At 73.1% G+C, this 46,220-nt stretch carries 38 protein-coding genes and 4 pseudogenes (1 of these 42 running past the window's edge); 21 read left to right on the forward strand and 21 right to left on the reverse strand.

Annotated elements, in window-relative coordinates; translation table 11 throughout:
- The 7 genes and pseudogenes from ACFSL4_RS02625 to ACFSL4_RS02655 all read left to right on the forward strand — a co-directional run.
- Positions 1 to 1,301 (forward strand): annotated as a pseudogene (locus ACFSL4_RS02625) (aldehyde dehydrogenase); it begins 173 nt to the left of the window's first position.
- On the forward strand, positions 1,294 to 2,220 hold the full coding sequence (locus ACFSL4_RS02630) for a 3,4-dihydroxyphenylacetate 2,3-dioxygenase (protein WP_381077852.1): 927 nt from the start codon (positions 1,294 to 1,296) through the stop codon (positions 2,218 to 2,220). Before ACFSL4_RS02625 ends, ACFSL4_RS02630 begins: the two are co-directional and overlap by 8 nt.
- Before the next feature lies 1 nt (position 2,221).
- Entirely contained in the window at positions 2,222 to 3,067 is an 846-nt protein-coding gene (locus tag ACFSL4_RS02635; RefSeq protein WP_381077855.1) for a fumarylacetoacetate hydrolase family protein, read from the forward strand.
- An 86-nt stretch (positions 3,068 to 3,153) separates the two neighbouring features.
- Positions 3,154 to 3,777 (forward strand): TetR/AcrR family transcriptional regulator, encoded by a 624-nt coding sequence (locus ACFSL4_RS02640; protein ID WP_381077858.1) that lies wholly within the window; start codon positions 3,154 to 3,156, stop codon positions 3,775 to 3,777.
- 247 nt (positions 3,778 to 4,024) lie between these two features.
- Positions 4,025 to 5,482, forward strand: a complete 1,458-nt coding sequence (locus ACFSL4_RS02645) for an APC family permease (protein WP_381077860.1) — start codon at positions 4,025 to 4,027, stop codon at positions 5,480 to 5,482.
- A gap of 71 nt (positions 5,483 to 5,553) precedes the next feature.
- Positions 5,554 to 7,044 (forward strand): aldehyde dehydrogenase, encoded by a 1,491-nt coding sequence (locus ACFSL4_RS02650; RefSeq protein ID WP_381077862.1) that lies wholly within the window; start codon positions 5,554 to 5,556, stop codon positions 7,042 to 7,044.
- Positions 7,041 to 7,763, forward strand: a complete 723-nt coding sequence (locus tag ACFSL4_RS02655; protein ID WP_381077865.1) for a gamma-glutamyl-gamma-aminobutyrate hydrolase family protein — start codon at positions 7,041 to 7,043, stop codon at positions 7,761 to 7,763. The genes ACFSL4_RS02650 and ACFSL4_RS02655 overlap by 4 nt, the downstream gene beginning before the upstream one ends.
- 85 nt (positions 7,764 to 7,848) lie before the next feature.
- Here the strand turns inward: ACFSL4_RS02655 and ACFSL4_RS02660 are convergent, their stop codons facing one another.
- The gene (locus tag ACFSL4_RS02660) at positions 7,849 to 8,421 is read right to left on the reverse strand and encodes a MarR family winged helix-turn-helix transcriptional regulator (protein ID WP_381077868.1); all 573 of its coding nucleotides are present in this window, start codon (positions 8,419 to 8,421) and stop codon (positions 7,849 to 7,851) included.
- Between the two features lie 254 nt (positions 8,422 to 8,675).
- Between ACFSL4_RS02660 and ACFSL4_RS02665 the strand changes: the two genes are divergently transcribed.
- Positions 8,676 to 9,362 carry a peptidoglycan-binding domain-containing protein gene (locus ACFSL4_RS02665; protein WP_381077870.1) on the forward strand — a complete coding sequence of 229 codons (687 nt, stop codon included), beginning with the start codon at positions 8,676 to 8,678 and terminating at the stop codon, positions 9,360 to 9,362.
- Positions 9,363 to 9,552: 190 nt separating this feature from the next.
- Here the strand turns inward: ACFSL4_RS02665 and ACFSL4_RS02670 are convergent, their stop codons facing one another.
- Positions 9,553 to 10,209 (reverse strand): nucleoside/nucleotide kinase family protein, encoded by a 657-nt coding sequence (locus tag ACFSL4_RS02670; RefSeq protein ID WP_381077873.1) that lies wholly within the window; start codon positions 10,207 to 10,209, stop codon positions 9,553 to 9,555.
- Between the two features lie 208 nt (positions 10,210 to 10,417).
- On the opposite strand from ACFSL4_RS02670, the gene ACFSL4_RS02675 reads away from it, so the two are divergent.
- From ACFSL4_RS02675 to ACFSL4_RS02685, 3 genes are read left to right on the forward strand one after another with little or no spacing between them, the layout of a single operon-like run.
- The gene (locus ACFSL4_RS02675) at positions 10,418 to 11,275 is read left to right on the forward strand and encodes an ANTAR domain-containing protein (protein ID WP_381077875.1); all 858 of its coding nucleotides are present in this window, start codon (positions 10,418 to 10,420) and stop codon (positions 11,273 to 11,275) included.
- A gap of 24 nt (positions 11,276 to 11,299) precedes the next feature.
- Positions 11,300 to 12,040, forward strand: coding sequence for a beta-phosphoglucomutase family hydrolase (locus ACFSL4_RS02680; RefSeq protein WP_381077878.1), 741 nt, complete (start codon positions 11,300 to 11,302; stop codon positions 12,038 to 12,040).
- Positions 12,037 to 14,394 carry a glycoside hydrolase family 65 protein gene (locus tag ACFSL4_RS02685; protein WP_381077881.1) on the forward strand — a complete coding sequence of 786 codons (2,358 nt, stop codon included), beginning with the start codon at positions 12,037 to 12,039 and terminating at the stop codon, positions 14,392 to 14,394. The genes ACFSL4_RS02680 and ACFSL4_RS02685 overlap by 4 nt, the downstream gene beginning before the upstream one ends.
- Before the next feature lie 93 nt (positions 14,395 to 14,487).
- On the opposite strand, the gene ACFSL4_RS02690 is transcribed toward ACFSL4_RS02685, so the two are convergent.
- From ACFSL4_RS02690 to ACFSL4_RS02715, 6 genes are all read right to left on the reverse strand, one after another.
- The gene (locus ACFSL4_RS02690; protein ID WP_381077884.1) at positions 14,488 to 17,001 is read right to left on the reverse strand and encodes a SpoIIE family protein phosphatase; all 2,514 of its coding nucleotides are present in this window, start codon (positions 16,999 to 17,001) and stop codon (positions 14,488 to 14,490) included.
- 55 nt (positions 17,002 to 17,056) lie between these two features.
- Positions 17,057 to 17,827: an SDR family NAD(P)-dependent oxidoreductase gene (locus tag ACFSL4_RS02695; protein WP_381077886.1), complete on the reverse strand. Its 771-nt coding sequence runs from the start codon at positions 17,825 to 17,827 to the stop codon at positions 17,057 to 17,059.
- A gap of 94 nt (positions 17,828 to 17,921) precedes the next feature.
- Positions 17,922 to 19,223 carry a CAP domain-containing protein gene (locus tag ACFSL4_RS02700; protein WP_381077889.1) on the reverse strand — a complete coding sequence of 434 codons (1,302 nt, stop codon included), beginning with the start codon at positions 19,221 to 19,223 and terminating at the stop codon, positions 17,922 to 17,924.
- Between the two features lie 61 nt (positions 19,224 to 19,284).
- Positions 19,285 to 19,590: a DUF1232 domain-containing protein gene (locus tag ACFSL4_RS02705; protein ID WP_381077892.1), complete on the reverse strand. Its 306-nt coding sequence runs from the start codon at positions 19,588 to 19,590 to the stop codon at positions 19,285 to 19,287.
- 123 nt (positions 19,591 to 19,713) lie between these two features.
- Positions 19,714 to 20,100 (reverse strand): hypothetical protein, encoded by a 387-nt coding sequence (locus tag ACFSL4_RS02710; RefSeq protein ID WP_381077894.1) that lies wholly within the window; start codon positions 20,098 to 20,100, stop codon positions 19,714 to 19,716.
- A 273-nt stretch (positions 20,101 to 20,373) separates the two neighbouring features.
- On the reverse strand, positions 20,374 to 21,294 hold the full coding sequence (locus ACFSL4_RS02715; protein ID WP_381077897.1) for a MurR/RpiR family transcriptional regulator: 921 nt from the start codon (positions 21,292 to 21,294) through the stop codon (positions 20,374 to 20,376).
- A gap of 164 nt (positions 21,295 to 21,458) precedes the next feature.
- Between ACFSL4_RS02715 and ACFSL4_RS02720 the strand changes: the two genes are divergently transcribed.
- Entirely contained in the window at positions 21,459 to 21,848 is a 390-nt protein-coding gene (locus ACFSL4_RS02720; RefSeq protein ID WP_381077899.1) for a hypothetical protein, read from the forward strand.
- A 9-nt stretch (positions 21,849 to 21,857) separates the two neighbouring features.
- On the opposite strand, the gene ACFSL4_RS02725 is transcribed toward ACFSL4_RS02720, so the two are convergent.
- On the reverse strand, positions 21,858 to 22,694 hold the full coding sequence (locus ACFSL4_RS02725) for an ATP-grasp domain-containing protein (RefSeq protein ID WP_381077902.1): 837 nt from the start codon (positions 22,692 to 22,694) through the stop codon (positions 21,858 to 21,860).
- A 93-nt stretch (positions 22,695 to 22,787) separates the two neighbouring features.
- On the opposite strand from ACFSL4_RS02725, the gene ACFSL4_RS02730 reads away from it, so the two are divergent.
- A complete protein-coding gene (locus ACFSL4_RS02730; RefSeq protein WP_381077904.1) occupies positions 22,788 to 23,771 on the forward strand; it encodes an aldo/keto reductase in 984 nt (327 codons plus the stop codon).
- 185 nt (positions 23,772 to 23,956) lie between these two features.
- Here ACFSL4_RS02730 and ACFSL4_RS02735 read toward each other — a convergent pair whose 3' ends face one another.
- Positions 23,957 to 24,253 carry a hypothetical protein gene (locus tag ACFSL4_RS02735; RefSeq protein ID WP_381077906.1) on the reverse strand — a complete coding sequence of 99 codons (297 nt, stop codon included), beginning with the start codon at positions 24,251 to 24,253 and terminating at the stop codon, positions 23,957 to 23,959.
- 251 nt (positions 24,254 to 24,504) lie between these two features.
- Here ACFSL4_RS02735 and tgmA point away from each other — a divergent pair, with 251 nt between their 5' ends.
- Both tgmA and tgmB read left to right on the forward strand, forming a co-directional pair.
- Positions 24,505 to 24,696, forward strand: a complete 192-nt coding sequence (gene tgmA, locus ACFSL4_RS02740) for a putative ATP-grasp-modified RiPP (RefSeq protein ID WP_381077909.1) — start codon at positions 24,505 to 24,507, stop codon at positions 24,694 to 24,696.
- A gap of 14 nt (positions 24,697 to 24,710) precedes the next feature.
- Entirely contained in the window at positions 24,711 to 25,667 is a 957-nt protein-coding gene (gene tgmB / locus ACFSL4_RS02745) for an ATP-grasp ribosomal peptide maturase (RefSeq protein WP_381077911.1), read from the forward strand.
- A gap of 157 nt (positions 25,668 to 25,824) precedes the next feature.
- Here the strand turns inward: tgmB and ACFSL4_RS02750 are convergent, their stop codons facing one another.
- Both ACFSL4_RS02750 and ACFSL4_RS02755 read right to left on the reverse strand, forming a co-directional pair.
- Positions 25,825 to 27,441, reverse strand: coding sequence for a protein kinase domain-containing protein (locus tag ACFSL4_RS02750; protein WP_381077914.1), 1,617 nt, complete (start codon positions 27,439 to 27,441; stop codon positions 25,825 to 25,827).
- A gap of 300 nt (positions 27,442 to 27,741) precedes the next feature.
- Positions 27,742 to 28,309: pseudogene (locus ACFSL4_RS02755) on the reverse strand (TIGR03557 family F420-dependent LLM class oxidoreductase); the annotation flags it as partial.
- A 174-nt stretch (positions 28,310 to 28,483) separates the two neighbouring features.
- Between ACFSL4_RS02755 and ACFSL4_RS02760 the strand changes: the two are divergent.
- The gene (locus ACFSL4_RS02760) at positions 28,484 to 29,950 is read left to right on the forward strand and encodes a serine hydrolase domain-containing protein (RefSeq protein WP_381077966.1); all 1,467 of its coding nucleotides are present in this window, start codon (positions 28,484 to 28,486) and stop codon (positions 29,948 to 29,950) included.
- Positions 29,951 to 30,484: 534 nt separating this feature from the next.
- A complete protein-coding gene (locus tag ACFSL4_RS02765; RefSeq protein ID WP_381077917.1) occupies positions 30,485 to 31,060 on the forward strand; it encodes a DUF6817 domain-containing protein in 576 nt (191 codons plus the stop codon).
- 16 nt (positions 31,061 to 31,076) lie between these two features.
- Here ACFSL4_RS02765 and ACFSL4_RS02770 read toward each other — a convergent pair whose 3' ends face one another.
- Together ACFSL4_RS02770 and ACFSL4_RS02775 are read right to left on the reverse strand one after the other, a co-directional pair.
- The gene (locus tag ACFSL4_RS02770) at positions 31,077 to 31,508 is read right to left on the reverse strand and encodes an ASCH domain-containing protein (RefSeq protein WP_381077919.1); all 432 of its coding nucleotides are present in this window, start codon (positions 31,506 to 31,508) and stop codon (positions 31,077 to 31,079) included.
- Between the two features lie 445 nt (positions 31,509 to 31,953).
- Positions 31,954 to 32,484: an SRPBCC family protein gene (locus ACFSL4_RS02775; RefSeq protein WP_381077922.1), complete on the reverse strand. Its 531-nt coding sequence runs from the start codon at positions 32,482 to 32,484 to the stop codon at positions 31,954 to 31,956.
- Between the two features lie 43 nt (positions 32,485 to 32,527).
- On the opposite strand from ACFSL4_RS02775, the gene ACFSL4_RS02780 reads away from it, so the two are divergent.
- A complete protein-coding gene (locus ACFSL4_RS02780; RefSeq protein ID WP_381077972.1) occupies positions 32,528 to 32,764 on the forward strand; it encodes a hypothetical protein in 237 nt (78 codons plus the stop codon).
- A gap of 191 nt (positions 32,765 to 32,955) precedes the next feature.
- On the opposite strand, the pseudogene ACFSL4_RS37665 reads toward ACFSL4_RS02780, so the two are convergent.
- Positions 32,956 to 33,060 (reverse strand): annotated as a pseudogene (locus tag ACFSL4_RS37665) (UBP-type zinc finger domain-containing protein); the annotation flags it as partial.
- Between the two features lie 211 nt (positions 33,061 to 33,271).
- Between ACFSL4_RS37665 and ACFSL4_RS02785 the strand changes: the two are divergent.
- Entirely contained in the window at positions 33,272 to 34,144 is an 873-nt protein-coding gene (locus ACFSL4_RS02785; RefSeq protein WP_381077925.1) for a universal stress protein, read from the forward strand.
- Between the two features lie 224 nt (positions 34,145 to 34,368).
- Here the strand turns inward: ACFSL4_RS02785 and ACFSL4_RS02790 are convergent, their stop codons facing one another.
- The 4 genes from ACFSL4_RS02790 to ACFSL4_RS02805 all read right to left on the reverse strand — a co-directional run bounded on the left by ACFSL4_RS02790 (position 34,369) and on the right by ACFSL4_RS02805 (position 39,731).
- Positions 34,369 to 35,124 carry a dienelactone hydrolase family protein gene (locus ACFSL4_RS02790; RefSeq protein WP_381077969.1) on the reverse strand — a complete coding sequence of 252 codons (756 nt, stop codon included), beginning with the start codon at positions 35,122 to 35,124 and terminating at the stop codon, positions 34,369 to 34,371.
- A 92-nt stretch (positions 35,125 to 35,216) separates the two neighbouring features.
- Complete coding sequence (locus ACFSL4_RS02795) at positions 35,217 to 36,476, reverse strand: DUF4032 domain-containing protein (protein WP_381077927.1); 1,260 nt, start codon at positions 36,474 to 36,476, stop codon at positions 35,217 to 35,219.
- 126 nt (positions 36,477 to 36,602) lie between these two features.
- Positions 36,603 to 38,534, reverse strand: coding sequence for an AMP-dependent synthetase/ligase (locus tag ACFSL4_RS02800; protein ID WP_381077929.1), 1,932 nt, complete (start codon positions 38,532 to 38,534; stop codon positions 36,603 to 36,605).
- A 246-nt stretch (positions 38,535 to 38,780) separates the two neighbouring features.
- Positions 38,781 to 39,731 (reverse strand): TauD/TfdA dioxygenase family protein, encoded by a 951-nt coding sequence (locus tag ACFSL4_RS02805; RefSeq protein ID WP_381077931.1) that lies wholly within the window; start codon positions 39,729 to 39,731, stop codon positions 38,781 to 38,783.
- 369 nt (positions 39,732 to 40,100) lie between these two features.
- Here ACFSL4_RS02805 and ACFSL4_RS02810 point away from each other — a divergent pair.
- A pseudogene (locus ACFSL4_RS02810) lies at positions 40,101 to 40,262 on the forward strand (NPP1 family protein); the annotation flags it as partial.
- Positions 40,263 to 40,435: 173 nt separating this feature from the next.
- On the opposite strand, the gene ACFSL4_RS02815 reads toward ACFSL4_RS02810, so the two are convergent.
- On the reverse strand, positions 40,436 to 41,923 hold the full coding sequence (locus ACFSL4_RS02815; RefSeq protein ID WP_381077934.1) for a C40 family peptidase: 1,488 nt from the start codon (positions 41,921 to 41,923) through the stop codon (positions 40,436 to 40,438).
- A 265-nt stretch (positions 41,924 to 42,188) separates the two neighbouring features.
- Positions 42,189 to 42,446 carry a hypothetical protein gene (locus ACFSL4_RS02820; protein ID WP_381077936.1) on the reverse strand — a complete coding sequence of 86 codons (258 nt, stop codon included), beginning with the start codon at positions 42,444 to 42,446 and terminating at the stop codon, positions 42,189 to 42,191.
- Between the two features lie 456 nt (positions 42,447 to 42,902).
- On the opposite strand from ACFSL4_RS02820, the gene ACFSL4_RS02825 reads away from it, so the two are divergent.
- Positions 42,903 to 46,220 (forward strand): HAD-IC family P-type ATPase (locus ACFSL4_RS02825; RefSeq protein ID WP_381077939.1); only part of this gene is annotated, 3,318 nt, incomplete at its 3' end.

Below are 46,220 nucleotides of genomic sequence, written 5' to 3' on the forward strand. Positions count from 1 at the left end.
CCGTGGCCGCCTCGAAGGCGGCCTTCCCCGGCTGGGCCGCCACGCCCCGCGCCGAACGCGCCCGCCTCCTGCACGCCGTCGCCGACGGCGTCGACAAGCGCCTGGAAGAGCTGGCGATCGTCGAGACGACCGACAACGGCGCACTGCTGCGCTCACACCGCCGGGGCGTGATGCCCCGCGTCGCCCACAACTTCCGGTTCTTCGCCGACCGGCTGCTGACGCTGGACCACGACGACTTCGAGACGCGCGGCCACACCAATCATGTGAGCTGGGACCCGGCAGGCCCCTGTGTGCTGATCACGCCGTGGAACGCCCCGCTGATGCTGGCCACCTGGAAGGTCGCCCCGGCCCTGGCCGCCGGGAACACGGTGATCCTCAAGCCCGCCGAGTGGTCCCCGCTGACCGCCTCGCTGCTGGCCGACATCGCCGCCGAGGCCGGCCTGCCCGCCGGCGTGCTCAACGTCGTGCAGGGCTACGGCGCCGAAGCGGGCAGCGCCCTCGTCGCGCACCCGGACGTGCGCCGGATCAGCTTCACCGGATCGGTGCCGACCGCCCGGCGCATCGCCGCGTCGGCGGCCGCCAACCTCACCCCCCTCAGCCTCGAACTCGGCGGCAAGTCGCCCCTGTTGGTGTTCGCCGACGCCGACCTGGACCTCGCCGCCGACCTCGCCGTGGAGCAGTACGACAACGCGGGGCAGGTGTGCCTGGCCGCCACCCGCATCCTGGTCGAGGAGCCGGTCGCCGAGGAGTTCACGCGCCGTTTCACGCAGCGGGCGGCGCGGCTGACGCAGGGCGATCCGCGCGACGAGGCCACCGACATCGGGCCCGTCATCCACCCCCGCCAGCTGGAGAAGATCGACGGCTTCGTGCGGCGGGCGGTCGCGGCGGGGGCGCGGGCGGTCGTCGGAGGCCGCCGCAGGGACGGGCTGTACTACGAGCCGACCCTGCTCACCGGCGTGGCGCAGGACTCCGAGATCGTCCAGGAGGAGGTCTTCGGTCCCGTCCTGACATTGCAGACCTTCGCCACCGAGGACGAAGCCGTCCGCCTCGCCGACGACACCCGCTTCGGCCTCGCCGCCACCGTCGTCACCGGCGACCGCGAGCGGGCCGAACGCGTCGGCGCACAGCTGGTCGCGGGCACCGTCTGGGTCAACTGCTTCTTCGTCCGCGACCTCCGGGCGCCCTTCGGCGGCTCCCGGCACTCCGGCGTCGGCCGCGAGGGCGGCACCTGGAGCTTCGACTTCTACTGCGACCTGAAGAACACCGTCACCGCCCCGAAGGGATGGAAGGACCATGGGTGAGATCGTCGGGGCGGGCCTGCTGGCGCACGTCCCCACCATCGTGCTGCCCGAGCAGACCCGCCTGGAACTGAACGAAGGCAAGGAGATCACCCTCGTCACCGGCCTGAGGCAGCTGCGCAGGGACGTCTTCGAACGCGACGACTACGACACCGTCGTCGTCCTGGACTCGCACTGGGCGACCACCGTCGAGTTCGTCGTCACGGCGCAGCACCGGCGTGCGGGCCTGTTCACCTCCGAGGAGCTGCCGCGCGGCATGTGCCGCATGCCGTACGAGTACCCCGGCGATCCCGAACTGGCCCACAGCATCGCCTCGTTCGCCGACCGGCACGGCACGTACATCACTGCCATCGACGACGAGTACCTGCCGGTGTACTACGCCACCATCAACCTGTGGAAGTTCCTCGGCGAGGGCCTGCCCGGCAAGCGGTGGGTGACCATCGGCGTGTGCCAGACCGGCGACACGGAGGACCATCTCCGCCTCGGCCGCGCCCTCGCGGACGGGATCGCCGCCGTCCCGGGACGGCGGGTGATCCTCATCGCCTCCGGCGCGCTGTCGCACACCTTCTGGCCGCTGCGAGAACTGCGCGACCACGAGGCCAGCGACCCGGTCCACATCTTCACGCCCGAGGCCCGTGAGGCCGACTACGAGCGCATCGCCTGGTTCAAGGAGGGCCGCCACGACAAAGTCCTCGACACCATGGACGAGTTCTCGAAGTTCAAGCCGGAGGCCCGCTTCTTCCACTACCTGATGATGGCGGGCGCCCTCGGCGGCCACTCCTGCGTCGCGACGGCCCGCCAGTACGGCGAGTACGAGAACTCCATCGGCACCGGCCAGGTCCACCTCTGGTTCGACCGCCCGGCCGGCGGCTGGACCGGCACCGGTCTGCCCGTATCCGCCCACCGCCCCCAGGGAGCCTGACATGCCCGAGTACCGCCGCATCCTCCTCGACGGGGCGGTCGTCCAGGTCACCGCCGAGGGCGACGAACTCGTCGCCGGTGACGGCCGCCGTGTCAGGGCCGAGGAGGCCCGGCACCTGCCTCCGGTCGTCCCCTCCAAGGTGATCGCCGTCCACCTCAACCACCGCAGCCGGGTGGAGGAGTTCGGGATCGACCTGCCCGACACCCCCACGTACTTCCACAAGCCGGTCTCGTCACTGAACTCCCACCGGGGCGCGGTAGTCCGCCCCGAGGGCTGCAAGTGGCTCAACTACGAGGGCGAGGTAGCCATCGTCATCGGCAGGACCGCGCGCACCATCTCCCCCGACGAGGCGGGGGATCACATCGCGGGCTACACCGTCGCCAACGACTACGGCCTGCACGACTTCCGCGACACCGACGCCGGCTCCATGCTCCGGGTGAAGGGCTCCGACACCCTCTGCCCGCTCGGCCCCGGTCTGGTCACCGGCTGGGACTTCCACGGCAAGCGGCTGCGGACGTACGTCAACGGCGAGGTCGTCCAGGACGGTTCCACCGACGAGATGCAGTGGGACATGCACTACCTCGTCGCCGACATCGCCCGCACCATCACCCTGTACCCCGGCGACGTCCTCCTCTCCGGCACCCCGGCCAACTCCCGCCCCGTCCGTCCGGGTGACGTGGTCGAGGTCGAGGTCGAGGGCCTGGGCCGGCTCAGCAACCGCATCGTCACCGGTCCGGTACCCGTCCGCGCCGATGTCGGGGCCCAGCCCACCGAGTCGGAGGAGGTTGTGTCCACGGCGCTCGGCGGCGACTGGGAGTTCCGCGGAATCCGCCCGCCGCGGCGCTGAGGCGCCCCGCGGCGCTGAGGCGCCCCGTGGGGCGGTGTGCACCGGCGCCCTGCGCCGCCGGACGGGCGCCGGGTAGGGTCGCCGGCATGACGGAATCCACCGAGACCCCGCGTCCCGGCCCCCGGGGCCGCAGGCGGCTGGGGTACGGGGAGGGGCGTGAGGCGCTGCTCAAGGCGGCCGTGCGGGTCGTGGGGCGGCGCGGGCTGCGCCATCTGACCTACCGGGCCGTCGCCGAGGAGGCGGGCGTCACACACGGGCTGGTCGTGCACCACTTCGGCTCGCGCGACGCGCTGATCGAGGAGGCGCTGGCGTACTCCGTGCGCACCAGCCTGAGCAGCAGTCTGATCGAACCCGGCACCGGCCGCCCGGAGGACTTCGCCACCGGGCTGTCCCACATGGTCGACAGCGACCCGGACAGCCAGGCGTTCCAGTACGAGCTGCTGCTCGAGGCGCGGCGCAGGCCGCAGCTGCTGGCGCAGGTGCGCGCCCTGTACGACGAGTACTTCGGCGCCACCGAACGCGAGCTGTCCCGGATCCTCCCGCAGGGCGCCGGTCCCGCCCTGTGCCGGCTGGTCTTCGCCGCGCTGGACGGACTCGTCCTGTACCACCTGACCGGGATCGACGCCCGGGAGGACACCGAGGCGGCGCTCACCGAGCTGCGGTCGCTGCTGCGGGGGCTGGGCGAACGGGCTACCGAGCCCGGCGACTGATCCGCCGGGCCGCCGCCCCGCCGCCCGCGCGGCGGGGGTTTTCGCATGGCAGGAGCGGAAGCGGGCCCGCGTCGCGCAGGGCGTGCGGGCGGACCGGATGTCATTCAGGTCTCAGCTCCGTAATAAATACGGAATCCCGCGGATTCCGCCGCCCGACCCCCTTGCCAGATGGATAGTTCCAGCTCACGATGGGGCAACTCGTTTGGCTCCTAACGAAATCCTCCCTCCTCCTCAGCAGGTGATCCGAGTGGACAGTCAGACGGTCGGCGCAGTACCACGGACCGCACAGGACCCCCGCACCGCGGGATCCCTCAAGCGCAACGCCCTGGGTGTCCTGGGCATACTCTTCTTCGTCCTGTCCGCCCAGGCGCCGCTCACCGGCATCGCGGGCGCCGTGCCCATCGCCGTCGCCCTCGGCAACGGCCCCGGCGCCCCCGCCGCGTACGCCGTCACGGGCGCGGTGATCCTGCTGTTCTCGGTGGGCTTCGTGGCCATGGGCCGGCACGTGGTGGACGCGGGCGCCTTCTACGCCTACATCGGCAAGGGCCTGGGGCGAACCACGGGCAGCGGCAGCGCGGCCGTCGCCCTGCTGGCCTACTGCGCCGTCCAGGCCGCGATGTACGGACTGTACGGCGCGACCGTGAGCGGCCTGGTGGCCCACTACGCGGGCGTGCACCTGGCCTGGTGGATCTGGGCCCTGGTGACCATGGCCGTGGTGCAGGTGCTCGGCGCCGCCGGCATCGAGATCGGCGCCAAGGTGCTCGCGGTGTTCGTGCTCGTGGAGTTCACCATCCTGCTCGCCTTCGCCGTGGTCACCCTCGTCAAGGGCGGTGGACCCGAGGGGCTCGGCGTCGCCCGCACCTTCTCGCCGAGCGCGGTGCTCCAGGGCGCGCCGGGTGTGGCGCTGATGTTCGCCGTGGCCTCGATGTTCGGCTTCGAGGCCACCGCCATCTACGGCGAGGAGGCCCGCGACCCGCGCCGGACCGTCCCCCGGGCCACCTATCTGTCGGTCGTCGTCGTCACCGGGTTCTTCGCCTTCACGTCCTGGATGCTCGTCTCCGCGTACGGGGCCTCCCGCGTCACGGGGGCGGCCGGCCGGGCGCTGGCCGGCGGCGACTCCACCGTCTTCGTCTTCGCGCCCATCGCCGCCCAGTTCGGCGGCTGGGTCAACGACGTGCTGCCCGTCCTGCTGGGCACCTCCCTCTTCGCGGGCGTCCTCGCCTTCCACAACTCCGCCAACCGCTACCTGTTCTCCCTCAGCCGCGAAGGGCTGCTGCCCCGCGGGCTGCGGTCGCTCAACCGGCGGCACTCCCCCTGGGCGGCGGGCCTCGTGCAGACCGCGATCGCGGTCCTCCTCGTCATGCCGTTCGCGGCCACGGGCAAGGACCCGGTCCTCACGCTCTTCTCCTGGTTCAGTGGTGTCGGGGTCCTCGCCTGCATGCTCCTGTACTTCCTGACCTCCGCCTCCGTCATCGTCTTCTTCCGGCGCGAGCGTCTGGACACCCGGCCCTGGAACACCGTGATCGCACCCGCCCTCGGTGCCCTCGGCATCGCGGGCGCGATCTGGCTGATCCTCGCCAACTTCACCACCCTGATCGGCGGCGAGGCGAGCACGGCCACCTGGCTCGCCCTCAGCGTGCCCGCGGTGCTGCTCGCGGGCGCCGGGGCGGCGCGGGTGGTCCACGCCCGGGCCGCCGCCCGCTGACCCACACCTCCACGGGGGCCGGCTCCCACCGGGGCCGGCCCCCTCCCTGCGAACCCCACACGAGGAACACCGTGCAAGACGTCACCCATGACGAACTGCTGGCGCGTGCCAAGGCCCTCGACCCGCCCGTGCACCACCACATCGACGGGACCGGCGAGGCCGGGGGAGGGGCCTCGTTCGCGGTGGTCTCACCGCGCGACGGCCAGGTTCTCGCCGAGGTCGCCGACGCGGGGCGGGCCGAGGTCGGCCTCGCCGTCGCCGCCGCGCGCCGCGCCTTCGACTCCGGGCCGTGGCCGCGCCTGGCGCCCGCCGACCGCGGCCGGGTGCTGCTGCGGATCGCCGATCTGCTCGAAGAACGACGTGAGGAACTGGCGCTGACCGTCAGCCTGGAGATGGGCAAGCCCATCACGGACGCCTACGCCATCGAACTGCGCGCCGCCATCACCACCTTCCGCTGGTACGGGCAGCTGGCAGACAAGCTCACCGACGAGTCCCCGCACACCGCACCGGACTCCCTGGCGCTGGTCGCCCGGGAGCCGGCGGGCGTGGTCGGCGCGGTCGTGCCCTGGAACTTCCCGCTGACCCTGGCGTCCTGGAAGGTGGCCCCGGCCCTCGCCGCCGGTTGCACCGTGGTCCTGAAACCGTCCGAGTGGTCGCCGCTGTCCGCGCTGCTGCTCGGCCGCATCGGCACGGAGGCGGGCCTGCCGCCCGGTGTGCTCAACGTCGTCACCGGCGACGGCCCGACCGCGGGCAGCGCCCTCGGCCTCCACCCGGACGTCGACGTGCTCGCCTTCACCGGCTCCACCGCCGTCGGCCGCCACTTCCTGCGCTACGCCGCCGACTCCAACCTCAAGCGGGTCTGGCTGGAGCTGGGCGGCAAATCGCCCAACATCATCCTTCCCGACGCCCCGGATCTGCAGAAGGCCGCGGCAACCGCCGCCTGGGGCATCTTCTTCAACCAGGGCGAGATGTGCACCGCCCCCTCCCGCCTGCTGGTGCACTCCTCCGTCGCCGACCAGGTCACCGACGCCGTCGTGGACCGGGCCAGGCAGCTGCGCGTGGGCGACCCGCTGGACCCGGCCACCGAGATGGGCGCCCTGGCCCGCGAGGGCCACCTCGCACGCGTCCTCGGCCACGTCGCCACGGGCGTCGACGAGGGAGCCAGGCTGCGCACCGGCGGCGCCCGTGCCCGGGCCGAGTCCGGCGGCAGCTTCCTGCAGCCCACCGTCTTCGACCGGGTGGACCCGGCGATGCGGCTGGCCCGTGAGGAGATCTTCGGCCCCGTCCTGTCCGTGCTGACCTTCGACGACCTCGACGAGGCGGTGCGCCTCGCCAACGCCACCGAGTACGGCCTGGCGGCCGGCCTGTGGACCTCCGACCTGTCCACCGCCCACACCGTCTCCCGCGCCCTGAAGGCCGGCACCGTATGGGTCAACTGCTACGAGGAGGGCGATCTGACCGTGCCGTTCGGCGGCACGAAGCAGTCGGGCAACGGGCGCGACAAGTCCGCGCACGCCCTGGAGAAGTACACCGAACTCAAGACCACCTGGATCCAGCTGTGACCCGTACCCCCACGCGCCCCCTGATAGCGATCCCCGCCCGCTTCTCGGTGACCGCCTCCGCGCTGCGGTACGCCGCCGAGGTCACCGCCCGCGCCCTGGCCGAGGCCGTGTGGCGGGCCGGCGGGGAACCCGTGGCCATCCACCCCGCCGACCCCGCGGCCACCGACGTCGCCACCCGGCTCGCCCGCTTCGACGGCGTCCTGCTCCCCGGCGGCGGTGATGTCGCCCCGCACCGCTACGGCGCCACCGCCACCCACGGCTCCGTCTACGACGTGGACGACCTCCAGGACGCCTTCGACCTCGGCGTCGCCCGCCTGGCGCTGGAGTCGGGTCTGCCGCTGCTGGCGATCTGCAGGGGCCTCCAGGTCGTCAACGTCTGCCTGGGCGGCACCCTTCAGCAGGACATGGGCGGTCCGGAGCACGAGCACCGCGATGTCGTGCACCCGGTGTCGATCACGCGCGGCACGCTGCTGGAGCGGGCCCTGGGCGCGGAGAAGGCGGAGGTGTCCTGCTACCACCACCAGCGGGTGCAGAGCCCGGGAACGGGACTGGCCGTCACCGCCACAGCCGCCGACGGCACGATCGAGGGTCTCGAACTTGCGGGCGCCCCGGGCTGGTTCACGGCCGTGCAGTGGCATCCGGAGGACACCGCGGACCGGGATCCGGCCCAGCGGGGGCTGTTCGACGCCCTGGTACGCGCCGCGCGCACACGCCGTTAGGCCGCCCGGCACCGGCACCGGGCACCGGACACGGCGCCGGGCACCGGAAGGCCGGCCGGCACCGGGCACGGGAAGGCCGGCCGGTTCACACCTTGGGGCGGCGTCCGCTGCGGCGTGGTGCCGGCTCAGCACCGTTCAGCAGGGCGCGACGGCGCTCCTCGCCCCGCTCCTCGACCTGCAGCACCACGCGCCGCAGCACCTCCGCGAGCGACCGGCACTCGGCATCGCTCAACTGCCCCGTCACGAACGCCTCTTCGTCGTTGAAGGCGGGGAACACCCGCTGCATCAGCTCCTCACCCTCGTCGGTGAGGCCGAGCAGGACCAGCCTGCCGTCGGAGGGGTGGGCGGCGCGCCGCACCAGGCCCCGGGACTCCAGGGTCCGCGCGACCCCGGTCAGCGTCCCCTTGGAGATCCCCGCCTCCTCCGCCACGTGCCGGGTCTCCGACTCGCCCCACACCCACACCACCCACAGCACGACGAACGCCGTCCAGGTCAGATCCGACTCCCGCAGGACGGAGTTCTCCAGGTGCTGACGCACGGCCGACGCGGCCCGGTAGATGTTGGCGACGGCCGCCATCCGCTCCCGCCGGACCGGGATGCCGCCGAGCTTCGCCGCGGCGAGGTTCTCGGCTTCGGTGATGGATCGCTGGCCGGACACGGGTTCTCCTTCGGTCGCTTCCCCGGAACCGTCCGGCATCCGCGGCCGGCCGGTCGTTCGGCCTCAAATTGTACGGAGGCCGCCGGGGACGCGCGGGCTCATGCCGCGATCAGCGGCCGCGGCCTCCGTGCGCGCCGTCCGGCCGCGGGCGCCGGACCGTATGACGACCGGGGCTCCCGGTGAACCGCGTGGCACGCCCCCACGTATCACTCCCCGGGGACGGCAGGAGACCGCGGGCACGGAAGGAGAGCAGTGTGTCGACACCGCCCGAGCAGGACCAGCCGGTGCGGCGCCCGGTACTGGAACCCACCTATGTCCTGCGCCGCCGCCGTACCGAGGCACTGGCCGAGCTGGTGAGGGAACTGCGCGAGCGCGAGAGTGCCCCCGATCCGGTCTACGAACCGATCGTGGTGCATGTGGCCCCGGCGACCGCCGAGGACGCGACGGAGGAACTGCCGCCCGTTCCGCCCGCCCGCGGCCCCCGCCGTCACGACGCCCCGGGCCGGCGCGGGCGGCCCGCGGACGACGGACTCACCCTGCGCCGCGCGGCGATCACGGTCGGGGTGACCGCGGCCGCCCTCATCGGCTTCGGCGCCGCGCTACTCCTGCCCGGGGCGGGGGGCGGCGGCAACGCACACCGCGCCGCCGCCCCGCCTCCCGGGCCGTCCGCCGCGAGCGTCCCCGCCCAGCGGCAGCACACCGACCCCGACGGCGCCGGCACCCTCCGGGAGGGCGACAGCGGCCCAGAGGTGACCGAGCTTCAAAAGCGTCTGCTGCACATCCCCAACGTGTACGAGCACGGCCCCACCGACGGCCGCTACGACGCCACGCTGGCGGCCGCCGTCGCCCGCTTCCAGCTCTGGTACGGCATCCGAGGCGACGAGACGGGCGTGTACGGCGACGACACCCGCCGCGACCTCGAGTCCCGCACCACGCTCTAGGGGGTGTTTCGAAAGTCCCGCACAGCACCCACGGCGCCCGGCACGCTCCCCCAGGCTCTTCGAGCAGGGGGCACCCCCACTCGCCGCACCGGCCGAAACCCCAGGTACGTCCAGTACGAGGGCTTTCGTCCGGCACGCCGAGAGCACGCACCGGACACCGCGGGCACCGCACAGGACTTTCGAAACACCCCTAGGACGGGGCGCTCGCCGCCGGTGGGAACGCCGTCGCCGGCACCACCAGGTCCGCCCGGTCCCGCGTCGCCGCGATCAGGTCCGCGTTGCGCTGGTCCGTGCCCCGCACCCAGGCCACGGCGGCGTCATGGTCCTTGCCGAACTCCTCGTGGCGGGCGACGAGCCGGCGGATGCGCTCCTCCTCGCCGAGTTCGCAGAACCACACCTCGTCGAGGTGCGGGCGCACCCGCGCCCAGGCACCCCGGTCGAGCAGCAGGTAGTTGCCCTCCGTCACGACCAGCCGGGCCGCCGGCGGCACCGGGACCGCCCCCGCGAGCGGCTGTTCCAGCACGCGCTCGAAGCCCGGCGCGTACACGGTCTCGGTGTCCTCCTCCCGCAGCCGCCGCAGCAGCGCCGCGTACCCGGCCGCGTCGAACGTGTCGGGCGCGCCCTTGCGGTCCCGGCGGCCCAGGCGCTCCAGTTCGGCGTCGGCCAGGTGGAAGCCGTCCATCGGGACGTGCGCCGCCCAGTCCGGCCCGTCGCCGTTGAGGGCCCGCACCACCTGCTCGGCGAGCGTCGTCTTGCCCGCTCCCGGGCTGCCGGTGATGCCGAGGATCACTCGGTGGCCGGGGCGCACCAGGGCCGCGGCCCGCTTCAGGAGGTCGTCGAAGGTCATGCGTGGTCGCCGCTCGCTGCGAGGGTGGTGGGTGATCGGCCCGCCGGGGTCCGGCCGGGTCCTCGCCATTGGAGCAGAGGCCGCGGCGGATGGCGAGAGGGCCGCCGACGGCGTCCGTGTAGGCGGGGCGGCGTGGGGAAGGCGCGCTGAGGGAACAACGTCGCGCACCGGGCGCGGCACGAGAGCACGGGAGGGATCACAGCGTCCTATGAGTGAGTCGCGGTCGCGGGAGCAGGGTGAGGACTCGGAGTTGGAGCGGCTGCGGGCCGAGGTACGGCATCTGCGGGCCCGGATGCGCACCCACCCGTTGATCTCCGAGACACAGGGCATGCTGCGGGAACGCTACGCACTGCCGGACGCCGAGAGCGCGTTCGCCCTGCTCCGGCGCACCTCCCAGCAGTGCAACGTCAAGATGCACACCCTCGCGAGCGCTCTCACGGCCTCGCCGGCCCCCGACGCCCGGGAGCCCCTGTGGTTCCCGCGGCGGGTGCGCCACACACCACCACCGCTGACCTTCGACCGCGCCGGGCGCGTCGGCCACGGCGACCGGGGCGCCCTGCTCGGCGCGGTGCTCAGCCAGACCCTCGCCGTCGTCGACGCGGACATGGGCAATGTGCAGACGGCCGACCGCACGCGGCGCGGCCTGCGGATGGAGAGGCACACCGGCCTCGGCCCGGAGTTCACCGAGTACTTCGGCCACGTCGGGGAGGAGGGCACCTCCTGCGCGCTGGCCGCGCGCGACGTCACCCAGGTCACCGTCCAGGAGGTGGAGACCGATCCGGTCTTCACCGAACCGGCCCGCGAAGTCATCCTGCGGGCGGGCAGCCGTGCCTGCCACAGCGTTCCGCTGACCGGTGCGTCGGGCGTGTGCGTGGGCGTGGTCTCCGCCCATCTGGACCGCCCCCTGCGCGGGTTGGCCCGGGCGCAGTCGAAGGCGCTCGACGTCATCGGCGGCGAGGCAGGCGCATGGCTGGCCTGGTACGACCGTACAGTGGTCCTCGACGCCCTGGAACACCTGCACGCGCTCGGCCGCGCGCACCCCGGCAGGCGGGGGCGGCGGTCCTGAGAGGACTGGGGGAAAGTGTCACCCATGACGAAGTTCGGTCTGCCGGACGGCATCCAGGTCTGCCTCTTCGACCTCGACGGGGTCATCACCAAGACCGCCGTCGTCCACGCGGCCGCGTGGAAGCGGACGTTCGACGACTTCCTGCGCCGCCGGGAGGGACCCGCCTACCGGCCCTTCGACGAGATCACCGACTACGACGAGTACGTCGACGGGCGGCCCCGCGCCGACGGCGTGCGCACCTTCCTCGCCTCCCGCGACATCCGTCTGCCCGAGGGCGCCCCCGGCGATCCGCCCGGCCGGGAGACCGTCCACGGCGTCGGCAACCGCAAGAACGAGCTGCTCCTGGAGCTGATCCGGACCCGCGGCGTCGAGGCGTACGACGGCACGGTCCGCTACATCGAGGCGGTGCGCGCCGCTGGCCTGGGCACGGCCGTCGTCTCCTCCAGCGCCAACTGCCGCGAGATCCTGCGGTCGATCGGCGCCGAGCACCTCTTCGACGTGCGCGTCGACGGGCTCGTCGCCGCCGAACGGCATCTGCCGGGCAAACCGCGCCCGGACACGTTCCTGGCCGCGGCCCACGAACTCGGCGTCCGGGCGCGGGCCGCAGCCGTCTTCGAGGACGCGCTCGCCGGGATGGACGCGGGACGCTCGGGCCACTTCGGGTACGTCGTCGGCGTCGACCGCGTCGGCCAGGCGGACGCCCTGCGCGCCCACGGTGCCGACATCGTCGTACGCGATCTCGCGGAGCTGGGGGAGTGGGCGTGATCAGGCACACGTCGTACGCGGTCGAGCCCTGGTCGCTGCGCGAGCGGGGACTGCACCTGGACGTCCTGCCGCAGAGCGAGTCCGTGTTCGCGCTGTCCAACGGGCACGTCGGCTGGCGCGGCAACCTCGATGAAGGGGAGCCGCACGGGCTGCCGGGCTCCTACCTGGGCGGCGTCCACGAGATCCATCCGCTGCCCTACGCGGAGGCGGGATACGGGTATCCGGAGTCCGGGCAGACCATCATCAACATCACCAACGGCAAGATCATCCGCCTGCTCGTGGACGACGAACCCTTCGATCTGCGCTACGGCCGGCTCCGCTCCCACGAACGCGTCCTCGATCTGCGTGCCGGATTGCTCACCCGTACCTGCGAGTGGACCTCTCCGGCGGGTTCGACCGTCCGTGTGCGCTCGACGCGCCTGGTCTCCTTCACCCAGCGCGCCATCGCCGCGGTCGACTACGAGGTCGAGGCCGTCGGCGGGCCGGCCCGGGTCGTGGTCCAGTCGGAACTGGTGGCCAACGAGCAACTGCCCTCGCGGGACGGCGATCCCCGCGCCGCCGTCGTCCTCGACTCGCCTCTGGAGGCGGAGGAGCACTTCGCGAAGAACGGGCGGCTGCGGTTGGTGCACCGCACCCGCAGGAGCGGGCTCAGGGTCGGTGCCGCCGCCGACCATGTCGTCGAGGGCCCCGAGCCGACCACGACCGAGAGTGAGGCGACCGGCGACCTCGCCCGTCTCACCGTCGCCTCCGTCCTGGCGCCGGGCGAGCGGCTGCGGGTGCGGAAGTTCGTCTCCCACGGCTGGTCCGGCACCCGCTCACTGCCTGCCGTCAGCGACCAGGTGGACGCGGCGCTCGCGGCCGCGAGCAGTGTGGGCTGGTCGGGTCTGGTCGCCGAGCAGCGGGCCTACCTCGACGCGTTCTGGGCGCGTGCGGACGTCGAGGTGGACGGCGACGAACAGATCCAGCAGGCGGTCCGCTTCGCGCTCTTCCATGTGCTGCAGGCCGGGGCACGCGCCGAACAGCGCGCGATTCCCGCCAAGGGACTGACCGGCTCCGGATACGACGGCCATGCCTTCTGGGACACCGAGATGTTCGTGCTGCCCCTGCTCACCTACACCTCGCCCGGCGCGGTCTCCGAGGCGTTGCGCTGGCGGCACAACACGCTGCCCGCCGCCCGGGAGCGGGCCGTGCAACTCGGTCTGAGCGGGGCGGCGTTCCCGTGGCGGACCATAGAGGGCTCGGAAGGGTCGGCGTACTGGCCGGCCGGCACCGCGGCGTTCCATGTGAACGCCGGCATCGCCGACGCCGTCGTCCGCTACACCGCCGCCACCGGCGACACGCGCTTCGAACGCGACGCCGGCGTCGAACTGCTGGTGGAGACGGCCCGGTTGTGGCGCTCGCTCGGTCACCACGACCATCACGGCGCCTTCCACATCGACGGGGTGACGGGTCCGGACGAGTACAGCGCGGTCGCCGACGACAACACCTACACCAATCTGATGGCCCGCGCGAACCTGCTGGCCGCCGCCGACGCCGTGGAGCGGTATCCGCGCCGGGCGCAGGAACTCGGTGTCGACGACGAGGAGAGCGCGGCCTGGCGCGACGCCGCCGAGGCGATGCACGTCCCGTACAACCACGAACTGGGCGTGCACGAACAGCACGCCGGATTCACCCGCTACCAGCGCTGGGACTTCGCCGCGACACGTCCCGACCAGTACCCGCTCATGCTGCACTTCCCGTACTTCGACCTGTACCGCAAGCAGGTGATCAAACAGGCGGACCTGGTGCTGGCGATGTACACCTGCGCCCCCTTCTTCGACGCCGAGCACAAGGCGCGCAACTTCGCCTACTACGAGCCCCTCACCGTGCGGGACTCGTCCCTGTCGGCCTGCTGCCAGGCGGTTCTGGCGGCCGAGGCGGGCCATCTCGGGCTCGCCTACGACTATCTGCACGATGCCGCGCTGATGGACCTGGAGGACCTGGAGCACAACACCCGTGACGGCCTGCACATCGCGTCCCTCGCCGGTACGTGGATGGCACTCGTCGCGGGCTTCGGCGGTCTGCGCCACCACGGGGCGCAGATCGCGTTCGCGCCGCGCCTGCCGGAGAGGCTGGGCCGCCTCGCCTTCACGCTGGAACTGCTGGGCCGCCGCCTGCGGGTGGACATCGGCCGCACGGCGGCCACGTACACGGTGGTGGCCGGGGAGCCGCTGACGATCCGCCATCACGGTGAACCGCTCACGCTCGACCCCGACAAGCCGGCCGGCCGCGGCATCCCGCCCGTCAGCCCGCGGCCTGCACCGGAGCAGCCTCCGCACCGGCGCCCCAATCACCAGGGCGGCACGGAGGGCTGAGCGTCGCAGGGCACGCGCAGCCGCCGGACCGCGACCGGCGCACGGGCCGGCGGCCACACCGGGGCCGCAGCCGCGGACGGTTGCGCAGGACGTTCACGCCGGGGCCGCGACGTACTCGGCGAGCAGGAGGGCGATGTCGTCCGCCCGGTCGGGGGAGAGGCGGGCGTCCCGCAGCAGTGCGTCCGCGAGGTCCTCCAGGCGCTCCTCGCCCGTGTGGGCCAGCGAGACCCGCAGCCGGTCCATCCCGGTGCCGATGTCGGCGTCGCGCGTCTCGACCAGCCCGTCGGTGTACAGGGCCAGGACCGAGCCGGGCACGAGACGCAGCTCCGACTCCGGGTAGTCGGCCGCCTCCGCGACGCCGAGCAGCGGGCCGCCGGGCACGTCCAGGACCTCGGCGCGGCCGTCGGGCAGGCGCAGCAGGGGCGGGCAGTGGCCCGCGCGGACCGTGCGGGCCACCCCCGAGCGGGGGTGGAGACGGATGTAGCAGCAGCTGGCGAGGAGGGCGGGGTCGAGGTCGAGGAGGAGCCGGTTGGTGCTGGCGACCACGTCGCCCGGTTGGTGGCCGGCGGTGACGAAGGCCCGTACCGCGCTGCGCAGCTGGCCCATGGCGGCCGCGGCGGCGACGTTGTGGCCCTCGACGTCCCCGACGATCAGCGCGACGTCCTCCCCGGTGGGGATGACGTCGTACCAGTCGCCGCCGATGTCCATGCCCCTGGTGCCCGGAAGATAGCGCCCGGTGACGCGCAGGCCCGGCAGCGCGGGCAGCCGGTGGGGCAGCAGCGCGTTCTGCAGGCCGCGGGCGAGGGCGAATTCGGCGTCGTAGAGCCGGGCGCGCTCCAGGGCCTGGGCGATCAGGCCACCCAGGGCGGTGAGGGCTCCCCGCTCCTCGTCGGGGAACCGGCGGGCGCCGTCGAAGCCGAGGACGCAGGTGCCGACCGGGCGGTTGGAGGCGATCAGCGGCAGGAAGACCCAGGACCCGGAGCCGCCCGCGGGGATCCCGGGATACCTGTCGAAGAGCTGCCGCCGCGACTCGACGAACAGCGGTGCCCCGGACGTCAGCACGTCCGTCGCGGGAAGCCGGGCGTGCAGCGGGGTGCCGTCGAACCGGGCGAGGACATCCTGCGGGTAGCCGTCCTGGGCGAGCAGGCGCAGGCGCCGCTCCTCCACCACGAAGATCGCCAGCCGCTGACCGCCGAAGGCGGGGAGCATCTGCTCGGCGACGGCATCGCACACCTCGTGCGCGGTGACCGCCTTGGTGAGGGCGCTGCCCAGCTGCAGCACGCGGTAGAGCGAACCCAGCCGCGGGGCCGCGGGCGGAGGGGACGGGGCGACGGGCCGGTCCTCCTCCGCGACGGGCGTCCCCGGCCCGGTCCCGGCCGGCACCGGTTGCCGCATGGGGGCCACCCACCCCGTCATGCCCTGCTCGCCCGGGTGAAGGGAGAAGAGGAGCCATGCGTCGGGCGGCCGGCGGACCAGGAAGGAGACCGGCCGCTGGGAGACCACGGCGGCCCGGAAACGGTCCTCGTAGACGGGATCGGCCAGCCAGGGCAGGACGTCCCAGGGGCACCGGCCGAGCAGCTCCTCCTGGCGGACCTGCGCCAGGTCCTCCAGGCTGTGGTTGGCGTAGGCGACGCGTCCGTCCGGGGACAGCGCGAAGAAGCCGTCCGTGAGCCGTTCGATGGCCGCGACGGCGGCCAGGCCGCTTCCGGAGTCGAGCACGGCGCCCACCAGATGGGGCGCCGCCCGCGGGCCCCGGGTGCCGGGCAGCCGGCCCCACAGCTCGACGGTGCGCTGATCGCCGCCGTCCCGGACGCGCAGGCAGTGCGCGAGCACATGGTCCTCCTCGACCGCGGCGCGGACGGCGGAGCGGAAACCGGGAAGGTCCGCGGGCTCGATCCGGGCAGCCAGGGTGGCCGCCCGTCCGTCGAACTCGCGGGGCGGGACCCCGAAGATCGCGCACAACTCGTCGTCGGCCGTCAGGGTCCCGGTGTACAGGTTCCAGTCGAACAGGCCCACCCGGATCACCGGAGCGGACGGTACCGGAACCACCAGCGGAGTCTTCCTCTCGCCGAGCGCCCCGCGGGCGCCGAGTGCGGCGAGGGTGACGCCCAGACGGTCGGCGGTGGAGTGCAGCTGCCGGCGCCGTGTTCTCGACAGCCCCGCCCCGCCCGGCCTGGGCGTCCACACCACGCTCATCGATCCGAGGGCCCGGCCGCCCGCTCGCACGGGCACCGTGGCGCTGCCGAACGCGTAGGGCACCGCGACCGAGAGCTGGGGGAAGCGCCGCATGGTCTCCTCGGCGTCGGCCAGGTGGACCATGCGCCCGGAGCGGTACGCCTCCGCCACCGGAATGCCGCTGTTCACCGGGATCCGAAGCCAGCCGCCGAGCAGCGAGGGGGGTGCCCCGCACGCCGCGCTCAGGATGAGCGAGCGGCCGTCGTCGGAGAGCAGGAACGCGCTTCCGGCGTGTGCACCGGTCACCTCCACGGCCCTGATGACGGCACGGACCAGCGCGTCGTCGCGCTCGGGCGCCCCGCCGGGACTCGCGGTGCCGAACGGATACGAGGTCAGGGCCATACTGTCGGCCGACACGGTGCCCTCGATCACACTTGAGAAGTTTGTTCCATATTAGGGCGGATTCTTGTATCGGTGGGGTGCCGCCTCAGACGCTGTACCCCCCGTCCACCCCCAGGGCCTGCCCGGTGATGAATCCGGCCCGGTCCGAGGCCAGGAAGGCGACGGCCTCCGCGATGTCCGTCGCGGTGCCGAAGCGGCGCAGCGGAATGTTGCGCCGGGTGACGGCCAGCGCCGCCTCGTCGAGTTCGCCGGTCGCCGTGAGCCGGGCCGCGATGCCGTCCGTGAGCATGCCGGGCGCGACGCAGTTCACGCGCACGCCGTAGCGACCCTCCTCGGCCGCCAGCGCCCGTGCCACCGCCTCGACCGCGCCCTTCGTGCCCGAGGAGAGTCCGTCGCGCACCGGGAAGCGCCGGGTGGCGACGGTGGTGACGGCGACGACGCTGCCCCGGCTGTCCCGCAGCCGCGGCAGCGCGGCGTGCACCAGGTTGAAGAACGCCACGGCCTCCGCGTCGAGTTGGGCGCGATACCGCGCCGGCGAGACGGTGCTCAGATGCACCATCGGCACATGCGGGCCCGCCGCGTGGACCAGTGTGTGGATTCCGCCGAGCGCCTGGGCGGCCTCGGTCACCGCGCGTGCGGTGGCGGACTCGTCACCCAGGTCCAGCGGGAGCGCGAGGACGCGCCGCCCGTACCGCTCCAGCTCACTCGACAGGGCCCGCGCCGCCTCCCGGTTGGCGCGGTAGGTGAACGCCACGTCACTGCCCCGCTCGGCGAGCAGACGCACGACCGCCGCGCCGATGCCGCCGGTGCCGCCCGTGACGAACGCGGCCCCTGTCCTGGTGGAGAAGTCCGGCACCGTACGCCTCACAATCCGCGGGAAGGGCGATGACGACCCACACATGTAGCCGTGTTCACCGAAGAGTTGAACACCGTCGGGTCTCCCGGTGCCGTCACCCGCCGAACAACTGGGTCCAGTACGTGCCGGCCCGGCCCCCGCCCGCGAAACCGACGCCCAGGTGGGTGAACGCGGGCTTGAGGATGTTGGCGCGGTGTCCGGGGCTGTCCATCCAGCCGCGGACGACCTCGGCGGGGGTGCGCTGGCCGCAGGCGATGTTCTCCCCCACCGTGCGGTGACGGGAGCCCGCGGCGGCCGCACGGTCCCAGGGCTCGCGGCCGTCGGGCGAGGTGTGCGCGTAGAACCCGCGGGCCACCATGTCGTCGCAGTGCGCCTGGGCGGCGGCCGTGAGGACGGGATCCGCGGCCAGCGGCGGCAGACCGGCGGCGGCCCGCTCGGCGTTGGTCAGCGCGATCACCTCGTCGGATGTACGCGCCAGTCCGGCCGGCGTGAACGGCCGGGCCCACAGCGCCGTCCAGTACATGGTGCCGGAGCGGGGCCCGGGGACGTACGCCACCGCGGTGTGCACGAACTCCGGTGCGCACAGGGTGCGGCGCGACCGCCCGTCAAAGAGGCAGTACGCCACGAAGTCGGCCGGTGTGCGCGGACCGGACACCAGGTGCTCGGCGACCGCCAGATACGCGTACCCGCCCGCGGTGATCCGCTGGTGCACGGAGGTGCCGTCGGCGCTCTCGGCGGAGAGGGCCTCGCGCGCGGCCATGCCTGCGGCGTGGGCGTGTGCCGCCGTGGCGAGCCGTGCGTCGAGCGACACGGACGGGGAGCCGGCCCCGGCGCGCGCGGAGTTGACGAGGGCCAGGAAGCCGTCGGGCGGCGGGAGCGACGGCCGGGGCGGGACGGGCGAAGGTACCGCCGGCGCGTCCTGCGCCACCTCCACCCCGAAGTCCCGGGCCACGCCCGCGAGGCCCTCCGCGTACCCCTGGCCCAGCGCCCGCAGCTTCCAGCCCGTGCCCCGCCGGTACAGCTCGGCGAGCAGCAGCGCGGTCTCCCGCTGCGGGCGCGGCGGTGTGAAGCGGGCGACATCACGGCCGCCCACCTGCTGGACGTGCAGTGTCGGCGGGGGCAGGGCGGCAAGGCGCACGGAGGGGTCGGCGGGGCTGACGACCACGGTGACCCGCTCCGCCCCGGCCCGCAGGGCGGGCGGACGCACGGTGAGCTCGCCCCCGCGCAGGCGGACCCCTGGCGCGGAGGGCTGGTTGTAGAACACGAAGTCCGCGTCGCCGCGCACCGTTTTGCCGGCGTCCGTGACGAGTGCGGAGACGTCGAAGGGCCCCGGCACCCTGAGTGCCAGGGGGCCGTCCGGCAGGAGCAGATTGCCCCCGGGAACCAGCTCGATCATGGTGCCGCCCGCCAGTTGGCGCCGCTGTCGTGGGGCCGGCGGCCACGCGCCCCGCCGCCCTTCAGTCGGACAACGCGCGGTCGCCGTGCCCTGGTTCCCGTGCGGGGAGGGCGGCGCGCAGCGACCTGAGGGCGAGCAGCAGAACGCCGATGTCGTCCAGATAGACGGGATCGGGCAGCAGATCTGCCGGCAGCACCAGGTACAGGACCGCGCCCCAGAAGACCCAGCGGGGTCCGGTCGGCAGTCCGGCGCGGCGCAGGTCGCGGCGCGTGCGGACCAGCCTGAGCAGCAGGACCAGCGCGACGCCGAGCACGACGGCCGCGAGGACCGCGACGACGGTGAGCGCTGTCCAGGTGGTGGTGTCCATGCGCAGCTCCGGGCGTCCGTGGGAGTCGTCCTGTCCTACGGATGCCCCGCTCCGCAGGGGACCGTGCCCGCGCTGGGCCGAATGCCCGGCGTGGTCGTGGGAGAGTGGCGGTGCGCCCGGCCGTCAGTGAGCGGCGCGCGCGGTGCTGCTCTCCACCAGGGCCTGGCTGACCGCCCGCACGCTGCGCGCGATGTGCTGGAGCTGCATCACCTCGGCGGCGTACATCTTGATCGTGTGCTCGATGACGGACTCGGGCAGGCCGAGCGCGGGCAGCTCCGTGCGGGCCGTCTGCAGCGCGATCCGGGCGACCCGCACCTCGTTCTGCACCTGGATCAGCGCGTGCCGGGCGAGCAGCACGGGATGGCGGATCAGAGCCGGGTAGCTGGCGTAGCGGGCGGGCACGAGCTCGCGCAGCCACTTGGCCGCCGACCGCTCCCAGTCGTAGCTGCCGGGTGTCTTGACCTGGCACGGCCAGTCCGAACTGATCGGCGAGTACGTCATCAAGGCCATGATCTTCGCTTCCGGGTCACGTCGGCTCAGGGTGTACGGCAACTCTGGGGCGGGTCCGGCCCAGGGGAGGGCCGGAGCCGCCGCCACGGACACGCCGGCGCCCGTGGGTAGGAGCGGACGGCCCCGGTTGTCCGTAGGGTGTGAAACCGGGAGGGGAAGCCCGGTTCACGATCCGCGAGAAGTATTTATATATACCGGCGGATATGCAAGGACATGAAAAAATTCACGGTCGATTCGGCGGGAAGGATCCGGATTTATGACCGTGGGTCAGGGTCAGTCCTTGAGGAAGAACTGGTGCTGGTCGGCGATCTGCTCGTACTCCTCCAGGCGGGCCTGGGTCCGCTCCGGGTCGGCGTCGGTCATGGCCTGCAGCAGGGCCGCGGCCATCAGGCCGGGGGCGGCGTACGAGTCGAACACCAGGCGCGAGCCGGTGCCGGTGGCGAAGACGACGTCGGCCTCGTCGGCGAGCGGGCCCAGCCCCAGATCCGTGACCAGGGCGACCTTCAGCCCCGCGCTGCGCGCCACCCGCACCGCGGTCAGGCTCTCCTGGGCGTGCCGGGGCATCCCGAACGCCAGTACCCAGGTGCCGCCCGCCTCCCGGGACTGGAGCAGCGCGTCGTAGGCCACACTGCCGCCGCGCGTGATCAGCCGCACGTCGGGGTGGATGCGCCGGGCCCCGTACGCGAAGTACTCGGCGAGTGAGGCGGAGATGCGCAGGCCCATCACGGTCAGCGGCGTCGACGCCGACAGCTCCCGTCCGAGGCGGATGACCTGGTCCGGATCGGCGAAGTCCCGGCGCAGGTTCTCCAGGTTCTCGATCTCGGCGTCCACCGCGGCCTGCAGTTCGTTGCTGCGGTGCTCCGCCACCGTGCTCGGGCTGCCGAGTGAGCTCAGGGCGATGGCCTGGAGCTTCTCCCGCAGCGCGGGATAGCCACTGAAGCCGACGGCCGCGGCGAAACGGGTCACCGAGGGCTGGCTGACACCCACCCGCTCGGCCAGGTCCGTGATCGACAGGAACGCGGCCTCGGTGATGTGCTCGATCAGGTACTGGGCGATCCTGCGGTGCCCCGGGGACAGATGCGGTCCGTCGAAGAGCTCTCTGAGCTGGGAGGCGGGAGCGGCACCCGCCTCCGGGACCGTCTTGCCGGCAGTGATGGCAGCTGCCTGCGCGCGTGCCTGCTGCGGCGATGACACCGGACCGCCTCCCTTTGTGTCCCGAGGACTCTCAACATAGCTCACCACGCCGCTGACCAGGGGCAGAGCTCCGAGAGGCGGAAGGACCACCTCCGCCGTACCGTCGAGCATGGGGCCCCGGGGGGCGGGGTACCCGCCTCGGCCATCGACGGAGAGGAGCGGCCGTGAGCTCGCCCGTATCGCATGTGCCCCAGGTCGAGGTGGTGGTCAGCGGCTGCTCGGCGGCCGACGCCGGGAGCCTGTTCGCCGAGCTGTGCCGGCGCTTCGGCTCGGACCGGTCCCTGGACGACGCGCCCCACGAGACCGCGGGTGTCCGGCCCACGATGTGGACCGGGACCTTCGACACGTCGGCCGCCCCCGGCCGTTTTGGGCGGACGGCACCGCCGCCGCCCCTGTCGGGACAGGTGACGGCCGAGCTGCAGGGCGAGCCGCGTGCGGTGGAGCGGCTGCGGCGAGCCCTGGACGAGACCTTCGTCGTCCACCAGGTCGGCGCGGTCTCCGGCGACCAGGAGATCGAGGTCGAGCTGCGGCTGGAGAGCCGCGCACGGACCTGAACCGGGCACTCAGGCGCGCGGCCGCGCCTCCAGGAACCGGTGCAGCGACGCCGTCATGGCGGCGACGAAGGCGTCGCGGGTCCGGCCGGGGACGAGGTCCAGGGACAGGTAGGGGTTGAGGTCCTCCAGCTCCACCAGCAGAAGCCCGCCGTCCCGGGTGCGGCAGGCGTCCACGCGCTGGATGCCGTGGTCGAGGGTGTTCCAGTCGATGAAGTGCCGGGCGAAGGCGAGATCGGCCTCGGCGGGCTCGTAGGGCTCAAGGACCCAGCGCCGGCCGGGGTCGGGGCCGTACAGGGCGTACTGGAAGACGCCGTCCACGTAGTAGAACGAGACCTCGTAGCGGAAGTCGATGCGCGGCTGCACCAGCACATCACCCCAGGCGACGTCCTCCAGCCGGTCCCGCGGCACGAACCGCAGACCTATGGAGTCCGCACCGGACTTCGGCTTGACGGCGTACACGGCGGACTCGGGCAGCCGCCCCAGGTCCTCCGGCCGGCCGGCGGTCGGTATCACCGGGTGGCCGGCCGCGGTCAGATCGAGCAGGTACTGCTTGCCGGCCATGTCGCCCCGGCCCGTCAGCGGGTTGTACACGCGGGTGCCGCGGGCGGTGGCCCGGGCGCGGAAGGCGTCGTACTCCTTCCGGTAGTGCAGCACGGGGCCGCTGTTGCGGACCACGACCGCGTCGAAGCCGTCCATCAGTGCCGCCGCGTCCAGTGGGTGGCACAGCGCGATGCCGAAGTCCGCGCGCAGCCGGGAGGAGAGTGCGATGTCCTCGTCGCAGTAGCGCCGCCCACGCGCCTGGTAGGCGAGGTCGGTCACATACAGGAGGCGGGGACGGGCGGGCATGCGGTGGCTCCTCGGTCGGTGGCCACCAATGTAGCCGGGGCGCGCGGCAGGGCAGTGGCGTGCGCGACCGGACGCGGATGACAGACTGGCGGCATGGAAGAGCGAGAATTCGGCAGGTCGGGGCAGCACGCGTCGGTCATCGGCCTGGGTACGTGGCAACTGGGCGCGGACTGGGGCACCGTGGACGACAAGGACGCCCACGAGGTGCTGGAGGCGGCAGCGGAGTCGGGGGTGAGCTTCTTCGACACCGCGGACGTGTACGGCGACGGGCGCAGCGAGCAGACCATTGCCGCCTTCCTGCACGGCAGGCCGGACCTGCACGTCCTGGTGGCGACCAAGATGGGCCGCCGCGTCGAGCAGATCCCGCAGAACTACGTCCTGGACAACTTCCGCGCCTGGAACGACCGCTCCCGCCGCAACCTCGGCGCCGACCGTATCGACCTGGTGCAACTGCACTGTCCGCCGACGCCCGTCTACTCCTCCGACGAGGTGTACGACGCCCTGGACACGCTGGTCGAGGAGGGGCGTGTGGCCGCGTACGGCGTCAGTGTGGAGACGTGCGACGAGGCGCTGACCGCGATCGCCCGCCCGAACGTGGCGAGCGTGCAGATCATCCTGAACCCGTTCCGCATGAAGCCGCTGCGCCGGGTCCTCCCGGCCGCGCGGGAGGCCGGCGTGGGCATCATCGCCCGCGTGCCGCTGGCCTCCGGCCTGCTGTCGGGCAAGTACACCAAGGACACGGTGTTCGCCGCGAACGACCATCGCACCTTCAACCGCCATGGCGAGGCGTTCGACCAGGGGGAGACCTTCTCGGGCGTCGACTTCGCGACGGGCGTGGAGGCGGCGGCCGAGTTCTCCGCGCTCGCCCCGGAGGGCTTCACCCCGGCCCAGTTGGCGCTCGCCTGGATCATTCAGCAGCCCGGCGTGACCACGGTGATCCCCGGTGCCCGCTCGGCGGACCAGGCCCGTGCCAACGCGGCGGCCGCGAGACTGCCCCGGCTGCCGCAGGACACGCTCGACGCGATCGAGAGCCTGTACGACCGGCGGATCAGGGAGCAGGTCGAGGACCGCTGGTAGGCGCCCCGGCGAGAAGAGCGGTGCGGACGCCCGGCTGGGACGCCCGGCTGAGACGCACAGTAGGGACGCCCGGCTGGGACGCCCGGCTGAGACGCCCGGCTGAGACGCACAGTAGGGACGCCCGGCTGGGACGCCCGGCTGAGACGCCCGGCCGGGGCGCCCGGCCGGTGAGCCGCTCAGGCCGGTCAGGCCGTCAGGGCCGAGCGTGCCGGACGGGCGGTGCCGGGCGTTCCACGGGCGGCGGCCCGCACCCGGTACGTCGTCTTGGCCCGGTCGACCACCGGATCTCCCAGCACGATCCGGCCGGCCGCCTGGAGCGCGTCGCACTCGTCGGTGGGCAGCGCCATCGGGCGGCCGTCCGGCTGCCAGTACCCGTACCTGCGCCGCCCGTTGGCGTGGACCGTGAGGAAGACCGGCACACGCTGGTCCGTGATCAGGCGCAGCACTTCGGCAGCACGGGAACTGAGCCGAGGGCGCGTCATCGTCGGTCAGCCTTTCGGGCGCTGGTGAACGGGCATCCCGCTCCGAGGGCGAGATGATCTTTCCCCCCGCATTGTTGCCGAGGGCACTGACACCGCGCACCCACCTTGCCGAGACCCGTTCGGCCGGACCGGGGACGGGGCCATGGCAATGTGATGACCTTCACCCTGATGTGGCGGAAAGTGATGAATTCCTTACGGGAGGCAGACGTAAAGGGATACGAAGAGGCAACCTGCGATCGTGGAGGTGTCCTGTGCGACCGTTCACTCTCAACTACGCGCTGCCCCGAGCGCTTCCGGCCATGGTGACGCCGTACCGCTTCGACGCGTTGCGGCAGTTGAACGTGCTCCCGGACGGCCGGCCCGCCGTCAGCGATCGTGCGCTGCTGCGCGCGGCCGGTACGACGACGTCCACCGCCGGTTCCCAGACACACTTCGACGACTGACGGCCCGCACGCGGATGACGGTCCTCATCCTCACGTCGGAGCAGGACGTGACCGCCGACATGGTGGTGGCCAGGCTGCACGAGTGGTGCGTTCCCGTGATGCGCCTGGACCCCGCCGACCTTCCCGGCAAGGCGGTGCTGTCCGCCGACTACGCCCACGGCGACTTCGACGGCCACCTCTCGGTGAACGGGCACGTCCTGAGCATGGGCGGCCTGCGCTCGGTGTGGGTGCGCCGGCCCGGCGAGCCGGCCGCACACGCCGCGCACCCCTCGCCGTGGCTGACCGCCGAGACGCGCCAGGCCCTGTACGGCATGCTCTACTCGGCCTCCACCCGGTGGATGAACCACCCCCGCAACGCCGAGCAGGCGCGGTACAAGCCGTGGCAGTTGCGGATCGCCCACCTCAGCGGCTTCGCGGTGCCGCCGACCGTCGTCACCACCGCCCCGCGCCTGGCCCAGCAGTTCGCCGAGGAGCACCGCGAGGTGGTGGTGAAGTCGGCCTCGGGACCGCCGCCCGGCGATCCCGCGCTGGCCTTGCCGACCACCCTCGTGGACCCCGGCGCCGACTTCTCCGCGGTGGCGGCCGGCCCCGCCCTGCTGCAGCGTTACATCCCCAAGCGTGCCGACATCCGGCTGACCTCCGTCGGCACCCGGCTGTTCGCCGCCCGCAAGAGGGCGTCTTTCGGGCAGATCGACGGCCGCTACGGCGACACCGGGCACTCCTGGCGGTCGGCCGGGGTGCCCGACCGTATCGCGAAGTCGGTCCACGAGTACCTGGCGCTGTCCGGCCTCGCGTACGCCGCCTTCGACTTCGCCGAGGACGAGGAGGGCCTGTGGTGGTTCCTGGAGTGCAACCAGGGCGGGCAGTTCGGGTTCGTGGAACTGGAGACCGGACAGCCGATAGCGGAGGCCGTCGCCCGGTGGCTCGCACAACGGACAAGGGACCGCCGCACCCCCGACGGCCTCCGGTGAGCCGCACGCCCGGACACCGCCATCCGTCGTCCGCCGCCCGGGTGGCGGTTCGGCGGCGGCCGGGCGCGACGGGAAGGCCGGTGGCCGCCGGGACGCACGGGGGCCGGCGAGAGGGGCGGTGACGGGCGGTCCGGTGGGTGCGCGAGGCCGCCGCGCGTCAGCCCGTCGGCGGCCGGAAGGTCCGCAGGAACTCGGCCAGGGCCTGCCGGTTGGCGGGACTTTGCGCGTCGGCGGCGGGCGTCGTCCAGCGCAGCGAGTAGCCGTGCCCGTCGCCGACGAGGAAGCCGCGGCCGAAGGTGTGCACCCGGACGCCGTTCACCGTGGACAGCCACTCCATGTCGGCGCCCTGGTGGCCCCGGTAGGTCACGGGGCGGATGTCCCCCACCCGCTCGTAGCCGGCATACGTGCTGTCCAGCGCCTGCTCCAGCGACTTCCAGACCGCGACCGGGTCGGGACCCAGGCCCGCGCTGTAGGTGACCGCCAGGCTCCGCGGATCGCCGCTCGCGCCGAGCGTCACCCGGTAGGTGCCCCCGCCCGCCGTGTCGGTGGTGACCGGCTTCCACCCCCGCGGCAGGTCGATGGAGAAGCCCTGCGGCGCGACATAGCGGCGGAAGAGCGGGGCCGGGTCCTGCGGGGTGCTCGGCGACGCGGACGGGGAGGAGGTCGCGGTGCGACCCGGCCGCGGAGGGGGCGTCGCGCGGTCGGTGCCGCCGGGCGAACCGGCCGGGGAGGGCACCCCGGAGCGGGACGGCTCCGCGCCCGATGCACCCACGCCGTTGCCGGACGGGCGGCCCGCCGTGACGAGGACGGCGACCGACGACGCCGCGACCACGAGCCCTGCGCCCACCAGCACCGACCGTCGCACGGCCGGTCTGCTCCAGGCCCGTCCGGCCCGGTGGGCGACCTGCCACGCGCCCCGGAAGCGCGGCAGAAGCATCTCCTGCGTGGGTTCGTCGAGGTCCTCGTCGACGATGCGGGTCAAGGACGCGCGTACCGCGGGTTCCGGGACGCGCTCCAGGGCGTCCCGGCGGAGCAGTCCGGTGACGGCAGGGGCGAGCGGGCCGGCGTTCGCCGGGGACCGCAACGGCAGCCGGTCCACGGCGCGCAGCGTCGCCTCCGCCGAGCCCCGGTCCCGGAAGGGCGGACGGCCCTCCACCATCGCGTACAGCAGTGCCCCCAGTGCCCACTGGTCGGCAGCCGGACCCGCGCTCGAGCCGCGGGCCTGTTCGGGGGCAGCGTACGAGGGTGCCGTGACCCGCTGGGTGACGGACGTCCCGATCAGCCCGAAGCCGGTCACGACGACCGCGCCGCCCTCCTGTACGAACACCTGCCCGGGACTGAGGTCCCCGTGTGTCACCCCCCGGCGGTGGGCGGCCTCCAGCACGTCGAGGATCCCGAGCCCGATGCGGGCCGCCCGCACATGGTTGAGGGGACCGCGGGCCAGGATCTCCCCGAGGGGGGTGCCCTCGATCCGCTCGGTCACGGTCCACAGGACACCGCTGTCCTCGACGACATCCACCACGGTCGCGACCAGGCCGGGGCACAGCGCATCCATGGCCTCCGACTCGCGCAGGATCCGCGCGATCGTGCGGCGCGGGGTGACCTCGGGCTGCAGTGGGGTGAGCCGCGACTGGAGCAGTGAGACCGGGCGTTGGAACTCCATGTCCTCGCCGAGCCAGACGGTCCGCCCGTCCTCCCGGTGGACGGCCTCGACCGCCCGGTATCGTCCGGCGATCAACTCCTGTGTGGAGACCTGCCCGTCGTCCATCGTCATCCCTCGCAGCGAACCGTTTCCCGGAGGTACGGAGGGCGTGACGGTGGGTGTTCAAAGAAATGAGGTTTCCACGGTGCGGATTTCGGTTTTCCGCCCAGAACTCAGCGCTGACGGGCCTGAAAACGTTACCCGCCGCCCAACCGGCGGGTAAGCAACCGTTGGTTACCTTCCGTGGCCGCCCCGACGTGTGACTCCGCGAACGCTGCCGCCGCGGCGGGGAGTTCTCACAGCGGTTCGCCGAGCTGCTGCCCGGTCCGCCCTCCAGCGACCCGTTCCGCGCGGGCAACGCGGCGGCGCCGGCTCCGATGACGAGGTCGGCGAGCCGGCCCGCCAGCGCGCAGGACCGCTTCCCGGAGACGGCGACCCCGATCGGCGGCGGCTCGTCCGGCAGGTCCCACAGCCGTGCGGAGCCCACGGTGAAGTGCCTGCCCCGATGGCTGACATGACCGCCGCCGAACAGGCCGCGGATGATGCCGATCGCCTCCTCCAGCATCTCGTGCCGCACCTCGATCGACGGCCATCCCCCGCCCACCGCAAGCTCGTTGAGGTTCTCTCCGGAGCCGAGACCCAGCGGGAACCTGCCCTGCGACAGCAGCTGCACCGTGGCGGCCTTCTGTGCCACCACCGCCGGGTGGTACCGGACGGTCGGGCAGGTCACGTAGGTCATCAGCAAGATGCCGGAGGCGGCCTGGGCGGCGCCCAGCACGCACCACGCGTACGGCGAGTGCCCCTGGGCCCGCAGCCAGGGCGTGTAGTGGTCCGAGGCCACGGAGAAGTCGAAGCCCGCCGCCTCCTCCCGCACCACATGGTCGACCAGTTCTCGCGGACCCGCCTGTTCGGCCATCATCGTGTATCCGATATGCACCATAGAGCGCGGGTTCCCGGCCTTGGCGCACGAAGACCGGGCGGCGCGTCTCACTGGCCGGATTGCGCCCGTTGAGATCATGGACATGCCGTGAGCCGGAGCGGAGGATGGCGGATGCACGCAGACGGTGGGGCGGTGCCTCACCACCGCCCCGAACCCGTTCTGGAGGCCCGCCGCATGAGCGCCCGCCCGCTGCCCGTCAGCACGCCCGCCGAGCAAGGCGTCGACGCCCGCGGGATCGAGGCGTTCCTCGACACGGTCGAGGCGGCGCCGGACATCGAACCGCACAGCCTCATGATCGTGCGCCATGGCCGCCTGGTGGCCTCCGGCTGGTGGGCGCCCTACACCGCCGAGCGCCCCCAACTGCTGTACTCCCTCAGCAAGAGCTTCACCTCCACGGCCGCCGGACTGGCCGTCGCCGAGGGCCTTCTCGACCTCGACGCGCCCGTGCTGTCCTACTTCCCGGAGTTCGCGGCGGACATCACCGACCCGCGCAGCCGCGCCATGCGGGTGCGCCACATCGCGTCCATGGCCAGCGGGCACCTCACCGACACCGCGGACGAGGCGTTCCGGCTGGACCGTGCGGAGCCCGTACGGGGGTTCCTGCTGATCCCGCCGGACCGTGACCCCGGCTCGGTCTTCGCCTACAACCAGCCCGCGACCTACACGCTGGCCGCGCTTGTGCAGCGGCTGTCCGGCCAGTCGCTGACCGAGTATCTGCGCCCGAGGCTCCTCGATCCGCTCGGCATCGGCGAGGTCGCCTGGATCCAGCATCCACGCGGCCGCGACCTGGGGTTCAGCGGACTGCACGCCACCACGGACGCGATCGCCCGGCTGGGCCTGCTCTACCTCCAGGACGGGGTGTGGGAGGGAAGGCGTCTGCTGCCGTCCTCCTGGGTGGCGGAGGCGACGCGCCCGCACGTGTCCACCGCCGACAGCACGGCCGTGGGCGCCGCCTCGGACTGGCAGCAGGGCTACGGCTTGCAGTTCTGGGCGTCGAGGCACGGCTTCCGCGGCGACGGCGCGTACGGTCAGTTCTGCGTCGTCCTGCCCGACCACGACGCGGTGATCGCGACCACCGCGGCGACGGTGCAGATGCAGAAACTGCTTGACGCGATGTGGCGGCATCTGCTGCCCGCGTTGGGCCCCAGCCCCCTCCCCGGCCGCACCGACGCGGACCAGGCACTCCGGCACCGCCTCGACCGTCTCGCCCTGCCACCGGTCGCCGCGCGTCCCGGCCCCGCAGCGGATCCCGGTCCCTGGCCGGGGGCGCGCTTCACACCGCGGGGCGGCCGCTGCGGCGACCAGCCGACCCTGACGGCGGCCGAGGTCACCGAGGAGGACGGAGCCTGGACGGTGACCCTAGTCGAGGACGAGGACCGTCTCGCCCTTCGCCTTCCGGAGGCCGGCTGGGCCGTCGGCGAGGGTCCCGTCCCCACTGCGGCGAGCGGCGGCTGGACCGGCCCGGACACCCTGCGCGTCGACGTCCTGTTCCTGGAGACACCGCACCGCCTCACCGTGACCTGCGCCCTCGACGACGGCACCTTCACGGCCCGCTGGCACACGACCCCGCTGCACGCCGGCCCGTTGCGCCGTCGCCGGGCTCCCTTCCCCTCCCGGGACGGCTCGACGGGGCGGGGCTGACGCCCGGCGGTGACGGGGTCTCCCACACCACCGCGGCGCCGCATCCCGCATCCGCCCGTTCGTGCGCCTTTGCCGGTGCCGATCACGGCTGGGCAACGGGGCCGATTCTCCGCGGTTCGATCCGGTACCGGTCCCGGCACCGGATCGATGGCGTCCCGCCAGGTGGTGTAGGGGACCAAGACACCGGAATGCGCAGGCCAGGCACGCTGTCCCCGCTCGATCGGGTGCCCAACTCGCCCCACTGGGGGGCTCCGTGGGCTGCGCCTCCCCGCAGATCGCCATGGGCCCCGAAGCGGAATGCGCAGCGCTTGATCCCCTGCACCACGTCGCGGGACACGACCACCGGATCGGTTCCGGGCGGCCCCGCCGTACGCCGGACCGGGCACGGACCGACAAGGCGTACGACTGACGCCTCGATCGGGCCTGCCTGCGAAGACGCGGTATCGCCGGAGGAAGCGCAGCGCGGCAGTCTTCTGTCCTACGATCACGAATGCCTCAGACCAGACGACGATCGTTCGGACGGGTGATGTCGAGATGACCGCAGAAGCGCTGACGATCTTGCAGGCGGCCGGAGCCGAACGGATCGAGCACCCCGGCGGGACACTGCTGGCGCACCTGCAACGAGTCAGCGCCCTCCTCGCCTCCTGGGGTGCCCGCCCGGCGCTGGTGTCGGCCGGGCTCTGCCACGCGTTCTACGGGACGGACGGGTTCCCGGTCGCGCTGTTGGACCTTGGGCGCAGGGCGGAACTGGTCGAGGCGATCGGCGTCGAGGCCGAAGCACTCGTCTACTTCTATGCCTCCTGCGACCGCAAAGCCTCTTACCAGGGGCTCACCGATGACCGAGGCACGTTCGTCGACCGGTTCACCGGTGCACGGATGCATCCAAGCCTCGAAACACGCCGGGACTTCGCCGAACTCACCGCCGCCAACGAACTGGACATCGCCGCAGTCAGCCCAGAAGTCCGCACCCGCTACGGGGCGGACCTGCGCGACCTGTTGACGCGATGGCGGCCGCTGCTGTCCGAGCCGGCCTGGGCGCACTGCCGCAGCGTGCTGGGCCAGGCTGACCGCACCAAGCCGCACCTCGCGGTCGAGCGGGACAGAAGCTGAATCGAGTCGGATGCGGTCAGCGATCACGCCGTGCGCCGGGCTCGACCACCCGAAAACGTTCGGCGACGACGAGAGTGTCATCGTCGATGACGGGGGTACCACCCAAGAACTCGCTCACGCCATCGCTCCGGAAGAACTCTTCGTGGGCTGCCCGCCACTGTGCGACGTCGGAGTAGCCACGTCCTTCGGCTCGCGCGAAGTCGTCGTCGATCTCCTTCATGGGAACGACCCGTACGTCGACGAGCTCGATCGTGACGGCCGGACGACCCTCGGAATCGAGCACCGAGAACCGCTGGCCGGGCTGCGGCACCGCCTCTCCGGCGTGCTCGTACAACTCCAGGAGACCCGTGAGCGCGGTCTTCTGTCCGCTCAAGATCGCTGCGACGCCTCGATCACGTTCCGGACCAGGAAAGGCGAGTTCAAGAGTCGGAAGATCATCATGTCCCATCAGAAGATGGTACGAAGCCCGGTCGCGTTGATCAATGGTCATCGCCCCGCTCGCCCCGGCACCCAGGGATCGATGTGGACTCCGCCCTCGGCGGTGCTCACCAGCACGCCACCGGTCCCGGAAAAGGGGGACCTGCGGAGGGAACCGCCCGGCGGTACCCCTCTGTCGAACAGCGGCAAAAGCGCATGACGGTCGACACCGGAGCCGGACAGCGCGGCGACCCCCCGCAGTTCGAGGCTGTCTTGGGCCGCACCCGGGTTGGCCGGATGCCGGGCCGGGCCGACCCGGCATCCGGCCAACCCGGGTGGCGCGGACGGGGCGTACGTCTCCCGCGAGAACCATGCTCACCTACGACGGCGCGGCATCCGCCGCACCATCCCGGACAAAGCCGGCCAGGCCCGCAACCGCAGGAAACGCCGCTCGGGTGCTCCCTCGCAACAGAACCTCAGATGCCTTCCTGAGCCAGCGTCTTGATGCCGCGAAGGGTGGCCTCCATCCCGGCGCGCAGTTCCTTCATCCGGAAGGCAATGATCTCTTCCTCTCGGTCCGGCCAGCGACCGAGGGCCAGCGTGACTCCGCTGCGGCCCGGTCCGATGAGGGCCGACTGCCGCAGCCGGGTGCCCTCTCCCTCGGCTGTGAGTTCGTAGCGCCAGGTCGCCATGGACTTCGCCGGATCCAGCGTCGGTTCTCCGTATCGGCCGTCCGCATCCGTGACGGCCCAGGCGAACACCCGTTGCTCGTCAAGCTCGACCACATGGGAGACGGTCCGCCACTCGCCGAGTTGCGGGTGATGGTTGTAGCCCTCGAAGCACCTTCCCACCAGGGGCCGGTCCGCGCCGTCGAGCCAAGCGACGCGCTGCAGTTCAGGGCCGAACCGGGCGGGCAGGCGAATGTCGGTCACCAGCTCCCAGACCCGCGGCACGGCTGCCTCGACATGAACATCGCAGTGCACACTCGGACCGTCGGCAAATCGCATGGCACCCCTCGATGTCGGACCCAATGATCATCCACTCGTCTCTGTGGTGATGGGGGCTTGGGCCGGGCGGGCCGCCCACGACGGCACCGATCCCGGCAAACCCCGCATCGTCTGGAACTACGCGAAAGCCCGCGCCGAACGCGTCGACGCCCTGGTCACCGATGCGCTGCATCTGCTGGGCCACGTGCCCGACCAGGAACCGAGCGCTGCAAGCAGCCGCCCGCCAGCAGGCCGCCACCGACCTGGGCTGGCAAGCCGACTACCGCCGCCGGCCTTCTAGGGGGTGTTTCGAAAGTCCTGTGCGGTGCCCGCGGTGTCCGGTGCGTGCTCTCGGCGTGCCGGACGAAAGCCCTCGTACTGGACGTACTCGGGGTTTCGGCCGGTGCGGCGAGAGGGGGCGCCCCCTGCTCGAAGAGCCTGGGGGAGCGTGCCGGGCACCGTGGGTGCTGTGCGGGACTTCCGAAACACCCCCTAGCCGAGCATGTCCGCCCAGTCGGCCGGTACCCGGCCCGCCGGCCCCGGCGTGGGCTGGTCGGCGGGACGGCTGGCCGGGGGAGCGAGTTGCGGCCCGGACTCCGGCACGGGACACGCCCGGGTCGTCGTCCACGGTCAGGATGACGGTCCGTGCCGCCGTGCCCGCAGCCTGTGCCATCAAGTCTCCCACCTCGAGCTCCTCGGCGTCCCGGCCATCGTATGTTCGATCTCTCCGCTTCGCTCGGGAACCGGGAACCGGGGACCGCCCGGCCCGGTAGCGTGGGAAGCCGGATCATGCACTGGGAGGAACCGAATGACCCGCCCGATCACCGTGGGAGTGGACGGATCACCGGAGAGCGTCGCCGCCGCGGCCTGGGCGGGCCGCGAGGCCGTGCGCCGGGGGCTGCCGCTGCGGATCGTGCACGCGTGGCAGTGGCAGTCCTATGACGTCCCTCTCGACGCCGACCGCGAGACGCAGGGTCAGTGGGCGCGGGAGGTGGCGCGCGAGGCCGAGCGGGTCCTCACCGACCGCCATCCGGGACTGACCGTGGCCGCCGAGGCCCTCCAGGCCCCGCCCGTGGAGGCACTGGTCGCCGAGTCGGCCGAGGCCGAGCTGATGGTGCTGGGCTCGCGCGGGCACGGAGCGGTGGTGGGCTTCCTGCTGGGCTCCGTGGGCCAGCAGGTGATCGCCGAGTCCGTCCGGCCGGTGGTGCTGGTCCGCTCCGACGACCGGCCGGCGGCCGAGGCGGCGGGCCGCGAGATCGTCGTGGGCCAGCACGGGGAACCGGATGACAGCGCGCCCGCGCTCGGGTTCGCGTTCGCGACGGCGGCGGCCAGGGGAGCGGCCGTACGGGTCGTACGAGCCTGGAGCCTGCCGCCGGTGTTCGCCTACAGCCCCGCCTCGCTGAAGCTGCTCGACGAGGCCGGCGGTCTGGAGCCCTACGAGAAGAAGGCGCTCGACGCGGCGCTGCGGCCCTGGCGGGAGCGCTACCCCGACGTGCGGGTGAGCGAGCACGTGGAGATGGGCAGCGCGGCCCAGGTGCTGCTGTCCGTGACCGGTGACGCCCAGCTGGTGGTCGTGGGGCGCCGCGCCCACCGCTCGGCCGTCGGCGCGCGCATCGGCTCGGTGGTGCACGCCCTGGTCCACCACGCACCGTGCCCGGTGGCCGTGGTGCCGCCCGCCTGACCCGAGGACGGCCACCGGGACGGGGCGGCGCGCCGTGCGGTGGGCGGGGCCGCACCGCGCCGGGCCGGTCGCGTCCCGGTGGCGCACCAGCGCGGTGTCCGCCCTGCTGCCCCGGGCGCCCCCGGAGGGCGGCCGGGGCAGCAGGGCCGGTCCTCGCGGGAAGGATCTGGCCCTCTCCGCGGTGTGCCCCGTCCCGTGCCGTGCCCGGTGCGGTCCCGTGGTGCTCACAGGGCACGGTCCAAGAGTGCCAGCAGTTCCCTCCAGTGGCGTTCCGCCGCCTCCGGGTGGTAGCTGGAGGTGTCGGCCTGGGTGAAGCCGTGCTGCGCCCCCGGGTAGACCTCGGTCCGGTGGCGGACACCCGCTTCGGTGAGGGCCTTCTCCAACCGCTCGATCTGCTCGGGCGGCAGCGAGCGGTCCTGGTCGGCGTGGCCGAAGTAGACCTCCGCGGTGATGCGGCCGGCGACCAGGTGGGGGCTGTCGGGCGTGTCGGTCGCCAGAGCTCCGCCGTGGAAGCCGGCGAGCGCGGCGACCCGCTCCGGGTGGGAGCCGGCGGCGCGCAGGGCCAGCCGGGCGCCCATGCAGTAGCCGATCACGCCCACCGGCCCGTCGGCGGCCTGCGGGCAGCCGGCGAGCCACCGCAGAAAGGCCTCGGCGTCCCGCTCGGCCGGATCCGGAGTGAGCGAACGGATGAGCGGTGTGATCCGCTGGAAGAGCTCCGGACGCGCGGACGTGTCGATGAAGTCCGGCAACTCGACCACGGGCGCCCGCCCTTGCCGGTAGAACGCATTGGGCACGAGGACCGTGTAGCCGTTGCCGGCGAGGCGGTCGGCCATGGCTCTCAGGCCCGGGCGCAGCCCGAAGGCGTCCATGTAGAGCAGGACCGCGGGGTGGGGCCTGTGGTCGTCCGGGTGGGTCAGGTAGGCGTCGGCCGTGCCGTCCCTGGTGGGGATGTCCACGGATGTTCCACGGGTGGCGGTCATGGGGGTCTCCTGCCTCTCGACGTCCAGCCGGTCCTCGAACGCCATCTTCGCAACGCCGTCCGGCGGCGTCAGAGGCAGGACCGCCGGAGCGTTCACACCCGCGGCGGTAGGGGATCGTCCTCGTCGTGGGGGTCGGCCGGCGTCGCGCGGGCCTTCGGCAGGACGGTGGTGATGTAGTCCCGGACGGCCGTGTCCAGACCGATGTCGTGCTGGGCGCGCTCGGACAGGTACCAGCGGTGTTCGAGCAGTTCGTGGTACAGCTCGGCGGGATCCATCGAGCCGCGCAGTTCACGGGGCACGGCACGCACGGTGGGCCGGAACACGTCCCGCACCCAGCGGTGGGCGAGGACCTCGGGCCGGGCGGCGAGGGGGTCGCCGGGCACGTAGTCCTCCTGGGTGGCCATCCAGCTCTCCAGGTCGTTCAGCAGCCGCCGGGCCTGGTTCTCCTCGGCGTCCAGTCCCGCCAGCCTGAGCAATTGCCGCTGGTGGTGGCCGGCGTCGACGACCTTCGGCACGAAGGTGACGGTGTCACCGCTGGACGAGCGCGCGATCTGCATCTCCGCCACGTCGAACCCGAGGTCGTTGAGCCGGCGGATGCGGCGGTCGATGTAGTGGTACTTGCCCGCCGGATACACGGACGTGCGGGTCAGCTCCTGCCACAGACCGCTGTAACGGTCGCAGATCTCGGTGCCGAACGTGATGGGATCCACGGACGGGTGCAGCGCCCCGGACGCCTCCAGGTCGAGCAGTTCGCCGCTGATGTTGACGCGCGCCAGATCGAGGTCGTACTCCCGCTGCCCGGTGCTCAGGCGGGCATGCAGCTCCCCCGTCTCGGCGTCCACGAGGTATGCGGCGTAGGCGCCCGCGTCCCGCCGGAACAGCGTGTTGGACAGCGAGCAGTCGCCCCAGGCGAACCCCGCGAGATGCAGGCGGACCAGGAGCACCGCGAGCGCGTCCATCAGCCGGTGCATGGTGGCGGGCCGCAGCGTCGTCTCGAACATCGAGCGGTAGGGCATGGAGCCGCCCAGATGCCGGGTGATCAGCACCGGTTCGAGGGATTCACCGCCGGGGCCGGTGCGCCCGGTGACCACGGCGAGCGCATCCACGGCCGGGATCCCCAGCCGGTCCAGGTCCCGCAGCAGCTCGAACTCCCGTACCGCGGGCCGCTCGGCGAGTTCCTTGACCGCCACCACCTCCGCGCCGGCGCGCGCGTAGCGCACCACGTGCCGGGAGATGCCGCGCGGCAGTGGCACCAGATGGTGCTCCGGCCACTCCTCAAGGGGCAGTTGCCAGGGCAGGTCGAGCAGGAGCGCGGGATGCTCCGGGTTGGTCGCGCTGATCCGCAGAGCCATCGATGGACCGTCCTCGCCTCACGGTGGGCCGTCGTGCCGGGAGCATCACCGCACCCCGGCGGCCTCCGCGTCAACAGGCGGACCGGATCACGGACGTCGATCCGCGGGAGCGGGTCCGCCCGGACCTCACCGCGCGCGCCGGAACACGTCGTCCGAGTCGTCCCAGGTCGGCAGCTCCTCCGACCTGCGCTCCCGGGGAATGCGCGCGGAGGACTGGTACATGGCGTCGATCTCCACCGCGTACCGGCGCGTGATGGCGTCCCTGCGCAGTTTCATCGACGGCGTCAGCAGTCCGTTGGTGACGTCGAAGGGCTCGGGCAGGACGCGGAAGACCCGGATGGACTCGGACCGCGACACCGTGGTGTTGGCCGCGGCGACGGCCCGCGCGACCTCCTGCCGCAGCGCGTTCTCCTCGCGCGCATCCCGCCCCGGCGTGTCCCCCTGTGCGAACAGGAGGCCGCGCCAGTGGGCCAGGAACTCCGGGTCCAGGGTGATCAGGGCGCCCACGCAGGGCCGGTTGTCGCCCACGACCACCGCCTGCTGGATGAGCGGATGGACCCGCAGCCGCTCCTCCAGCGCCGCCGGGGCCACGCTCTTGCCGCCACTCGTGACGATGATGTCCTTCTTGCGGCCCGTGATGGTCAGATATCCCTCGGAGTCGAACTGCCCGATGTCGCCTGTGGCCAGCCAGCCGTCGCGCAGCGCCATGTCCGTGGCGTGCTCGTCGTTGACGTATCCCTGGAACACCGACGGCCCGCGCACCAGGATCTCGCCGTCCTCGGCCACCCGCACGTCGATGCCCGGCAGGGGGCGCCCCACGGTGCCGGACTTCTCCCGGCCCGCCGGGTGCACGGTGACGCCCCCGCTGGTCTCGGTGAGCCCGTACCCGTCGTTGACCGGTATTCCGATCCCCGCGTAGAACAGGCCGAGTTCACGGTGCAGCGGCGATCCGCCGGACACCGCCCCGTACACCCTTCCGCCCAGCGCGGCGCGCAGCTTCCGGTACACGGCCCGGTCGTACAGGGTGTGCTGCAGCTTCAGGTCGAAGCCGGGGCCGGGACCGGCGCCCAGCCGCTGCCGCTCGACCGCCAGGGCGTAGTCCTGCGCAGTGCGCACCGCCCGTTCGAACAGGGCTCCGCGGCCGGCCTGTTGGGCCGCGCGGAGGAACTTCTTGTAGAGCTTCTCGAGCACGTACGGGACCGCGTACAGGTACGTCGGACGGAACGTCAGTAACGCCGATGCCAGGGCCTCCGCGTTCAGTTCGGGTTCGTGGCCCATGAGGAACCCGCCCCGCAGGCACACCTGCTGGATCATCAGCCCGTACACGTGCGAGAAGGGCAGGAAGGCGAGGACGGCGGGCTGCACACCGGGCGGTGCCACGGTGTGTGCCCAGCCGGCCAGCAGCGTGTCGCAGGGGGTGGCCAGGTTGCGGTGGCTGAGCGCGCACCCGCGGGGGTGCCCCGAGGTGCCGGAGGTGTAGGCGACCACCGCGGTCGAGTCCGGCAGCACGATCCGGCGCAGCGAGTCGACGGTCGTGGCCGGCACCGGGCGGCCGCGCTCCACGAGTTCGTCCAGCGCACCGGTGTCCAACTGCCAGACGTGGCGCAGCAGGGGAAGCGAGGCGCACACCGATCCGACGGTCATGATCGCCTGTTCGTCCTCGACGACCACGGCGACGCAGCTCGCGTCCCTGAGGATCCATTCGACCTGCTCGTGCGAGGACGTCGGATGGATCGGCACGACCTCGGCGCCGATCGCCCACAGGGCGCAGCTGAGAACGGTCCACTCGTACCGGGTGCGCGCCATGACGGCCACGCGGTTGCCGGGGCGGATGGCCGAGGCGATCAGGCCCCTGGCCAGATCGACCACCTGGTCCCGCAACTGCCTCGCCGTCACGGGGGCCCAGGTCATCCCCGCAGGGTCGGTGCGCCGGGCGATCTGCGGCAGGTCGGGGGCCCGGTTCGCCGTGTCGAAGACGCTGTCGGCGAGCCCTCCCGTCATGACAGGTCCCTCCGACAAGACCGGGGCGGTCGGCCGGCCGTTCCCGAAGTCGCGCATGCGCCGCTCCCCGTGCTGTCCTGCGACGTCGCCGATGGGTGCAGGATCGGCGGGGCTCGAATGTAGCCGAGGTTGCCGCCGGACGCGCCGGAAACCGGCAAGGAACCTTCGAGAAACGCCGTCATGGCGTCCGCGCTGGTCAGCGGGAACGTTCCGGCGGGCACCGTACGCGCTGCGTGCGGCATGCCTCGGCAGCGTGGTAGACCGTCGCCGCCGGGCGGTGCGGGCCGGGCGCCGGGCGCCGTGTCACCAGCGGCCGGGCTCCGGGCCGGTGATCGGTGCGGACGGCGTGCCGTCCGGGCCCACCGGGATGTCCCCGGAGAGCATCACGCGGTGCATGATCCGGGGATGCCCGGGGGCGACGAGGTCGCCGGGGGCGAGATGGACGGTGGACCGGTTGTCCCAGAAGGCGACACTGCCGGCCTCCCAGCGGAACCGGACCGTGTACTCGGGGCGCGTGGCCTGCTCCAGGAGCATCTGCAGGATGTGCGCGCTCTCGGCGCGCGAGAGGCCGAGGATCTGCTCGACGTAGTAGCCGTTGACGAAGAGCACTCGTTCGCCCGTCTCGGGGTGCACCCGTACGAGCGGGTGCTCCGTGGCCACCTGGTGATCCAGCAGATGACGCAGATAGGCGTCGTCTCCCGGCCGGGCCTGGTAGCCGACGCCCAGCCGGTGTTCGGCGCGCAGACCGTCGGCGAAGTTCCGTACGGGCGCGGACAGTCCGGCGTAGGCGGCCGCCAGATTCGACCACTGGGTGTCCCCGCCGTACGGGGGCACGGACTCGGCGCGCAGGATCGTGGCCGCGGGCGGATCGACGCGGGCGCCGTGGTCGCAGTGCCAGCCCCGCAACGGCGAGTGGCGCCTGCGCCGCAGCCACTCGTCGTGGTCCATGCCGTAACGCCCGCCCAGTTCCAGGCGGTCGGCCGTCGTCTCGACCTCCGGGTACTCCCGCGGCGACACGCTGCCGCGCCGTGCCGGGGCCACGGGTTCGCCGAACCGGCGCGCGAACGCGATGTGCGCGGCGTGGTCCAGGTGCTGCTCCCGGAAGAACACCACTTTCCGGCGCAGCACGGCCGTGCGGATCGCGGCCACCACGGCGTCGTCCAGGTCGTCGCGCAGGTCGACCCCGGTGATCTCGGCTCCGATGTGGCCCGCGACGGGCCTCACCTCGATCCCGGTCCGGCTGTGCGTCGTCATGCGTTCTCCGTCCGTCGTGCGTGCGGACCTCGGAGCACCAGCATCGCCCCGTCCGCCGCCGATGCGACAGACCGGCCACTCCCGCGGTGGCCGGTCTGCCGCCGTCCCGCGGTGGCGCGCCGTTCTCCGAGGACGCGCCGAATCCCGGCTGCGACTTCCGGTAGCCGCGGGGGCCTTCCGCGCGGGGGCGGAAGGAGGGGGGCGTACACCGGCTCTTGCCGCGCCGGCCGGATGTCCGGGAGATTGTTCCGAACATGTCAATATGGCATGCCCCCGCCGCCCACCGCGGTCCATCAGGAGGACGCAGTGACAGTCGACAAGGTCTCGCGGTTCCGCAGAGCCTCGCTCGTCGTCGGCAGCGCCGTCGCGTTCCCGGCACTCGTCGGCTGGAACGGCTACCCCCCGGGGCTGCGCGACAAGCTGAGCCAGGCCGATTTCGGCAGCGCCCACTTCGGCCTGAAGGACGGTGTCTTCGCCTCCCATCTCGCCAAGGCCCAACCGTCCGGCATCGCCTTCGACCCCAACGCCTGACGTGCGCCGCCGGTGCCCCGCCCCGGGACACCGGCCGCCTCGTCACCCTTGAACCTGGTCAGCTGTCCCTGACCCGCCCCGGGGGAGACCGCGGGCCGGTCCGGGCCGGAGGCACGTGCGCCGCGGCCGGCCGGGGTGCGGTCGAGTGGCGCCACCCGCGTGACGGCGAGGGTTCACACCGGCCGTACGGCGCCGTGAACCGGCGGTGTTCCGGTGTGGAAGACCGGCTCCTCGCGTATGAACGCCCCGGGGCCCGGAGCGTGGATCATCATGCCGTTGCCGACACAGAGCCCGACGTGACCGGCGTGGTCGGCGTTGTCCTGGAAGAAGACCAGGTCGCCGGGTTGCAGGGCGGTCAGGGGGACCGCCGTGCCGGCGGCTGCCTGATCCCGCGCGGCGCGCGGGAGGCTGACTCCCGCGGCCCGCCAGGCGGCCTGGGTGAGACCGGAGGCGTCGTACGACTCGGGTCCGCTCGCGCCCCAGACGCACGGCCTGCCGATCTGCGCGCGGGCGAAGGCGAGCGCCTTCGCCGCCTTCGTGTCGTACGCCGGGGCCGGGATACCGCCGGTGCCGGCGAGGGGGTCGCTGCCGGCGAAGGGGGCGGTGCCGGTGAACGCCCGGGCGCCGGTGAGTGATGCGGTACCGGTCGGCGATGCGGTGCCGGGGAGTGATCCGGTGATGGCGAATGACCCGGTGTCGACCGGCGATCCGGTGACGGTGAACGATCCGGTGTCGACCGGCGATCCGGTGACGGTGAACGATCCGGTGTCGACCGGCGATCCGGTGACGGTGAACGATCCGGTGTCGACCGGCGATCCGGCGACGGTGAATGACCCGGTGTCGACCGGCGATCCGGCGACGGTGAAGGCTTCGGTACGGGGGACGCCGTCTCCGCCGGCATACGCATCGGCGGCGGAGGGAGCCGCCACGGTGGTGGGGTGGCCGGTGCCGGGCATGCCCATCGGCTCGGTGGCGGAGGGGGTGGGGGATTGGGGCAGCCAGGCCGCCTGCCGAGCCTCGATCGCCGCGAGCGGCGTGCCGCGCCGTGCGGTGCCCCGGGCCAGTACCTCACGTGCCGCGAACAGTTTCCGCTGGCTCTGCTCCTTCGACGTCCGCACGGGTGAGGTCCGCGCGGCGGCGGTGGGAGCGGCGGCCGGGGCCGGCAGGGCCTTGGGGGTCTCCGGCTGCCTTTCGGAGGCGGCGGCAGGCAAGGCGGCCAGGAGCAGGGCGATCAGCTCGGCCCGGGGAGCGGCGGCCGCCCCGGCGGTCGGCCCGCTGGTCAGCTCCCGGACGGGACGCCCGGCCGCCTCCAACTCCCGGCCGCTGACGTCGCCACCCGGCCGCTTCGCCGGGCTGGTGGGCCGGGCGACCGCCGGGCGGTCGGGCATCCTGTCCGAGGGCAGCAGCGCCGGAACCGTCGGGCCCAGCGTGGAGCGCGCCGCGTCGAACCACTGCCGGGCGACGCTGTCGAGGGTGGGATCGGGACTCCTGCGTCCTCCGCTGCGCGCAGCGCCCCCGCGCCCCCGCGTGCCCGTCGTCATCGCGCGGGTCGCGTTGTAGTTCCCGGTGGCGGTCTCGGCCTGGTCGTAGAGGGAGTGGATCCGCCGCCGGACCTCGGCGCGACTCGGTCCGTCCGAGTGCGGGGTCTGCTCCGGCGCCATGGGAACGTGCTCCTTCCGTGCTCCGCCTGCCGGGACGGCTGCCTGGCGCGGGCAGAGGCTTCCGAAGGCGTGCCCAACGGCCTTGCTCTGCCGGGCAGTCCGGGTGCCACGGATCGGCGGAGGCCGCGCGACCCGGCGAGGTTCGCCGGAGCGAGTCGTGCTGCCCGCCGGTCAACCTAGCCAACGTGTGTGCCTCATGTGAAGATTGAAGCGCGATATGTCCGATACATAATTGTGACTTTCGCGCTGACGTTCTCCCAGATTCTCAGGAGGAGGCCGAGGGGGGTGTCGGCGAGCCGCCCCGCCGGAGCGCGGCGTAGCCGATGCCGAGGCCCAGGGCCACCGGCCACTCGAGGGCGCCCGCGACGGCCAGTGCGCCGAGTCCGGCGTACAGGGGCAGGCCGCGTTCGGCGGGCAGCGCGCGACGGGCGGCGGCCATGGGGACCGAAACGGCGCCGACGACCCGGGTGACGGCCCCGCCGAGCCCCGGGACGGTGATGCTGACCGTGCGTGCGCCGGACACGGCGGCCGGTTTCCTCCCGGCGGCCGGTTCGCCGGCGGGCTTCCTCACCGCTTTCGCGGTCGGCTTCGTCATAGCCTTCGCCGGCGGCTTCTTCGCCGGTTTCTTCGCCGTGCTCCTGGTCGTGCTCTTGGCCGTGCTCATCACGGCCGACCCGCGGCCGGATCGCTGCCCGGTCCGCGTCGTGGAGGCGGCGGGGCGCGGCGTCTTCGTACCCCTCGTACCCGGGCGTTTCCCGGCGGTCTTCGGCGTGGTCACGGTTCACATCCGTTCCTGGGTCCCGGACTTCACCCCCCTCGGCACCGCAGACGCTACCCGTGGCGCAGCGGGGCGGCGAGCCGGGAAGCCGTTCGGATCAGCCCGCCGGGCGGGAGCAGCCGAGCCGGGTCATGATCGGATCCGGACGAGGACGAGGGATCGGGCTGCTCGGGAGGTGGCAGGCGGATGTCGCCTGTGTCGATGGCAAACTTGCCCCTGCTGGGCCCCCTGGCCGGGGGCCTGGCGGGTGGTGTGGCCGCGGGAGTGCACGGGGCCGCGGACGTGACCGCCACGCTGTTCGGATTCCGGCGGCGGGACGTGTGGACGCGCCCGGGACGCTGCCACATCGAGGTGCGAGGGGTGCAGGGCCCCCGCGGCACATGGCTGATCCGCACCGTGGAGCGCGCACTCGAAGAGCATCCCGGCGTGCTGTGGGCACGGGTGAACGCCCCGGCGGAGCGGGTCGTCGTGGAACTGGCCTCGCCGCCGCCACCGCTGCAGGAGCTGATCCGGATCATCGCCCACGTGGAGGCCCACGAGGCAGCCGGCGTGGAGGAGGGCGGAAACGGACCCTACGACGCATGGTGCCCGGAGCCGCATCATCCGTGTGAGGCGCCGCGCAGACGGCCGGCGCTCCCGGTGCTGGCGGCGGACATCACGGGGCTGTTCCTCTCGGTGGCCACGCGGCTGTCGCCGTGGACGCCGCTGCCGGCCGAGGCGGGGGCGCTGGTCACCGCCGTCCAGTTCCACCCCTGGCTGCGCAGGCTGACGACATCGGGCCGCACGGATCACGAGCGTCCCGGTTCCGTGGTCCCGATGCTCAACGCGATCGTTCAGGGCGTGGCCACACGCGGGGGAGGGCTGGTGCTCGACGCCGTGCAGCGCGTCGCGCAGTGGCGGGAGGCGAACGCGGCCCTGGAGGCGTGGGCGGAGGCAGAGCCGCGGCTGGTGCGGGGGCCGCACGACGCCCGTGCCGAGCCGATCGTGGTGGAACGCCCGCAGGCGCATAAGGACGTGACGGCGCGTTACGCCGAGCGGGCCATGCGGGCCGGCGCCGCCGTCGGCGCCCTGGCCACCCCCCAGGCGGGACCGCGGCGCGCGCTGGCGGTCGCCTTGGCGGGCATGCCGAAGGCGCCCGAAGCCGGACGGGAGGGATTCGCCACCAGCCTCGGCCGGTACCTCGCGCTGCGCGGCGTCGTGGCCATGGACAGCGGCGCGCTGCGACGCCTGGGCCAGGTGGACACCGTGCTCCTGGACGCGGAGGCGCTGCGCAGCGGCCGGTACGAACTGACCGACCTGACGGTGCTCGGCGACGCCCCGATCGCACAGGTCTCCGACCCGCTCTTCGCCCTCTTCGACCCGGCCGCGCCCGACCGCGTCCACCACGACGGCGAGGGCTGGGTGCTCGGCCCGCTGGAGGACCTCGACCTCACCGGTCCGACCGGGCGCGGTGCGGCGGACCGGCTGCGGCGACACGGCAGCGAACTGGTGCTGGGCCTCGCCTTCCGGCGGAGCCTGGTGGCCGTGGCGGGGGTGGCGATGCGGACACTCCCGGGCGCGCAGGCCCTCGCGGCGGCGGCCCGCCGTTCGGGTATCCGTGTGGTCCTCGCCAGCGACCAGCCCGACCCGCAGCTCGGCTTCGTCGACGCGATGGTGCCCGCGGGGGGCCGGCTGGTGGCGTCGGTGCGCGCGCTGCAGGCGGAGGGCGCCGTGGTGCTGCTCGTGTCAGGGAACCGCCGTGCGCTGGGAGCGTCCGACTGCGGCATCGGGGTCCACCGGGAGGAGCAGCCGCCGCCCTGGGGGGCCCACCTGCTGGTCGGCAGCGATCTGGACTCGGTCGCGCTGGTCCTGGCGGGTGCCGGCGTGGCCCGCCAGGTCGACCGGGACAGCGCGTTGCTGGCCGCGAGCGGCAGCGGCATCGGCGCGGTCGCCGCGATGCGGGCGCCGGCCGCCGAGGCATGCTCGCGCGGGCAGGCGGCGTGCAACACCGCCGGCGGCATCGCGTTCTGTCTGGGCGTCTGGCGGGCCCGGCACCTGTGCGCACGCCCCGTCACTCCGTCCGCGGAGACCGTCCCCTGGCACCTGATGCCGCCGCACCGGGTCCTGGAACGGCTGTGCACCCGTGTCGACGGGCTCTCCGCAGAGGAGGCCGCCGCCCGGGCCAGGGACCCCGGCAGGACGGGCGCGGCGCCGCGTACCACCTTGCTCTCGGCGTTCGTCGACGAACTGGCGAACCCGCTGACACCGGTGCTCGCCGGCGGGGCGGCCCTGGCCGCCGCCGTGGGATCCCGGGCGGACGCCGCGCTGGTCGCCTTCGTCACCGCCACCTCGGCGCTGGTCGGCGGCGTCCAGCGGGTGGGCACCGAGCGCGCCCTCGCCGAACTGACCGCGCGCTCCGCGGTCGGGGCGCGGGTGCGGCGCGGGGGCGCCGAGCGGCTGGTCACGGCGGAGGACCTGGTGCCGGGAGACATCATCCTGCTCAGGCCCGAGGACGTGGTGCCCGCCGACTGCCGTGTGCTGGAGGCCGAGGGCCTTGAGGTCGACGAGTCGTCGCTGACCGGCGAGTCGCTGCCCGCGGCCAAGGACCCGGCGCCGGTGGTCGCCTCGCATCTGACCGAGCGCCGCTCCATGCTCTACGAGGGCACGACCGTCTCGGCCGGGGAAGCCGTCGCCGTGGTCGTGGCCACCGGAACGGCCACCGAGGCCGGGCGCACCATGGCCACCGCGCGGGAGGCCGCACCGGCGACCGGCGTCGAGGCGCGTCTGTCGTCACTGACCAAGGCCAGCCTGCCCGTGGCGACGGCCTCGGCGGTGGCGGTGGCCGGAGCGGGGCTGCTGCACGGGCGACCCCTCGCCGAGAGCCTGGCCTCGGCGGTGAACCTCGCTGTCGCCTCGGTCCCCGAAGGGCTGCCGTTCCTGGTCAACGCGGCTCAGCTGGCCTCCGCGCGCCGCCTGGCCGAGCACGGTGCGCTGGTGCGCAACCCCCGCACCATCGAGGCGCTGGGCCGGGCCGAAGTGCTGTGCTTCGACAAGACCGGGACCCTCACCGAGGGCGATCTCCAGCTCGCCGCGGTCAGCGACGGGGAGCGGACCGTCCCCCTCGCCCGGCTCGGACTGCGGCACAAGGCGGTCCTGGCCGCCGCGCTGCGGGCCACCCCGGCCGCCCGGCAGTCCGAGCCGATGGCCCACCAGACCGACCGGGCGGTCGACGCCGGGGCCCGCCGGGCACGGGTCTCGGTCGGCCGCGGGGCGCCCCGCTGGCGGCGCACCGGCACCCTGCCGTTCGACCCCTCCCGTGCCTACCACGCCACCACCGGCCGCACCGCCGGCGCCACCCTGCTCAGCGTCAAGGGTGCCCCCGAGACCGTGCTGGCACGCTGCCGGCGCCGACTGCTGAACGGGACGGAGACCGCGCTCGACGCCGCCGGACGCACGGCGCTCACCTCGGAGGTCGAGGAGATCGCCGGCGCGCGTTCGGGGAAGGCGATCGACCCGGGACACGGGGTGACCAACGAACTC

The sequence above is a fragment of the Streptomyces caeni genome (genome assembly GCF_042678285.1).
GTDB classification, from domain to species: domain Bacteria; phylum Actinomycetota; class Actinomycetes; order Streptomycetales; family Streptomycetaceae; genus Streptomyces; species Streptomyces caeni.

Coding starts and splice junctions, on each gene's coding strand:
- ACFSL4_RS02630 (WP_381077852.1), top strand. CDS start 1,294: ATGGGTGAGATCGTCGGGGCGGGCCTGCTGGCGCACGTCCCCACCATC.
- ACFSL4_RS02635 (WP_381077855.1), top strand. CDS start 2,222: ATGCCCGAGTACCGCCGCATCCTCCTCGACGGGGCGGTCGTCCAGGTC.
- ACFSL4_RS02640 (WP_381077858.1), top strand. CDS start 3,154: ATGACGGAATCCACCGAGACCCCGCGTCCCGGCCCCCGGGGCCGCAGG.
- ACFSL4_RS02670 (WP_381077873.1), bottom strand. CDS start 10,209: ATGACCTTCGACGACCTCCTGAAGCGGGCCGCGGCCCTGGTGCGCCCC.
- ACFSL4_RS02675 (WP_381077875.1), top strand. CDS start 10,418: ATGAGTGAGTCGCGGTCGCGGGAGCAGGGTGAGGACTCGGAGTTGGAG.
- ACFSL4_RS02680 (WP_381077878.1), top strand. CDS start 11,300: ATGACGAAGTTCGGTCTGCCGGACGGCATCCAGGTCTGCCTCTTCGAC.
- ACFSL4_RS02700 (WP_381077889.1), bottom strand. CDS start 19,223: ATGATCGAGCTGGTTCCCGGGGGCAATCTGCTCCTGCCGGACGGCCCC.
- ACFSL4_RS02705 (WP_381077892.1), bottom strand. CDS start 19,590: ATGGACACCACCACCTGGACAGCGCTCACCGTCGTCGCGGTCCTCGCG.
- ACFSL4_RS02710 (WP_381077894.1), bottom strand. CDS start 20,100: ATGGCCTTGATGACGTACTCGCCGATCAGTTCGGACTGGCCGTGCCAG.
- ACFSL4_RS02725 (WP_381077902.1), bottom strand. CDS start 22,694: ATGCCCGCCCGTCCCCGCCTCCTGTATGTGACCGACCTCGCCTACCAG.
- ACFSL4_RS02730 (WP_381077904.1), top strand. CDS start 22,788: ATGGAAGAGCGAGAATTCGGCAGGTCGGGGCAGCACGCGTCGGTCATC.
- ACFSL4_RS02735 (WP_381077906.1), bottom strand. CDS start 24,253: ATGACGCGCCCTCGGCTCAGTTCCCGTGCTGCCGAAGTGCTGCGCCTG.
- tgmB (WP_381077911.1), top strand. CDS start 24,711: ATGACGGTCCTCATCCTCACGTCGGAGCAGGACGTGACCGCCGACATG.
- ACFSL4_RS02750 (WP_381077914.1), bottom strand. CDS start 27,441: ATGACGATGGACGACGGGCAGGTCTCCACACAGGAGTTGATCGCCGGA.
- ACFSL4_RS02760 (WP_381077966.1), top strand. CDS start 28,484: ATGAGCGCCCGCCCGCTGCCCGTCAGCACGCCCGCCGAGCAAGGCGTC.
- ACFSL4_RS02765 (WP_381077917.1), top strand. CDS start 30,485: ATGACCGCAGAAGCGCTGACGATCTTGCAGGCGGCCGGAGCCGAACGG.
- ACFSL4_RS02770 (WP_381077919.1), bottom strand. CDS start 31,508: ATGGGACATGATGATCTTCCGACTCTTGAACTCGCCTTTCCTGGTCCG.
- ACFSL4_RS02775 (WP_381077922.1), bottom strand. CDS start 32,484: ATGCGATTTGCCGACGGTCCGAGTGTGCACTGCGATGTTCATGTCGAG.
- ACFSL4_RS02785 (WP_381077925.1), top strand. CDS start 33,272: ATGACCCGCCCGATCACCGTGGGAGTGGACGGATCACCGGAGAGCGTC.
- ACFSL4_RS02790 (WP_381077969.1), bottom strand. CDS start 35,124: ATGACCGCCACCCGTGGAACATCCGTGGACATCCCCACCAGGGACGGC.
- ACFSL4_RS02795 (WP_381077927.1), bottom strand. CDS start 36,476: ATGGCTCTGCGGATCAGCGCGACCAACCCGGAGCATCCCGCGCTCCTG.
- ACFSL4_RS02800 (WP_381077929.1), bottom strand. CDS start 38,534: ATGCGCGACTTCGGGAACGGCCGGCCGACCGCCCCGGTCTTGTCGGAG.
- ACFSL4_RS02805 (WP_381077931.1), bottom strand. CDS start 39,731: ATGACGACGCACAGCCGGACCGGGATCGAGGTGAGGCCCGTCGCGGGC.
- ACFSL4_RS02815 (WP_381077934.1), bottom strand. CDS start 41,923: ATGGCGCCGGAGCAGACCCCGCACTCGGACGGACCGAGTCGCGCCGAG.